This is a genomic window from Microbacterium sp. 01T413_2 (genome assembly GCF_056398985.1).
Genome location: NZ_JBFTQL010000030.1, coordinates 1 through 47,793, shown reverse-complemented (window position 1 = coordinate 47,793; position 47,793 = coordinate 1). Strand labels below are relative to the sequence as shown.

The 47,793-nt window shown below is 70.3% G+C and carries 45 protein-coding genes; 35 read left to right on the top strand and 10 right to left on the bottom strand.

The genetic code is table 11. The features are described 5' to 3' along the window. Both rho and prfA read left to right on the top strand, forming a co-directional pair. Window positions 1-1,635: transcription termination factor Rho (gene rho, locus AC1DMN_RS14835; RefSeq protein ID WP_477384488.1), on the top strand; the 1,635-nt coding region annotated here is incomplete at its 5' end. A gap of 46 nt (window positions 1,636-1,681) precedes the next feature. Continuing rightward, complete coding sequence (prfA, locus tag AC1DMN_RS14830; RefSeq protein WP_477230700.1) at window positions 1,682-2,761, top strand: peptide chain release factor 1; 1,080 nt, start codon at window positions 1,682-1,684, stop codon at window positions 2,759-2,761. 27 nt (window positions 2,762-2,788) lie between these two features. Here the strand turns inward: prfA and AC1DMN_RS14825 are convergent, their stop codons facing one another. Beyond that, complete coding sequence (locus tag AC1DMN_RS14825; RefSeq protein WP_477230699.1) at window positions 2,789-3,853, bottom strand: DNA polymerase IV; 1,065 nt, start codon at window positions 3,851-3,853, stop codon at window positions 2,789-2,791. Between the two features lie 58 nt (window positions 3,854-3,911). Between AC1DMN_RS14825 and AC1DMN_RS14820 the strand changes: the two genes are divergently transcribed. Beyond that, window positions 3,912-4,334 carry a hypothetical protein gene (locus AC1DMN_RS14820; protein WP_441975975.1) on the top strand — a complete coding sequence of 141 codons (423 nt, stop codon included), beginning with the start codon at window positions 3,912-3,914 and terminating at the stop codon, window positions 4,332-4,334. A 24-nt stretch (window positions 4,335-4,358) separates the two neighbouring features. Here the strand turns inward: AC1DMN_RS14820 and epsC are convergent, their stop codons facing one another. Together epsC and cysK are read right to left on the bottom strand one after the other, a co-directional pair. Then, on the bottom strand, window positions 4,359-4,928 hold the full coding sequence (epsC, locus tag AC1DMN_RS14815) for a serine O-acetyltransferase EpsC (RefSeq protein WP_477384492.1): 570 nt from the start codon (window positions 4,926-4,928) through the stop codon (window positions 4,359-4,361). Between the two features lie 14 nt (window positions 4,929-4,942). Next, a complete protein-coding gene (gene cysK, locus AC1DMN_RS14810; protein WP_440732211.1) occupies window positions 4,943-5,881 on the bottom strand; it encodes a cysteine synthase A in 939 nt (312 codons plus the stop codon). A 138-nt stretch (window positions 5,882-6,019) separates the two neighbouring features. Between cysK and prmC the strand changes: the two genes are divergently transcribed. The 17 genes from prmC (at window position 6,020) to AC1DMN_RS14725 (ending at window position 22,986) form a co-directional block, all read left to right on the top strand. Beyond that, the gene (gene prmC, locus AC1DMN_RS14805) at window positions 6,020-6,877 is read left to right on the top strand and encodes a peptide chain release factor N(5)-glutamine methyltransferase (protein ID WP_441975976.1); all 858 of its coding nucleotides are present in this window, start codon (window positions 6,020-6,022) and stop codon (window positions 6,875-6,877) included. A gap of 76 nt (window positions 6,878-6,953) precedes the next feature. After that, window positions 6,954-7,628 (top strand): L-threonylcarbamoyladenylate synthase, encoded by a 675-nt coding sequence (locus AC1DMN_RS14800; RefSeq protein ID WP_477230698.1) that lies wholly within the window; start codon window positions 6,954-6,956, stop codon window positions 7,626-7,628. A gap of 24 nt (window positions 7,629-7,652) precedes the next feature. Further along, complete coding sequence (locus AC1DMN_RS14795) at window positions 7,653-8,798, top strand: MraY family glycosyltransferase (RefSeq protein ID WP_441975978.1); 1,146 nt, start codon at window positions 7,653-7,655, stop codon at window positions 8,796-8,798. After that, the gene (locus tag AC1DMN_RS14790; RefSeq protein WP_440732207.1) at window positions 8,795-9,346 is read left to right on the top strand and encodes a Cg1360 family ATP-synthase-associated protein; all 552 of its coding nucleotides are present in this window, start codon (window positions 8,795-8,797) and stop codon (window positions 9,344-9,346) included. The genes AC1DMN_RS14795 and AC1DMN_RS14790 overlap by 4 nt, the downstream gene beginning before the upstream one ends. Before the next feature lie 121 nt (window positions 9,347-9,467). Then, window positions 9,468-10,253 carry a F0F1 ATP synthase subunit A gene (gene atpB, locus AC1DMN_RS14785; protein WP_440732206.1) on the top strand — a complete coding sequence of 262 codons (786 nt, stop codon included), beginning with the start codon at window positions 9,468-9,470 and terminating at the stop codon, window positions 10,251-10,253. Window positions 10,254-10,302: 49 nt separating this feature from the next. After that, complete coding sequence (gene atpE, locus AC1DMN_RS14780; RefSeq protein ID WP_292716640.1) at window positions 10,303-10,539, top strand: F0F1 ATP synthase subunit C; 237 nt, start codon at window positions 10,303-10,305, stop codon at window positions 10,537-10,539. 28 nt (window positions 10,540-10,567) lie between these two features. Next, complete coding sequence (locus AC1DMN_RS14775; protein WP_441975979.1) at window positions 10,568-11,119, top strand: F0F1 ATP synthase subunit B; 552 nt, start codon at window positions 10,568-10,570, stop codon at window positions 11,117-11,119. After that, on the top strand, window positions 11,119-11,907 hold the full coding sequence (locus tag AC1DMN_RS14770) for a F0F1 ATP synthase subunit delta (protein WP_477230697.1): 789 nt from the start codon (window positions 11,119-11,121) through the stop codon (window positions 11,905-11,907). The genes AC1DMN_RS14775 and AC1DMN_RS14770 overlap by 1 nt, the downstream gene beginning before the upstream one ends. A 49-nt stretch (window positions 11,908-11,956) precedes the next feature. Beyond that, a complete protein-coding gene (gene atpA / locus AC1DMN_RS14765) occupies window positions 11,957-13,597 on the top strand; it encodes a F0F1 ATP synthase subunit alpha (RefSeq protein WP_477384486.1) in 1,641 nt (546 codons plus the stop codon). An 18-nt stretch (window positions 13,598-13,615) separates the two neighbouring features. Further along, a complete protein-coding gene (locus AC1DMN_RS14760) occupies window positions 13,616-14,515 on the top strand; it encodes a F0F1 ATP synthase subunit gamma (protein WP_440732202.1) in 900 nt (299 codons plus the stop codon). A 24-nt stretch (window positions 14,516-14,539) separates the two neighbouring features. Next, window positions 14,540-15,976, top strand: coding sequence for a F0F1 ATP synthase subunit beta (gene atpD / locus AC1DMN_RS14755; protein ID WP_440732201.1), 1,437 nt, complete (start codon window positions 14,540-14,542; stop codon window positions 15,974-15,976). Window positions 15,977-15,978: 2 nt separating this feature from the next. Next, the gene (locus AC1DMN_RS14750; RefSeq protein ID WP_477384484.1) at window positions 15,979-16,254 is read left to right on the top strand and encodes a F0F1 ATP synthase subunit epsilon; all 276 of its coding nucleotides are present in this window, start codon (window positions 15,979-15,981) and stop codon (window positions 16,252-16,254) included. A gap of 79 nt (window positions 16,255-16,333) precedes the next feature. Then, window positions 16,334-17,098, top strand: coding sequence for a YaaA family protein (locus tag AC1DMN_RS14745; protein WP_477230696.1), 765 nt, complete (start codon window positions 16,334-16,336; stop codon window positions 17,096-17,098). Between the two features lie 114 nt (window positions 17,099-17,212). Next, a complete protein-coding gene (locus AC1DMN_RS14740) occupies window positions 17,213-18,001 on the top strand; it encodes a large exoprotein (protein ID WP_477384482.1) in 789 nt (262 codons plus the stop codon). Window positions 18,002-18,118: 117 nt separating this feature from the next. Beyond that, window positions 18,119-19,090, top strand: coding sequence for an aldo/keto reductase (locus AC1DMN_RS14735; protein ID WP_477230694.1), 972 nt, complete (start codon window positions 18,119-18,121; stop codon window positions 19,088-19,090). An 83-nt stretch (window positions 19,091-19,173) separates the two neighbouring features. Then, on the top strand, window positions 19,174-19,986 hold the full coding sequence (locus AC1DMN_RS14730) for a PP2C family protein-serine/threonine phosphatase (RefSeq protein ID WP_440732196.1): 813 nt from the start codon (window positions 19,174-19,176) through the stop codon (window positions 19,984-19,986). A 57-nt stretch (window positions 19,987-20,043) separates the two neighbouring features. Beyond that, complete coding sequence (locus AC1DMN_RS14725) at window positions 20,044-22,986, top strand: FtsK/SpoIIIE domain-containing protein (protein ID WP_477230693.1); 2,943 nt, start codon at window positions 20,044-20,046, stop codon at window positions 22,984-22,986. On the opposite strand, the gene ald is transcribed toward AC1DMN_RS14725, so the two are convergent. Both ald and AC1DMN_RS14715 read right to left on the bottom strand, forming a co-directional pair. Next, entirely contained in the window at window positions 22,958-24,073 is a 1,116-nt protein-coding gene (gene ald, locus AC1DMN_RS14720; RefSeq protein WP_441975987.1) for an alanine dehydrogenase, read from the bottom strand. The genes AC1DMN_RS14725 and ald overlap by 29 nt on opposite strands. A gap of 67 nt (window positions 24,074-24,140) precedes the next feature. After that, the gene (locus AC1DMN_RS14715; RefSeq protein ID WP_477230692.1) at window positions 24,141-25,136 is read right to left on the bottom strand and encodes an asparaginase; all 996 of its coding nucleotides are present in this window, start codon (window positions 25,134-25,136) and stop codon (window positions 24,141-24,143) included. A gap of 81 nt (window positions 25,137-25,217) precedes the next feature. On the opposite strand from AC1DMN_RS14715, the gene AC1DMN_RS14710 reads away from it, so the two are divergent. Then, window positions 25,218-25,724 carry an OsmC family protein gene (locus AC1DMN_RS14710; RefSeq protein ID WP_477230691.1) on the top strand — a complete coding sequence of 169 codons (507 nt, stop codon included), beginning with the start codon at window positions 25,218-25,220 and terminating at the stop codon, window positions 25,722-25,724. Window positions 25,725-25,733: 9 nt separating this feature from the next. Here the strand turns inward: AC1DMN_RS14710 and AC1DMN_RS14705 are convergent, their stop codons facing one another. Beyond that, window positions 25,734-26,423: a lysophospholipid acyltransferase family protein gene (locus tag AC1DMN_RS14705; RefSeq protein WP_477384490.1), complete on the bottom strand. Its 690-nt coding sequence runs from the start codon at window positions 26,421-26,423 to the stop codon at window positions 25,734-25,736. A gap of 257 nt (window positions 26,424-26,680) precedes the next feature. Here AC1DMN_RS14705 and AC1DMN_RS14700 point away from each other — a divergent pair, with 257 nt between their 5' ends. From AC1DMN_RS14700 to AC1DMN_RS14685, 4 genes are all read left to right on the top strand, one after another. Further along, window positions 26,681-27,649: an FKBP-type peptidyl-prolyl cis-trans isomerase gene (locus AC1DMN_RS14700; RefSeq protein WP_477230690.1), complete on the top strand. Its 969-nt coding sequence runs from the start codon at window positions 26,681-26,683 to the stop codon at window positions 27,647-27,649. An 85-nt stretch (window positions 27,650-27,734) separates the two neighbouring features. Then, window positions 27,735-28,820, top strand: coding sequence for a 1-deoxy-D-xylulose-5-phosphate reductoisomerase (dxr, locus tag AC1DMN_RS14695; RefSeq protein WP_440732190.1), 1,086 nt, complete (start codon window positions 27,735-27,737; stop codon window positions 28,818-28,820). Between the two features lie 80 nt (window positions 28,821-28,900). Next, on the top strand, window positions 28,901-30,232 hold the full coding sequence (locus AC1DMN_RS14690) for a M50 family metallopeptidase (protein ID WP_477384480.1): 1,332 nt from the start codon (window positions 28,901-28,903) through the stop codon (window positions 30,230-30,232). Window positions 30,233-30,678: 446 nt separating this feature from the next. After that, window positions 30,679-31,803, top strand: coding sequence for an Ig-like domain-containing protein (locus tag AC1DMN_RS14685; protein WP_477230689.1), 1,125 nt, complete (start codon window positions 30,679-30,681; stop codon window positions 31,801-31,803). Window positions 31,804-31,871: 68 nt separating this feature from the next. On the opposite strand, the gene AC1DMN_RS14680 is transcribed toward AC1DMN_RS14685, so the two are convergent. Continuing rightward, window positions 31,872-33,776 (bottom strand): anthranilate synthase family protein, encoded by a 1,905-nt coding sequence (locus AC1DMN_RS14680; RefSeq protein WP_477230688.1) that lies wholly within the window; start codon window positions 33,774-33,776, stop codon window positions 31,872-31,874. Window positions 33,777-34,012: 236 nt separating this feature from the next. On the opposite strand from AC1DMN_RS14680, the gene ispG reads away from it, so the two are divergent. Together ispG and AC1DMN_RS14670 are read left to right on the top strand one after the other, a co-directional pair. Next, window positions 34,013-35,164 carry a flavodoxin-dependent (E)-4-hydroxy-3-methylbut-2-enyl-diphosphate synthase gene (gene ispG / locus AC1DMN_RS14675; protein WP_477230687.1) on the top strand — a complete coding sequence of 384 codons (1,152 nt, stop codon included), beginning with the start codon at window positions 34,013-34,015 and terminating at the stop codon, window positions 35,162-35,164. Continuing rightward, window positions 35,161-36,027, top strand: a complete 867-nt coding sequence (locus AC1DMN_RS14670) for an alanyl-tRNA editing protein (RefSeq protein ID WP_477384478.1) — start codon at window positions 35,161-35,163, stop codon at window positions 36,025-36,027. The genes ispG and AC1DMN_RS14670 overlap by 4 nt, the downstream gene beginning before the upstream one ends. Here AC1DMN_RS14670 and AC1DMN_RS14665 read toward each other — a convergent pair. Together AC1DMN_RS14665 and AC1DMN_RS14660 are read right to left on the bottom strand one after the other, a co-directional pair. After that, window positions 36,024-37,376 (bottom strand): erythromycin esterase family protein, encoded by a 1,353-nt coding sequence (locus tag AC1DMN_RS14665; RefSeq protein ID WP_477230685.1) that lies wholly within the window; start codon window positions 37,374-37,376, stop codon window positions 36,024-36,026. The genes AC1DMN_RS14670 and AC1DMN_RS14665 overlap by 4 nt on opposite strands. After that, complete coding sequence (locus tag AC1DMN_RS14660) at window positions 37,363-38,781, bottom strand: RNB domain-containing ribonuclease (RefSeq protein ID WP_477384476.1); 1,419 nt, start codon at window positions 38,779-38,781, stop codon at window positions 37,363-37,365. The genes AC1DMN_RS14665 and AC1DMN_RS14660 overlap by 14 nt, the downstream gene beginning before the upstream one ends. A gap of 52 nt (window positions 38,782-38,833) precedes the next feature. Here AC1DMN_RS14660 and AC1DMN_RS14655 point away from each other — a divergent pair, with 52 nt between their 5' ends. The 5 genes from AC1DMN_RS14655 (at window position 38,834) to AC1DMN_RS14635 (ending at window position 43,733) form a co-directional block, all read left to right on the top strand. Next, window positions 38,834-39,607, top strand: coding sequence for an isocitrate lyase/PEP mutase family protein (locus tag AC1DMN_RS14655; protein ID WP_441975998.1), 774 nt, complete (start codon window positions 38,834-38,836; stop codon window positions 39,605-39,607). A 91-nt stretch (window positions 39,608-39,698) separates the two neighbouring features. Further along, window positions 39,699-41,456: a proline--tRNA ligase gene (locus tag AC1DMN_RS14650; RefSeq protein ID WP_477230683.1), complete on the top strand. Its 1,758-nt coding sequence runs from the start codon at window positions 39,699-39,701 to the stop codon at window positions 41,454-41,456. Window positions 41,457-41,586: 130 nt separating this feature from the next. After that, window positions 41,587-42,183: a pyridoxamine 5'-phosphate oxidase family protein gene (locus tag AC1DMN_RS14645; protein WP_441975999.1), complete on the top strand. Its 597-nt coding sequence runs from the start codon at window positions 41,587-41,589 to the stop codon at window positions 42,181-42,183. After that, on the top strand, window positions 42,180-42,620 hold the full coding sequence (locus tag AC1DMN_RS14640) for a cupin domain-containing protein (protein ID WP_441976000.1): 441 nt from the start codon (window positions 42,180-42,182) through the stop codon (window positions 42,618-42,620). The genes AC1DMN_RS14645 and AC1DMN_RS14640 overlap by 4 nt, the downstream gene beginning before the upstream one ends. Window positions 42,621-42,692: 72 nt before the next feature. Continuing rightward, window positions 42,693-43,733 (top strand): LOG family protein, encoded by a 1,041-nt coding sequence (locus AC1DMN_RS14635; RefSeq protein WP_440732178.1) that lies wholly within the window; start codon window positions 42,693-42,695, stop codon window positions 43,731-43,733. 13 nt (window positions 43,734-43,746) lie between these two features. On the opposite strand, the gene AC1DMN_RS14630 is transcribed toward AC1DMN_RS14635, so the two are convergent. Next, on the bottom strand, window positions 43,747-45,105 hold the full coding sequence (locus AC1DMN_RS14630) for a flavin monoamine oxidase family protein (protein ID WP_477230682.1): 1,359 nt from the start codon (window positions 45,103-45,105) through the stop codon (window positions 43,747-43,749). 143 nt (window positions 45,106-45,248) lie between these two features. On the opposite strand from AC1DMN_RS14630, the gene nusA reads away from it, so the two are divergent. From nusA to AC1DMN_RS14615, 3 genes are all read left to right on the top strand, one after another. After that, the gene (nusA, locus tag AC1DMN_RS14625) at window positions 45,249-46,238 is read left to right on the top strand and encodes a transcription termination factor NusA (RefSeq protein WP_440732176.1); all 990 of its coding nucleotides are present in this window, start codon (window positions 45,249-45,251) and stop codon (window positions 46,236-46,238) included. A 35-nt stretch (window positions 46,239-46,273) separates the two neighbouring features. Further along, window positions 46,274-46,564, top strand: coding sequence for a YlxR family protein (locus AC1DMN_RS14620; RefSeq protein WP_440732175.1), 291 nt, complete (start codon window positions 46,274-46,276; stop codon window positions 46,562-46,564). Window positions 46,565-46,623: 59 nt separating this feature from the next. Then, window positions 46,624-47,793, top strand: a 1,170-nt coding sequence (locus tag AC1DMN_RS14615; RefSeq protein ID WP_477384474.1) for a translation initiation factor IF-2 N-terminal domain-containing protein, incomplete at its 3' end; no start/stop codon positions are given.

Sequence of the window (47,793 nt, the reverse complement as noted above, 5' to 3'; positions counted from 1 at the left end):
GACGCGTCGGCCGAAGAGGCCCCGAAGGCGCGGGCCCCGCGCCGCAGCCGTGCGAAGAAGACCGACGACGCCCCGGCGGAGTCCGGCGAGGCGGCGCCGGAGGCCGCAGCCGAGCCGGTCACRAAGGAGGCGCCCGCGGACGCGGCGCCTGCCGACGCGCAGCCTGCTGACAATTCCGCCGACGGCGGCGAGGAGACGAGCGGCCGCAGCCGCAGCCGGTCCCGCTCGCGCAGCCGCAACCGCAACGGAGGCCAGGACGGCCAGAGCAACGGTGGCCAGAACAACAACGGCCAGAACAACAACAACAACGGCCAGAACAACAACCAGGGCGGCCGTGGCGGCGCTCAGGACATCGACGAGGACGGCGGCACTGGCCGCGGCCGCCAGCGCAACAAGCGCCGGGGCGGTCAGAACCAGAACGTCGACGAGTTCGAGACCGAGATCGGCGAGGACGACGTCCTCATCCCGATCGCGGGCATCCTCGACGTGCTCGACAACTACGCCTTCGTGCGCACCACCGGCTACCTCTCCGGCCCCAGCGACGTCTACGTCTCGCTCGGCCAGGTGAAGAAGTACAACCTGCGCAAGGGCGACGCCGTCGTCGGTGCGATCAAGCAGCCCCGCGAGGGCGAGCAGCAGGGCCGCCAGAAGTACAACGCGCTGGTGAAGGTCGACTCGGTCAACGGCCTGAGCACGGAGGACGCCGCGAACCGCGTCGAGTTCTCCGCCCTCACCCCGCTCTACCCGCAGGAGCGCCTGCGCCTGGAGACGGCGCCGGAGAAGCTCACGCAGCGCATCATCGATCTCGTCGCCCCGATCGGCAAGGGCCAGCGCGGCCTCATCGTCGCGCCCCCGAAGGCCGGCAAGACGATCGTGCTGCAGCAGATCGCCAACGCGATCGCGCAGAACAACCCCGAGGTGCACCTCATGGTCGTGCTCGTCGACGAGCGCCCCGAAGAGGTCACCGACATGCAGCGCACGGTGAAGGGCGAGGTCATCGCCTCGACCTTCGACCGTCCGGCAGAGGATCACACCACCGTCGCCGAGCTCGCGATCGAGCGTGCCAAGCGCCTGGTGGAGCTGGGGCGCGACGTCGTCGTGCTGCTCGACTCGATCACCCGCCTCGGCCGCGCGTACAACATCGCCGCTCCGGCCTCCGGCCGCGTGCTCACCGGCGGCGTGGACGCATCGGCGCTCTACCCGCCGAAGCGCTTCTTCGGCGCCGCGCGCAACATCGAGAACGGCGGATCCCTCACGATCCTCGCGACCGCACTGGTGGAGACCGGATCCAAGATGGACGAGGTCATCTTCGAGGAGTTCAAGGGCACCGGCAACAGCGAGCTGCGCCTGAGCCGCGCGCTGGCCGACAAGCGGATCTTCCCGGCCGTGGACGTCAACGCGTCCTCGACCCGCCGCGAGGAGATGCTGCTGAGCCCCGACGAGGTCAAGATCACCTGGAAGCTGCGCCGTGCCCTCGCCGGGCTCGACCCGCAGCAGGCGCTCGAGGTCGTCCTCGGCAAGCTCAAGGAGACCGACTCGAACGTCGAGTTCCTGCTGCAGATGCAGAACGCGCAGCTGGGGAAGCCCTCCGCGGGCACCGGCCACAGCCACGCGTCCGAGAACAGCATCCGCTGATCCGCGCAGCCTGAACGCTGCCTCATCCGGGAGGGATCCGGTCGTCATGTTCGAGCAGGTCGAGTCGCTGCGCGACGAGCACCGCAGGGTGGAGAGAGAGCTCTCCGACCCTGAGGTGCACGCCGACGCGGCGCGGGCGAAGCGGGTCAACCGCCGCTACGCCGAGCTCAGCCGCATCGTGAAGGCGCATGACGACTGGATCGCCGCCGGCGAGGATCTCGAGACCGCGCGCGAGTTCGCCCGCGAGGACGAGTCGATCGCGGCGGAGATCCCCGGCATGGAGGAGGGGCTGCAGGTCGCCCAGGAGAAGCTCCGGCGCCTGCTGATCCCTCGGGATCCGGATGATGCCCGTGACGTGATCATGGAGATCAAGGCGGGGGAGGGCGGAGCCGAATCCGCCCTCTTCGCCGCCGACCTGCTGCGCATGTACGTGCAGTACGCGGCGTCCAAGGGCTGGAAGACCGAGCTGCTCGATCGCACCGAATCGGATCTCGGCGGTTACAAGGACGTGCAGGTCGCGATCAAGGGATCCTCCACGGACCCCTCCCAGGGCGTCTGGGCCCACCTCAAGTACGAGGGCGGCGTGCACCGGGTGCAGCGCGTACCGGCGACCGAGTCGCAGGGCCGCATCCACACGTCCACCACCGGGGTGCTGGTGTTCCCCGAGGTGGATGAGCCGGACGAGATCGCGATCAACCAGAACGACCTCAAGATCGACGTGTTCCGTTCCTCGGGCCCCGGCGGCCAGTCGGTGAACACGACGGACTCCGCGGTGCGCATCACRCACGTGCCGAGCGGGATCGTCGTGTCCATGCAGAACGAGAAGTCGCAGCTGCAGAACCGYGAGGCGGCCATGCGGGTGCTGCGCGCCCGTCTGCTGGCCAAGCAGCAGGAGGAGCTCGACGCCGCGGCCTCCGATGCGCGTCGCTCGCAGATCCGCGGCATGGACCGCTCCGAGCGGATCCGCACCTACAACTTCCCCGAGAACCGGATCGCGGATCATCGCACCGGGTTCAAGGCTTACAACCTCGATGCCGTGATGGACGGGGCGCTCGAGCCGCTCATCGAGTCCGCGATCCACGCGGACGAGGAGGCCAGGCTCGCCGCCCTCGGCACCGAGGACTGACCGCCCGACACCCCGGAGAGCGTTCCGTCACCACGCTCCGCGCGTGGGTGTGCGTCCTTCGCGCGCGTCGTCGGGCAGCGCCATCTCGGCACGCATCCCCAGCAGCCGCACCGGCCGGTCGGGGTCTATCCGGGCGATGAGCTCCCGTGCCTTCGCGATGACGAGATCGCGGTCGACGGTCTCCGGGATCCGCTTGGTGAACGTCTTCGTCGTGAACGGGGCGTAGCGCACCTTCAGCCCGAGGCCGATGACGGGCCGTCCGTCCTCGGCGACGTCGTCCAGAACCTGTTCGAGCAGCGTCAGTGCGGCCTGCTCGATCTCCGCGCGGTCGGCGAGATCGGTCTGGTAGGTCGTCTCACGGCTGTGCCCGCGCGCGACCCAGGGTGTGTCGTCGACGACGGCGGATCCGCCGCCCTGTCCGAGTTCGCGGTACCAGAGCCCCATCCGCGGGCCGAACTCGGCGACGAGCCCGTCCTCCGGCGCGGTCGAGAGTTCGGCGACCGTGCGGATCCCGAGGGCCACGAGGCGCTTCGACACCTTCGGGCCGACGCCCCAGAGCTCGATCACGGGGCGTTCGCCCATCACGTCGTCCCAGTTCTCGGCCGTGAGGCGGAACACGCCCCGGGGCTTGCCGAACCCGGTCGCGATCTTCGCCCGTACGAGCGTGTCCCCGATGCCCACGCTGCAGTGCAGTCCGGTGCGCTCCAGGACGGCATGCTGCAGGCGCCGTGCGTACGCCTCAGGATCGTCCGTGTCGACGCCGACGAACGCCTCGTCCCAGCCCAGCACCTGCACCACGGCGCCCGGCTGGGCCCGCACCGCCGCCATCACTTCGGCGGAGGCGGCCAGATACGCGGGCGCGTCCACCGGCAGGATCACCGCATCCGGAGCCTTGCGAGCCGCGATCCGCAGCGGCATCCCCGAGCCCACGCCGAACGCGCGCGCCTCGTAGGACGCCGTCGACACCACCGCGCGCTCGGTCGGATCGCCGCGACCGCCCACGATGAGCGCAAGCCCTGCCAGCTCGGGACGGCGCAGCACCTCGACGGCCGCGATGAACTGGTCGAGGTCCACATGGAGCACCCAGCGCATGCCCCGACAGTACGCGTCGCGAGCCGGGCGCGCACCCGTGCCCCGCTATGCTCCGGCCATGAGCCTCTTCCTCACGCGCACCCTGATCTTCGTGGCATCCTCCGCGATCGGCCTCATCGTGGCCGATCTGCTGCTGACGGGTTTCACCATCGAGTGGAGCAAGTGGTGGGGCTTCGTGCTGTGCGTGCTCATCTTCACGGTGCTGCAGAGCCTGCTCGCGCCCTGGATCACGTCCATGGCCAACCGCTACGCGCCGGCGCTGCTGGGCGGGATCGGCATCATCTCCACCTTCGTGGCGCTGCTCATCGTCGTGCTGCTGCCCATCGGCGGCCTGCGGATCACCGATGCGCTCGGCTGGGGGCTCGGACCGGTCGTGGTCTGGATCATCACGGCGGTTTGCACCGTCGTCCTGCCGCTGCTGCTGATCAAGCGGGAGGTGCGCGAAGCGGCGGCGCTCAAGGCCGCGGCCAAGAAGCGCTGACGAGGAGGCCCCGCGGGGGCGAGGTCAGATCGAGTAGTCGGGCACCGACAGGATCCTCGCCGTGTTCTCTCCCTCGACACGAGGTCTGGCCCTGGCGGGAACCCCGGTGAGCACGGAGTCGGCGGGCGCGTCCTTCGTGACGACGGCGTTGGCGCCGATGGCGGAGCGCGCACCGATGACGACGGGGCCGAGGATCTTCGCTCCTGCGCCGACCACGACGCCGTCCTGGAGCGTGGGGTGGCGCTTGCCCGCGTCGCGGGTGCGGCCGCCGAGGGTGACCCCGTGGTAGAGCATCACATCGTCGCCGACCTCGGCGGTCTCACCGATCACGACGCCCATGCCGTGGTCGATGAAGAAGCGACGGCCGATCGTGGCGCCGGGGTGGATCTCGACGCCGGTCAGCCAGCGGGCGACCTGCGAGCCCATCCGTGCCGGGAAGCGCAGTCCGCGCGTCCACAGCGCATGGTTCACGCGATGCGCCCAGATGGCGTGCAGRCCSGGGTAGAGCASSGCGATCTCGAWYCCGCCRCGTGCGGCGGGGTCACGGAGCCGGGCGGATGCGATGTCTTCGCGCATCCGCCCGGCCCACGACATGCCAGAGTGCGGCATCAGTCCTCGCGCAGGTCCTCGAACAGGGCGGTGGACAGGTAGCGCTCGCCGGTGTCCGGCGCGATCACGACGATGGTCTTGCCCGTGTTCTCGGGGCGTGCGGCGACCTTCAGCGCCTGTGCGACGGCGGCGCCGGCGGAGATGCCGACCAGCAGCCCCTCCTTCGCCGCCAGGTCCCGGGCGGTGCTGAGGGATTCCTCGAAGCCGGCGGTGATGATCTCATCGATGACGTCGCGGTCCAGGATCGCGGGGACGAAGTTCGGGCCGATGCCCTGGATCTTCGCCGGGCCGGGGTGCCCCTCGCTGAGCAGGGGGGAGTCGGTCGGCTCGACGGCGATGACCTTCACCTCGGGGTTGGCCGCCTTGAGGGCCTGACCGGTGCCGGTGATGGTGCCACCGGTGCCGATGCCCGCGACGAAGAAGTCGACGTCGCCGTCGGTGTCGCGCAGGATCTCCTGCGCCGTGGTCTCGCGGTGGATCTGCGGGTTCGCGGCGTTCTCGAACTGTCGGGCCCAGACGGCCCCCGGGGTCTCCGCGATGATCTCCTGCAGCTTCTCGATCGCGCCCTTCATGCCCAGGGTCGGGTCGGTCAGCACGAGCTCTGCGCCGAACGCCTTCAGCAGCACGCGGCGCTCCTTCGACATGGAGGAGGGCATCGTCAGGATCACGCGGTAGCCACGCGCGGCGCCCACCATGGCCAGGGCGATGCCGGTGTTGCCGCTCGTCGCCTCGACGATCGTGCCACCGGGCTTCAGCTCGCCGGAGGCCTCCGCGGCGTCGACGATCGCGATGCCGATGCGGTCCTTGACGCTCGAGGCSGGGTTGAACGACTCGAGCTTGACCAGCACCGTGGCGCCGAGGCCCTCGGTCACGTGGTTCAGCTTGACGAGCGGGGTGTTGCCGAACGTGCTGGTGATGTCGGAGTGGATGCCTGCCATGAGGGACCTTTCGATGGACGCACTTCTTCGGGGTTGCCACGATCCCATCCCGCTTCCGACGGGGACACGATCGAGCACAGCCTAGGACGATGGCGTGTGGGCCCGGTGAATGTGACGCCCGCATTACGCTGGACGTCTATGTCCGTGCCCCTTGCCGATGCCCTCCGCCGCGCCGCCACGACCCTCGGCGACGGCGGCGTCCCGGATCCCGTCGTCGACGCCGAGCTCCTGGCCGGGCACGTCCTCGGGCTCGGTCGCGGCGCCGTCCAGGCGGCGATGATCCGCGGAGACGTGCTGACCGATGCGGACGAGGCTGCCCTGGACGCGCTCGTCGCACGCCGTGCCGCGCGGGAGCCGCTTCAGCATCTCACCGGCATGGCGCCGTTCCGCCACCTCGAGCTGGCGGTGGGGCCCGGTGTGTTCGTGCCGCGCCCGGAGACCGAGATCGTCGCGCAGTTCGCCATCGACGCGCTGCTCGCGACCGCCTCGCCGGTTCCTGTCGGCGTGGATCTGTGCACCGGATCCGGAGCCATCGCCCTCGCTCTCGCGACGGAGGTGCCGCACGCACAGGTGCATGCCGTCGAGCTCTCGCCCGAGGCGCACGCCTGGGCGCTGCGGAACACGGCGGGGCAGGAGAACCTCTCCCTGGTGCTCGGCGACCTCCGCTCGGAGCTGGGGGAGTTGGACGGCACGGTCGACGTGGTCATCTCCAATCCTCCGTATGTGCCGGACGATGCCGTCCCGCGCGATCCGGAGGTGCGCCTTCACGACCCTGCGCTCGCGCTGTACGGCGGCCCCGACGGACTCGACGTGGTGCGCGCGATCAGCCGCCGCGCCTGGGCGCTGCTGCATCCCGGCGGGACGCTCGTGCTCGAGCACGCGGAGGTGCAGGGCGACGCGATCCGTGAGCTCCTCGCTGCGGACGGCTGGCGCGCGACGGCGACGCACCGCGACCTGACCCAGCGCGACCGCGCGACGACGGCGATCCGCCCGTAGCCGGATCCGCCGGCGCGGGGAGATCCGCACGCCCGCTCAGGGCGCACGGCGCCGCGCCCCGTAGACTGGGCCGGTCATGTCCTCAGTCTTCGATAGCCGCGACGCGGATCAGATCCTCACCGGTATGCGCCAGGCCCGTCTTGCCATCGGCCGCGGCGAGCTGGTCGTGCTGCCCACCGATACCGTCTACGGCGTGGGCGCCGATGCCTTCAGCCCCGCCGCCGTGCAGCGCCTGCTCGATGCGAAGGGGCGAGGGCGCCAGCAGCCGCCGCCCGTCCTCGTCGGCAGCACTGCCACTCTCGCCGCCCTCGTGGAGACCGTGCCGGAGCCGGTGCAGCGTCTGGTCGACGAGTTCTGGCCCGGCGGGCTCACGATCGTGCTGCCCGCGCAGCAGTCCCTGGTCTGGGATCTGGGCGAGACCCACGGCACGGTCGCCGTGCGGATGCCCGACCACCGGGTCGCGCTCGCCCTGCTCGAGGAGACCGGCCCGCTCGCAGTCTCCAGTGCGAACCTGACCGGGGAGCCGGCCGCCGTCGAGGTCGATCAGGCCAAGGGCATGCTCGGCGACAGCATCGAGGTCTACCTCGACGCAGGTCCCGCGACCCGTGGCGTCGCCTCCACGATCGTCGACGCCACGTCGCTCGTGCGCCCGGGCGGCGAGGACCCGAAGGTGCGCGTGCTCCGCGAGGGTGCGGTCTCCCGCGACGAGCTCGCCCGCGTGCTCGGGGACCTGCTCGACGAGCAGCCCTGATCCCGGCCGGAGGAGAGCGACCCCGTGAAGCAGTACCTGTTCACCGTGATCCTCACGGCAGCCGTGACCCTGGCCTGCTCGTGGGCGGTGTGGCAGCTCAGTCTGCGCTTCAAGCTGTACCCGGGCATCCGTGAGCGCGATGTGCACACGACGCCGACGCCGCGGCTCGGGGGAGTGGCGATGCTGCTCGGCATCCTGGCGGCGTTCACCGCGAGCGCGGCCAGTCCGTTCTTCCACATCATCTGGGCGCAGCCGCAGACGATGTGGTCGGTGGTCGGCGCGGTCTTGCTCATCGCGATCGTCGGCGTCATCGATGATCTGTGGGATCTGGACTGGATGATCAAGCTGGGAGCGCAGTTCCTGGCCGCGGGGCTGGTGACGATCGTCGGCGGGCTGCAGATCGCCTCGCTCCCGCTCGCCGAGCCCGTGATCGGATCCAACTGGCTGAGCATCGTGATCACGATGTTCGCGATCGTCATCGTCATGAACGCGGTGAACTTCATCGACGGGCTCGACGGCCTGGTCGCCGGCGTCTGCCTCATCGCCAACGGCGTCTTCTTCGCCTACTCCTACATCATCGCCCGCGACATCGGCCAGTCCAGCTACTTCAGCCTCGCCCCGTTCATCGCGGCCGTGCTGATCGGCGCATGCATCGGATTCCTGCCGATGAACTGGAGCCCCGCGAAGCTGTTCATGGGCGACTCCGGCGCCCTCGTGATCGGCCTGCTCATGGCGACCAGCGCCGTCGCCATCACCGGGCAGCTGAATCCCGCTGTGCTCACCAACGCGCAGATCGGGCGCTCCCAGCTGCTCGGCGCGTTCATCCCGATCCTGCTGCCGGTCGTCGTGGTGCTGCTGCCGCTGCTCGATTTCGGACTGGCCGTGCTGCGACGCATGGGCGCGGGCAAGTCGCCGTTCTCGCCCGATCGTAAGCACCTGCACCACCGCATGCTCGACCTCGGCCACCGCGGCCGCGATGCCGTGCTCATCTTCTACGCGTGGACGGCCATCATCTCGATCGCCGTGCTGCTGATGTACATCGGCTCGCGCGAGGGCTGGTACGGCGAATACGCCGCCGGCATCATCTTCGGCGTCGTCGGGGCCGCGGCCTGCCTCGTCGTCACCCTCATCCCGTCGCGTCCGCGCGCATCCCAGAAGGAATCGAAATGAGCTCCGCGAGCGACCGCCCCTCCGCCGGCCAGAGCCCCGTCACCAGCACCCCGGTCCTGCGCACGGCGCTGATCGCCTCCGGCATCGCCGCCGTCGTACTCGCGATCGTGGCCGGGATCATCGGGGGAGTGCTCAAGGGCGCCCCGGGCGTGTGGAGCGGCCTGATCGGCGCCCTCATCGCGGTGCTCTTCGGGGCGATCACAGCCGGCAGCATCCTCATCGCCAACCGCTGGTTCGGGCAGGAGCTGTACGTGCAGCTGTTCTTCGCGATCGTGATGGGCGGCTGGTTCCTCAAGCTGGGGCTGTTCTTCGTGCTCATCCTCGTTCTGCGCGGGCAGCCCTGGCTGGAGCCGCTCGTCTTCTTCTGGGCGCTGCTGGCAGGCGTGCTGGTCTCGCTCGCGATCGACGCGGTGGTGTTCCTGAAGATGCGGCTGCCCGTCGTCAGCGACGCATCCCTGCCGACCGTCGCCCCCGAAGACGTCGCTCCGGGCGCGGGAACCGGCTCACAGCAGGCTCCGGACGCGGATTCAGGCAACTCACTGGTCTGATAGGCTGGAACCCGAGCCCGCTCGTCACGCGAGCGTTGCGCTGTGAAGCATATCGACCGACGCCCCGGTAGCCCCCGGTGCCCCGACGCTGGAGCCCGCGCTGTTTAATCTTGCTGCGACCATGATCCCTCGACTGGCCGACAACGGCGGGTTCCACGGACCGTCCATCGACGACTTCTTCCCCGCGCCGTTGTTCTACATCGCCGGCATCGGCGTGACACGCATCAACCTGGTGCAGGCGTTCTCGGTGCTCGTTCTGGTGCTCTTCCTCGTGCTCGGCACCCGACGCATGAAGATCGTCCCCGGGCGGTTCCAGAGCGTCGTGGAGATGGGCCTGGACTTCGTCCGCGGCGGCATCGCGCACGACCTGCTCGGACGCAAGGACGGCGACCGCTTCCTGCCGCTTCTGACGACGATCTTCTTCATGACGCTGTTCTTCAACCTGACGGGCATCATCCCGTTCCTGAACATCGCCGGATCCAGCGTCGCGGCCGTTCCGCTCATGCTGGCGGTCATCAGCTACGTGACCTTCATCTACGCGGGTCTCAAGAAGAGCCCGAAGAACTTCGTGAAGAACGCGCTGTTCCCCTCGGGCGTGCCATGGCCGGTCTACTTCATCGTGACGCCGATCGAGATCATCTCGACCTTCGTGATCCGCCCGGTCACCCTCATGCTGCGACTGCTGATGAACATGGTTGTCGGGCACATGCTGCTCGTGCTGTGCTTCTCGGCCACCTGGTTCTTCTTCTTCACGGCGGGTGGCGGCTGGGCCGTCCTCGGCATCCCGACCCTCGCCTTCGGAGGCGCCTTCACGGCCCTCGAGATCCTGGTCGCTGTCCTCCAGGCCTACGTCTTCACCGTCCTCACCGCGGTCTACATCCAGCTCGCGGTCGCAGAAGAGCACTGACAACCCCTGCGGGCGGCGAACCTGCCGCCCACAACGAAAGGAAAAATCCGTGGACGCTACTACGGTTCTCGCAGCAGTCAACGGCAACCTCGCGGCAATCGGCTACGGCCTCGCCGCCATCGGCCCGGCCATCGGCGTGGGCATCGTCGTCGGCAAGACGATCGAGGGTGTCGCCCGCCAGCCCGAGCTGGCCGGTCGCCTGCAGGTCCTGATGTGGATCGGCATCGCCTTCACCGAGGCGCTCGCATTCATCGGCATCGCCGTCGGCTTCATCCCCTTCCCGTAACCCGCACTCGAATCCCGAAGGAGACAGGATGCTGAACGCTCTTGTCACGCACCTCGCGGCCGAGGGTGAGACGAAGAACCCGATTCTTCCCGAGACCTACGATCTCGTCTGGTCGGGTCTGTTCTTCCTGATCATCTTGTTCGTGGTGTGGAAGGTCGCTCTTCCCCGGTTCACGAAGATGCTCGACGAGCGCTCCGCGGCCATCGAGGGCAACATCGCCAAGGCCGATGAGGCGCAGAAGCAGGCCGAGGCCGCGCTGGAGGAGTACACCCGCCAGCTCGCCGAGGCCCGCACCGAGGCCGGCGCGATCCGCGAGACCGCCCGTGAGGACGGCAAGAAGATCGTCGCCGAGGCCAAGGAGACCGCTGCCGCAGAGGCCGCTCGCACGACCGCAGCCGCACACGCGCAGATCGAAGCCGAGCGCCAGACGGCGTTCGTCTCGCTGCGCAACGAGGTCGGCGGCCTCGCCCTCGACCTCGCCGGTGGCGTGGTCGGCGAGACCCTCTCCGACGACGCACGCGCGACGGCCGTCGTGGACCGCTTCCTGGCGGACCTCGAGGCCTCCGAGGCGGCGAAGTAATGGGCAGCGCGACCGCTCAGGCCCTTGAGGTGTCGAGCAGCGCTCTGACCGCCGCGCAGGGCATCACCCTCGACGTCGCCGGAGACCTGTTCTCCGCCACGCGCCTGATCGGTGAGTCCTCCGCGCTGAGCGGCGCGCTCGCCGATCCGTCCGCTCCGGTCGAGGCCCGCGCGGCACTTGTGTCGCGCGTCTTCGCCGGCGCGGCGGCGCCTGCGCAGCAGGTGCTGACCGTCGCGGTCTCGCAGCGCTGGTCCTCCGCCGCCGACTTGGTCGACGGTGTGGAGGAGCTGGCCGTGCGCGCTGCGACGATCGCCGCGCCCGACGCCGACATCGAGGGCGAGCTGTTCTCGGTGTCGCGCCTGGTGGCCGACAACGCCGATCTCGAACTCGCCCTGGGCAGCCGCCTGGGCGGCGGTGAGGGCAAGGCCGCGCTCGTGCAGAAGCTGGTCGGTGCGAGCCTGCACCCGGCCACGTCGCTGACCCTCACCTCGCTGGTGCGCCAGCAGCGTGGGCGCCGCGTGCGCCGGCTGCTGAGCAGGGCGATGCGCATCGTGTCCACGCAGCGCGACCGGATCGTCGCGACGGTGCACACCGCCGCTCCGCTGAGCGCGCCGCAGCGCGACCGTCTCCGCGCGGTTCTGGCCGGGCGCTACGGCCGCCAGGTCGCGCTGAACGAGGTGCTCGACTCCTCCGTCGTCGGAGGCCTGCGCGTGCAGGTCGCGGACGATGTCATCGACGGCAGCATCTCCGCCCGCCTCGCCGATCTCCGGCACAAGCTCGCGGGCTGAAACACGACTTCGCGCGGGAAGCCGCGCACCCATACACAAAGGGAAGACAATGGCAGAACTTTCGATCAGCCCCGACGTCATCCGTGACGCGCTGAAGGACTTCGTCGCCGCGTACGAGCCCACGGGCGGCGTGGCGACCGAGGTCGGCACCGTCATCGACGCAGCGGATGGCATCGCGCACGTCGAGGGCCTGCCCGGCGTCATGGCGAACGAGCTCGTGACCTTCGCCGACGGCACCAAGGGACTCGCACTGAACCTGGATGAGCACGAGATCGGTGTCGTCGTCCTCGGCGAGTTCTCCGGTGTCGAGGCCGGCCAGGAGGTCACCCGCACCGGTGAGGTGCTCTCCGTCCCGGTCGGCGACGGCTACCTCGGCCGGGTGGTCGACCCGCTCGGCAACCCGATCGACGGCCTCGGTGAGATCGCGACGGAGGGCGTCCGTGCTCTCGAGCTGCAGGCGCCTGGCGTCATGCAGCGCAAGAGCGTGCACGAGCCGATGCAGACCGGCATCAAGGCCATCGACGCGATGATCCCGGTTGGCCGCGGCCAGCGCCAGCTCATCATCGGCGACCGCCAGACCGGCAAGACCGCGATCGCGATCGACACGATCATCAACCAGAAGGCCAACTGGGACTCCGGCGACGTCAACAAGCAGGTCCGCTGCATCTACGTCGCGATCGGCCAGAAGGGCTCGACCATCGCCTCCGTCAAGGGCGCGCTGGAAGAGGCCGGCGCCCTGGAGTACACGACCATCGTCGCCGCCCCGGCGTCCGACCCGGCCGGCTTCAAGTACCTCGCCCCCTACACCGGATCGGCCATCGGCCAGCACTGGATGTACGGCGGCAAGCACGTCCTGATCATCTTCGACGACCTGTCGAAGCAGGCCGAGGCCTACCGCGCCGTGTCGCTGCTGCTGCGCCGTCCGCCGGGCCGCGAGGCCTACCCGGGTGACGTCTTCTACCTGCACTCCCGTCTGCTGGAGCGCTGCGCGAAGCTGTCCGACGAACTCGGCGCCGGTTCGATGACGGGCCTGCCCATCATCGAGACCAAGGCGAACGACGTCTCGGCGTACATCCCGACCAACGTGATCTCGATCACCGACGGCCAGATCTTCCTGCAGTCCGACCTGTTCAACGCCAACCAGCGTCCGGCTGTCGACGTGGGCATCTCGGTGTCCCGCGTCGGTGGTGACGCCCAGGTCAAGTCGATCAAGAAGGTCTCCGGMACGCTGAAGCTCGAGCTGGCGCAGTACCGCTCGCTCGAGGCSTTCGCGATGTTCGCSTCCGACCTCGACCAGGCYWSCCGCCGTCAGCTSGCTCGYGGCGCSCGCCTSACCGAGCTGCTCAAGCAGCCGCAGTACTCGCCGTACCCCGTCGAGGAGCAGGTCGTCTCGATCTGGGCCGGTACCAAGGGCAAGCTCGACTCGATCGAGGTCGAGGACGTGCTGCGCTTCGAGCGCGAGCTGCTGGATCACCTGCGTCGCAACACCACCGTGCTCGACACCCTCCGTGAGACCAACGTCCTCGACGACGACACGGTCGCAGAGCTGGAGAAGGCCACCGACGCCTTCCTCCTCGAGTTCCAGGGCGGCAAGGGCCACGGCATCGGCGCTCCCGGACACGAGGAGCACAGCGCCGCGGACGTCGACGACGTGAACCAGGAGAAGATCGTCAAGGGCCGCCGCGCGTAATCGCGGGGATTCTCAGCTATGGGCGCACAACTCCGGGTCTACAAGCAGAAGATCTCTTCTGCTCAGACGACCAAGAAGATCACGAAGGCGATGGAACTCATCGCGGCTTCGCGCATCCAGAAGGCGATGGCGCGTGTCAACGCGTCCTCGCCCTTCGCGCGGGCCGTGACGAGGGCCGTGTCCGCCGTCGCGACGCATTCCAACGTCGACCACCCGCTCACCCGTGAGCCCGAGACGATCCGCCGCTCCGCGGTCGTGATCTTCTCGAGCGATCGGGGTCTGGCCGGCGCGTTCAACTCGCAGATCCTGCGCGAGGCCATGGAGCTCGCCGAGCTCCTGCGCTCGGAGGGTCGCGAGCCGGTGTTCTACCTGGTCGGTCGCAAGGCCGTCGGGTACTTCCAGTTCCGGCGCCTCGAGGCCGCCGCGGAGTGGACGGGTGACACCGACACGCCGTCCTTCCACACGGCAGAGGCCATCGCTGCCTCGCTGCTGGAGGCTTTCGAGCGCGGTGGTCAGCAGGGCGGCGTGGACGAGATCCACCTCGTGTACAACCGCTTCGTCAGCATGATGACCCAGTCGCCCGAGACGGTGCGCCTGCTTCCGCTGGAGATCGCGGAGGCCGACGCGGCCGACACCTCGAGTGCCGTGTACCCGTTGTACGAGTTCGAGCCGGATGCGGCGACGGTGCTCGACGCGATCCTGCCGGTGTACATCCAGAGCCGGGTCTTCAACGCCCTCCTGCAGTCGTCCGCCGCCAAGCAGGCCGCGACGCAGAAGGCGATGAAGTCGGCCAGCGACAACGCCGACAAGCTCATCACCGACTACACCCGCCTGCGCAACAACGCGCGTCAGGCGGAGATCACGCAGCAGATCGCCGAGATCGTCGGCGGCGCCGACGCATTGTCGTCGAGCAAGTAAGACCCCTCAGGAGAGAGACGAATTATGACTGCCACCGCTACGACGGTCGTCGGCCGCGTTGCTCGCGTCACCGGCCCGGTCGTCGACATCGAGTTCCCGCACGACTCGATCCCCGACATCTACAACGCACTGAAGACGACGATCACCATCGGCGAGGAGTCGACGGAGATCACCCTCGAGGTCGCCCAGCACCTCGGCGATGACCTCGTCCGCGCCATCTCGCTCAAGCCCACCGACGGCATGGTCCGCGGCCAGGAGGTGCGCGACACCGGCGAAGCCATCTCGGTGCCCGTCGGCGACGTCACCAAGGGCAAGGTCTTCAACGTGATCGGCGAGGTCCTGAACGCCGAGCCCGGCGAGCAGATCGAGATCACCGAGCGCTGGCCGATCCACCGCAAGGCCCCGAACTTCGACCAGCTCGAGTCGAAGACCACGATGTTCGAGACCGGCATCAAGTCGATCGACCTGCTCACCCCGTACGTGCAGGGTGGAAAGATCGGCCTGTTCGGCGGTGCGGGCGTCGGCAAGACGGTCCTCATCCAGGAGATGATCCAGCGCGTCGCGCAGGACCACGGTGGTGTGTCGGTGTTCGCCGGTGTCGGCGAGCGCACCCGTGAGGGCAACGACCTCATCGCCGAGATGGAGGAGGCGGGCGTCTTCGACAAGACCGCCCTCGTCTTCGGTCAGATGGACGAGCCGCCGGGGACGCGCCTGCGCGTCGCCCTGTCGGCGCTGACCATGGCGGAGTACTTCCGCGATGTGCAGAAGCAGGACGTGCTGCTCTTCATCGACAACATCTTCCGCTTCACGCAGGCCGGATCCGAGGTCTCCACGCTGCTCGGCCGTATGCCGTCCGCGGTGGGCTACCAGCCGAACCTCGCCGACGAGATGGGCGTGCTCCAGGAGCGCATCACCTCGACGCGCGGCCACTCGATCACCTCGCTGCAGGCGATCTACGTGCCGGCCGATGACTACACCGACCCGGCTCCCGCCACGACGTTCGCGCACCTCGACGCGACCACCGAGCTCTCGCGTGAGATCGCCTCGAAGGGTCTGTACCCGGCGATCGACCCGCTGACGTCGACCTCGCGGATCATGGACCCCCGCTACCTGGGTGAGGACCACTACCGCGTGGCCACCACGGTCAAGCAGATCCTGCAGAAGAACAAGGAGCTGCAGGAGATCATCGCGATCCTCGGTGTCGACGAGCTCTCCGAAGAGGACAAGATCGTCGTGGCGCGCGCGCGTCGCATCCAGCAGTTCCTGTCCCAGAACACCTACATGGCGAAGAAGTTCACCGGTGTCGAGGGCTCCACGGTCCCGCTCAAGGACACGATCGAGTCGTTCGACGCGATCTGCCGCGGTGACTTCGACCACGTCGCGGAGCAGGCCTTCTTCAACGTCGGCCCGATCTCGGAYGTCGAGGAGAACTGGGCTCGCATCCAGAAGGAGAACGCCTGATCATGGCGCCCGGTGCTGCATCACTGCACGTCAGCCTCGTCTCCGCCGACGCGGAGGTCTGGACCGGCGAGGCCAGCCTCGTCGTCGCGAAGACCGTCGAGGGCGAGCTGGGCTTCATGGCCGGTCACGAGCCCGTGCTGGCCATCCTCGCCGAGGGCCAGGTCCGTATCACTCAGCTGGATGGCACCAAGGTGCTCGCCAGCGCGCGTGACGGCTTCGTCTCGATGGAGGGCRACRCCCTGACGATCGTCGCGGGCAACGCGGCRCTCGTCGCCTGATCCACAGCATCCTGCACGTCCGCCCCGGTTCCCCGCCTCTTGCGGGGAACCGGGGCGGACGTCTGTCCGGGGGAGTGACATGAAGATCCTGCTGCCGCCGTCGGAGACCAAGCGCCCGGGCGGGACATCGGAGGCGCCCGAGCCTTCGGTATGGGCGTTGCCAGGGTTGCTGCCGCAGCGCGAGCAGCTGCGCGACGCCCTCATGGCACTGGCCGCCGACGCGGACGCGACACGCCGGGTGCTCAAGCTCAGCGACAAGCAGCTCGCCGAAGCCCTGTACGACAACGCCCGGCTGCGGACGGCCGAGGTCATGCCCGCCGTGGACCGCTACACGGGCGTGCTCTACGACGCGCTCGATGCCGCGACGCTCGACGGCTACGCGCGGCGCTGGCTGGGAGCTCATGTGCTCGTGCACAGCGCGCCCTTCGGTCCGGTCGGCGCCCTCGACGCGATCCCGTCGTATCGGCTCGGCGCCGGGGCATCGGTGCCGGGACTGCCCCCGCTGCGAAGACTGTGGGCGGACGCCGTGTCGGCCGAGCTCGCCGCCTCGGCGCCGTCCTTCGTGCTGGACCTGCGCTCCGAGGCGTACGTGGATCTGGGACCCGTTCCCGAGGGTCTGCCGTCGGCGTACGTGCGTGTGGTGACGGAGCAGGGCAAGGCGCTGAACCACTTCAACAAGCACGCCAAGGGCGACTTCGTGCGTCGTCTGGCGCAGCAGCGTCCGAAGATCGGATCGCTCCGTACCCTCCTGAACTGGGCGGAGCGTTCGGGCGTGCCGCTGAGGGAGACGAGTGAGCACGGCGTCCTCGAGCTGGTGACGGATCAGCCGACGACCCGCAAATAGTTCGTGAGTGCGACGCCAGGACGCGGTAGGGTGTTTCGCGTCGAGGCACCCAGCTGATTCTCAGCTGAGGCTGCTCGATGCGAATGCATCATGAACCGATTCCCGGAGGGAAACATGGACTCTTACGGAGACAGCGGCGCTTACGCGGCTGTGTACCTGATCGCCGCGTTGACGTGGTTTATCTTCGCCATCGTCTTCTACGTACTCGGCTCGCTCTTCCTGATGAAGATCTTCGACAAGGCAGGCGTTCAGGGCAAGTGGCGCGCCTGGGTTCCGGTCTACTCCTCGATGGTGTTCCTGAAGCTGGGTGACCTCAGCCCCTGGCTAGTCCTCTACGCGTTCGGCGGAGCGATCGTGCTGGGCTGGATCCCCGTCATCGGGCAGATCATCGGCCTCGCCGCCTTTGCGCTGACATGCCTCGCAGCCTGGCGCGTCGGTCTGAAGCTGCAGAAGGGCGCGGGCTGGGTGGTGCTCTACGTCTTCCTCAGCCTGATCTGGCTCGGCATCAACGCCTTCGACAAGTCGCGCTGGAACCCGAACATCGCTCCCGCCTCGTGGGCCGGCAATGGCTTCTTCGCAGACCGCACGGTCTGGCAGGGCATCCCGGTGCAGCCGTCCGCGCAGGCCGCGGCCCCGGGCTACGGAGCGCCGCAGGGCTACCAGCCGCCGGCCGCCCAGGGCTACGCGCCGCCGCAGCAGCCCGGCTACGGCCAGCCCGCCGCTCCCCAGGCTCCGCAGCAGGGCTTCCAGCCGCCGGCGCCGCAGGCCACGCCGCCGACGTTCCAGCCGCCGGCAGCTCCGCCGGCTTCCGCCCCGGACGTGCCAGTCACTCCGCCGGCTCCGCCCGCGCCTCCGGCTCCGCCGGCAGCCGCTCCGGAGAACGGCGAGCAKCCCCCGGCGTGACGCTCCGATAATGCCCCGGTCCTCGGATCGCGGACGACGTGGGAAGCCTCGGTCTTTCGACCGGGGCTTCCCGCATGCCCGCCGACCGCATCCCGGGTCGGCCTGTAGTTTGGAGGCATGAGCGCTGAACGTCGTGTTGGATCGTCCGGGCTCCTGGTCTCCGCGGTGGGACTCGGATGCAACAACTTCGGACGGGCGGGCACGGCGACCGAGACGCTGCAGGGCACCATCCAGGTACTGGACGCGGCGATCGACCACGGCGTGACGTTCCTCGACACCGCGGACATGTACGGCAAGGATCCCGGCCTCAGCGAGAGCCTGATGGGCGAGGCGCTCGACGGCCGCCGTGATCGCGTGGTGCTCGCCACCAAGTTCGGCTACGCGTCCGCCGACATGGGTTACGACTTCCCCGCGGGTCTCGGATCCCGCCGTTACGTGCGCAAGGCCGTCGAGGAGTCGCTGCGTCGTCTGCGCACCGACTGGATCGACCTGTACCAGTTGCACTGGCCGGATCCGCTCACCCCGATCGATGAGACGCTGGACGCCCTGGACGAACTCGTCCGCGAAGGAAAGATCCGCTACTTCGGCCACTCCAACTTCAGCGGCTGGCAGATCGCCGAGGCGGAGCTGAGCGCGACGAGGAGCGCGCGCTTCATCTCCTCGCAGAACCAGTACTCGCTGCTGTCCCGGGCGGCCGAGCGGGAGGTGCTGCCGGCGGTCAACAGGTTCGGCCTCGGCTTCTTCCCGTTCTTCCCGCTGCACAACGGCCTGCTCACGGGCAAGTTCACTCGCGACGGCGGACCCTCCCAGAGCCGGATCATGCGCACCAGGGCCCATCTCTGGGAGAACGCGCCCTGGGACGCGCTGGACGCCTATCGCGCGTTCTGCGACGAGCGTGGCATCACCATGCTCGAGGCGACGTTCGGCTGGCTGCTGGCGCAACCCGGCGTGGCCTCCGTGATCGCCGGGGCGACCTCCGCCGAGCAGATCGAGGCGAACGCGCGCGCGGGCGCGGCGTGGAGCCCGACCTCGGAGGACGTCGCCGCGATCGACGCSCTGTTTCCGCTCCCGGCGGATCCGGCSGTCTGAGCCGTGTGTCGAGGCCGGGGATCCATTACGATGTGTGAGATTTCAGCGGTCGTTCCGATCGCACGAGGATGCGGAGGACCGCGATGAGCCAGGTTTCGCACGAGCGCGAGGTCGCGCTGGCGTCCGGCGACACGGTCGTCCTGACGTGGGCCGGCGCGACGGACACCGGCCGTCGCCGGGAGAACAACCAGGACTCCCTCCTCGCCGAGTTCCCGTTGTTCGTGGTGGCGGACGGCATGGGCGGCCACGCGGGAGGTGAGATCGCGAGTCAGCGCACGATCGTGCGCCTCGAGGAGGCGGTCGCCGCGGGGGAGATCACGACGGAGACGATCGAGACCGCCCTGGTCAGCGCCGTGCACGACATCACCGCGCACCCGGACACCACGGACGAGGGCACGGGGACGACGCTCACCGGCGTCTTCTTCACCCTCGTCGGCGACGACGCGCGCTGGGTCTCGCTGAACATCGGCGATTCCCGGGTGTATCTGCTGCGCGACGGAGTCCTCAGCCAGGTCACGACGGACCACTCCGTCGTCCAGGAGCTGATCACGGCCGGGCGGCTCAGCCCCGAGGAGGCGGAGGGGCATCCGTACAGCAACGTGATCACCCGTGCGGTCGGAGTCAGCGAGGCGCTGCCGCCCGACTACCGCGAGTTCAGCGTGCAGGACGGCGATCGGTTCGTGATCTGCTCGGACGGGCTCACCAAGGAACTCACCGACTACGGGATCCAGCACTTCCTCGGACTCAATCCGACGGCGGGCGCCGCGGTCGACGCGATGCTCGCCGCTGCCCTGGAGAACGGCGGGCGGGACAACGTGACCGTCATCGTGGTGGACGTGCACCGCACATCGGCCGACGAGGGGTCCTCCTCCACAGCGCCGATCGCCGTCGAGTAGTGCACCGGTTGCGCTGAGCGCGCCCCGCGTCGGGGCGGTTCACGGTGGGATGGCGGAATGGATCCCGCTGAGACGATCATCCTCCCCGCTGTCGCCGCCGCCCCGCAGCGCGGCTCGCTCCCACTGCTCGCCGCGGCAGTGCCCGTGGTCTCGGGGATCGTGCTCTTCGCCGTCACGGGCTCGCCCCTGTCCCTGTGCTTCGCGGCCCTCGGGCCGGTCATGATCCTCGGCTCCTTCCTGGACGGCGTGCGCCAGCGTCGCCGCGCGGCACGTGTCGCACGGGCCGAGGAGACGCAGGCCTGGTCGCGAGTCGAACAGATCGTGGATGACCGGGAGTCGGAGGAGAGAGCCCGCCGTTTGCGGGCCGTCCCCGATATCGCCGCCTGCCTCGTGGACCCGCCGACGCGTCCGATCGCTCTCGCGGACACGGTCGAGATCGCAGCCGGCCGCGGAGACGGGCCTTCGCCGCTGCGGTTCAGCGGCACCGGGGGAAGAGCCGAAGCGTTCCGCGCCCAGCACAGCGCCGTGACGGGGGTGCCGGTCCTGGTGCGCCTGTCCGATGGCGTGTGCGTGCGAGGGCCCGCGCCGATCGCCGCCGCCGTGGCCAGGGCGATGGTGCTGCAGCTGTGCCTTCGGCACGCGAACGGCGCTGTCCGTCTCGAGGGAGACGCCGTGGCCGCGCTCGGGCTTGACGGTCTGCCCCAGGCCCGCCTTGCCCGGCATGACGCCGGTGTCGTGCATCTCGGCGTGCAGCGGAGCGCGCCGTCCGGCCCCAGGCTCTGTCTGCTCGAGCCGGGAACGCCACCGCCGGTGGGCTACCACGCGGTGCTCGACGTCACGGAGCCCGCATCGGCCCGGCTGCGCACGCCGCAGGGGACGCACGACTGTGCGGCGGAGGGGATCTCCCGCGAGCAGGCGGAGGCGATCGTGCAGGTTCTGATCCGGGAGCAGGACGATGAGGCGGCGATTCCCGCGGCGGTGACGCTGCAGGAGGTGCTGCCGCCTCCGCCGGGCCAGTGGGACATGGGGAACGTCGGGCCGGAGTCCGTGGCGCGCGAGGGCCTGGGCGCGGCGATCGGGCGGGATGCGGAAGGGGCGGTGGTGCCGGACCTCGTCGCGGACGGGCCGCACGCGCTCGTGACCGGTGTCACCGGCGCGGGCAAGAGCGAGCTCCTGGTGAGCTGGGTCGCCGCGCTGGCCGCCACGCACTCGGCAGACCAGGTGACCTTCGTGCTCGCCGACTTCAAAGGCGGCACGGCCTTCGAGCCGCTGCGCGCCCTGCCGCACGTCGCCGCCGTCATCACGGACCTCGACGCCGATGGTGCGGAGCGCGGGGTGCGGAGCCTGCGTGCCGAGCTGCGGCGCAGAGAGGGCGTCCTCGCGGAGACGGGCGCCCGCAGCGTCGCGGAGACCGGGGGAGCGCTGGGCCGCTTGGTGATCGTCGTCGACGAGTTCGCGGCGCTGCTGCAGGAGCATCCTGATCTGGCGGCGGTGTTCACCGACATCGCCGCCCGCGGTCGCGCTCTCGGCATGCACCTCATCCTGGGCACCCAGCGCGCCACCGGGGTCATCCGCGACGCGCTGGCGGCGAACTGCCCTCTGCGGATCGCCCTGCGCGTCACGGATCCCGCCGACAGCAGGATCATGATCGGCAGCGACGCGGCAGCGGCTCTGCCCGGAGACCTCGCAGGACGTGGTCTCGCCTACGTCCGCCGCCCTCAGGACGCGGCGCCCGCCGTGTTCCGCGTCGCGCGGACCAGCGCCGATGAGCTCGCCACGATCGCGGCCCACTGGCGCGGTGTCCCGCGGGCGCGGAGCCCGTGGCAGGCGGCACTGCCCGCGCAACTGCAGCGGGCCGAYCTCCCCGCCGCTGCGCCCGGGGAGATCACGCTCGGCCTCGCGGACGAACCGGAGCAGCAGCGGCAGACGGTGCGCACGCTGCGCATCGGCGAGGACCGCGGCCTCGTGGTGTTCGGGGGCCCGGGGGCCGGCAAGAGCAGCGTGCTGAGGGCCGCGGTGGCGCAGGTGCCGGGAGGCGTGCTGCTGAGGCCGGATCCCGAGCAGGCGTGGTCTCTGATCGACGAGATCGCGGACGGCGGCCGCCCGGTGCCGCCGCTGCTGGCCGTCGACGATGTCGATCGGCACCTCGCCGCGTTCCCGCTCGAGTACGCTTCCGCGTGGGTGGAGCGGCTGCAGCGCGTCGTCCGCCTCGCCGCCGAGCACGGAGGGACCGTGCTGCTCAGCGCGTCACGATGCAGCGGGCAGATCTCCGCGGTTGCGGATCTGCTGCCGGAGCGCGCCCTGCTGCGCACCGTGAGCCGCACGGAGCACCTCACCGCCGGCGGTGAGCCCGGCACCTTTGACCCCGACCGGCCCCCGGGCCGGGCGCGGCTGGGCGGCGCCGAGGTGCAGTTCGTGCTGCCGGAGGCCGAGGCCGAGGCGGGAGCACCGGGCTCCTCGCCCCTGGAGCGGACGGCGGCGCACCCGGAGACGCCGCAGTGGGAGCCGCGGGCGATGCTCGTCGGCGTGGTGAGCACGGCACCGGCGCGGACGGCGGAGAGGCTCGGCGGGCGCTTCGGCCGCGCCGCGGTGCAAGTGCTCGTGGACGGCGCGCCCGTGATCCTTCCGGATGGCGCAGGGCGGTTCGATGAGTCCGCCGCACCGGCACGGATCCGCGCGGACGATGCGATCGCTCGTTCGGCGGAACGCGCGGCCTCCGCAGAGCGGGAGGCCGCGGGCCTCATCGTGCTGGTCGGCGACGGGGAGGCATGGCAACGGCAATACGCGCTGTGGCAGCGGATCGTCCGCGGTGGCGAGGTCGTCGTGCTCGCCGAGGCAACCAGGGAACTGCGCATGCTCACCGGCGTGCGCGAGCTGCCGCCGTACGCCGTGCCGCACGCGGGGCGGGCATGGACCATCGATCGGGACGGGCGTCCGTCCCGGGTGATCCTTCCCGCCCCGCGGGGCGATGTCAGCCCAGCAGCTCGTCCAGCGGCGTGAGGGGCAGATCGTGCGCGGTCGCGACGCCGGCGTTGGCGATCTTCCCGCCGGTCACGTTGAGACCGCCGGCGAGAGCGGCATCGGCACGCAGCGCCGCCTGCCAGCCGCGGCCCGCGATCTGCCGCACATAGGGCAGCGTCGCGTTCGTCAGGGCCGAGGTCGAGGTGTTCGGCACCGCGCCCGGCATGTTCGCCACGCAGTAGAACACGGTGTCGTGCACGCGGAATGTGGGGTCGTCGTGCGTGGTSGGGTGSGTGTCCTCGAAGCAGCCGCCCTGGTCCACCGCGATGTCCACGAGCACGCTGCCGGGGCGCATCTCGGCGACCATGTCGTTCGTGACGAGTTTCGGCGCCTTGGCCCCGGGGATCAGCACCGATCCGATGACGAGGTCCGAGTTCACGACGGCGCGACGCAGATCCAACGGGTTCGACGCCGCGGTCTTCACCCGGCCGCCGAAGAAGTCGTCCAGATAGCGCAGCCGCGCGATGTTCGTGTCGAAGATCGTCACGTCCGCGCCCATGCCTGCGGCGATCACGGCCGCGTTCGCGCCGGCGACGCCGCCGCCGATCACCGTCACGGTGGCGGGGCGGGTTCCGGGAACGCCCGACATCAGCAGACCGAGGCCGCCGTTCGAGCGCATCAGCGTGTTCGCACCGACCAACGGGGCAAGGCGACCCGCGACCTCGCTCATCGGCGCGAGCAGCGGCAGTGCACCTGAGGCCAGCTGCACCGTCTCGTAGGCGATCGCCGTCATGCCCGACTCTGCGAGCTTGTCGGTGAGCGGGCGATCGGCGGCGAGGTGCAGATACGTGAACAGCACCAGGTCGCTGCGGAAGCGGTGGTACTCGCTGGCGATCGGCTCCTTCACCTTCAGCACCAGCTCGGCGCGAGCCCACACCTCGTCGGCGTCATCGAGCAGCGTCGCTCCCGCCTCCAGATAGTCGGCATCCGACATCGAGGATCCGGCACCGGCGCCGGACTGCACGACGACCTCGTGACCGGCCTGCACGAGGTCGTGCACTCCGGCGGGCGTGAGCGCGACGCGGAATTCGTTGTTCTTCACCTCGCTGGGGACAGAGATCCTCATCGTGGCTCCTTTCCTTTTCCCTGATGGGCTTTTCCCGCCCGCGGGTTCTGGCCCTTTCTGGGGGCGTTCAGATTCCGGCGCCGGGGCGGATGGCCCCCACGCCGCTGCCGCCTCCGAGGACGGCAAGTGGAAGGGCCGAGGCGAGGCTGTCCACCTGCGCGTCGGTCAGCGCGCCCGCGCGGGCGAGCAGGGTGGCGGCCACGATCGTGGCCGCACGGCCGGATCCGTCCAGCATCTTCAGGGCGACGGTGGCACCGTTCGGGGCGACCATCACCATCACGCCCTCCGCGCCGTGCTTGGCGAACACGCCCAGTTTCTCGATCGCGATGGTGTCGGGGCGCCCTGGGCCTTCGATCGCCCACGGGTTCTCCCGCACCGTGCGCACCAGGGCGCCGGCCACCCGGTGCAGCGCGAACGGCGACCGCTCCGAGGCGCTGCCGATGCGATGCACGGCCCGCGCGAGCCCGGTGAGGGTGATGGCGTGCACCGGGGCGCCGCAGCCGTCGATCGCCGTGGCGGCGACGCGCTCGCCGCTGAGCCGCTCGACGACGTCTTTGATGTGCACCTGCAGCGGGTGGTCCACGTCGAGGTACCCGGCGGTGGGCCAGCCGTTCGCGACGCAGGCGCGCAACATGGTCGCGTGCTTGCCGGAGCAGTTCATCCGGATGCGCGCCTTGCCGGCGTGATCGCGCACGAGCTCGTCCCTGGTCGCCGAGTCGCCGGGCCAATCCGCGGGGCAGCCGAGGTCGTCCTCGGTGAGCCCGCCCGCCGTGAGAATCTCGCGCACCACGGCCACGTGCCGGTCGGTGCCGATGTGGCTCGCCGTGGCGAGGCCGAGCTGCTCGCCCTCCAGCGGAGCGCCGGCGGTGAGGCAGCCGATCGCCTGCAGCGGCTTCAGGCTGGAGCGGGGCAGCACCAGCGCGTCGGCGTTGCCGTGGCGGGCGAGGACCTCGCCTTCCGGGGAGAGCACGACCGCCGCTCCGATGTGGCGGGATTCGACGAATCCGTTCCTTTCGACGACGGCGAGTTCCACGGCATCCTGGACGGTCAGAGTCTGCACCACGACAGCCAGCCTAGTGGGCGCGGACCCCGCCGACAGGCGTGATGCGAACCGGCGCCGACAGGATCCTGGCACCATGGATGCATGAGCCTCGGTACGCACCGCTACGCCCTCACGGCGACCTGGACCGGCAACCGGGGGACGGGCACCTCGGGCTATCGCGACTACGACCGCGCGAGCACGCTGAGCGTCGCGGGCAAGCCCGACGTGCTGGCCTCGTCGGACAAGCCGTTCCGAGGGGATCCCACCCGCTGGAACCCGGAGGATCTGCTGCTCGCGGCGCTCAGCGAGTGCCATCTGCTGAGCTATCTGCACGCCTGCGTGACGGCAGGCGTCGTGGTCGTCGACTACCGTGACGAGGCCACCGGCACGATGCAGGAGGACGGGCGCGGCGGCGGGGCGTTCACCGAGGTGACACTGCACCCCGTGGTCACGATCGCCGAGGAGTCCATGCGTGAAGCCGCGGAGTCCGCGCATGCGCAGGCCAACGCGTGGTGCTTCATCGCGAACTCGGTGTCGTTCCCGGTGCATCACGAGGCCACGATCCTGGTCGCGGATGCGTCGACAGCCCCGTCCGTCGATCCGGCGTGACCCGCCCGGTCAGCGCCGCTCGTGGGGCAGCGCCTGCTTGATCTTCTCGATCGCGCCCTGCGCCGGSACYTCGTTGTAGACGCCGGCGAGCTCCTGCTCGCTSAGCGCGTGGATCGCGGCCATGATCTCGTCGGTCGCGCCGCGGCGGGCACGGCCKGAGTTCGCCGCGCCGTGGTGCGAGAGATCCAGTGGTTCGCCGAAGCGGATCGTGACCTTGGAGCCGATCTTGGGCATGCTCGCCCCGACCGGCATGGCCTTGTCGGTGCCGATCACTCCGACGGGCACCACTCTTGCCCCCGTCTGCAGCGCGAGGAAGGCGACGCCCGTGCGTCCCTTGTACAGGCGCCCGTCGGTCGAACGCGTGCCTTCCGGGTACAGCGCGACGGCGAGCCCCGCGTCCAGCAGCTTGCGCTGTTCGTCCAGGGCGTCCAGCGCGGCCTGGCCCGCGCCGCGGCGCACCGGGATCGCGCCGACCGCGCGCATGAAGTTCGCCACGAAGCGACCCYTCAGACTCGTGCCCTCGAAGTAGCTCGACTTCGCCAGGAAGTGCACGCGCCGGGGAGCTGCGACCGGGATCGCGATCGAGTCGATGAAGGAGAGGTGATTCGACGCGATGATGATCGGGCCGTCTTTCGGCACGTTCGCGCGCCCCTCGATGCGAGGGCGGTAGATGAGCCGGGTGAGCGGGATGAGGATCATCCGGCCGAGCAGATAGGTGGCACCGGCGCGATGCACCTCGTCTTCGAGATGCTCCTGCTCTGCGACGGCYTCGTCGCGGKCCGCAGACGCTGCGGGTTCGKGTTSCGGGGTCACCAGACAAGGCTAGATCAGGATCCATTCCGYGATCGGAATGGGCGCGCGAGGCGGATCGGGAGCGGATTCACACCACCTCCCAGCGGCGGCAAAGCCCGATAGGGCAGGATGGGCGGGTTCGTCTCTACGTCTCGAGGTCTTCCGTGCGCATCCGCCTTGCCGCTGCTCTGTCCGCCGTCGCAGCGACGGCTCTCCTGCTGTCCGGCTGTGCCGGTGCCGCGAACCCCTCGGCCTCGCCGTCTCCGTCGGCGTCGTCGTCGTGCCTGCTCGACGCGAAGCCGGGCAAGGCCTCCGACGCCGTCAAGGTCGAGGGCGAGGGCAAGGACCTGAAGGTCACGGTGCCCTCCGGCACCGATGTCGACGCGGCCACCGCCGTCGAGCGCACAGTGGTGAAGAAGGGCGACGGGAAGAACGTGGTCGCCGGGGATCTGGTCTCCGTGCAGTACCGCATCGTGAACGCCACGGACGGCACCGTCCTCGACTCCAGCGCCCGTGGGGTGGACGACCAGCTGCCCGTGCTGCTCGACCCGAACCAGCAGTCACTGTTCGTCGCCGCGCTGGAATGCAAGCCGCTCGGCTCGGCGGTCGTGGTGGCAGTCCCGGGCAAGATGTTCGGTGAGGGCGGCAAGCCGGTTGTCGTCTACGCGCAGTCCACGAAGGCCCTCCCGACCGTTGCGAAGGGCAAGGAAGTCGCTCCGGTCGAGGGCATGCCGACCGTCAAGCTCGACAAGGACGGCGCTCCCGAGATCACCATCCCGAAGGCCGACCCGCCCGCGGCGACCACCATCGCGAACCTCAAGCAGGGCGATGGCCCGACGGTGCAGAGCGGCGACTACGTGATCGTGCAGTACCGCGGCGTGACCTGGGCGGAYGGCAAGGAGTTCGACTCCAGCTGGAAGCGGAAGGCTCCGGCGCAGTTCCAGACCACGGGCGTGGTGACCGGCTTCAAGAAGGCGCTCGAAGGCCAGAAGGTCGGCTCGCAGGTGCTGGTCGTCATCCCGCCGGCCGAAGGGTATGGCGACAAGGCCAGCGGCTCGATCCCCGCGAACTCGACGCTGGTGTTCGTGATCGACATCCTCGGCACGGTCCCCACGGCGGCCCCCGCGCAGTGACCCGCCGCTGATCGRACGAGGGCCCGTGAGCATCGCCGATGCACGGGCCCTCATCCGTCGGCGGAGCACGGCCTAGGCTGAGGCCATGCGTCGCGTCCTCATCCTCGGCTCCACCGGCTCCATCGGCACTCAGGCCCTCGACGTCATCAAGGCGAATCCGGATCGGTTCGAGCTGGTCGGCCTCGCCGCGGGTACGCAGGCCGACCTGCTGCAGCAGCAGGCCGAGGAGTTCGGCGTGGACGACACGGCACTCGGCGCCGCCGAGGCGGAGCAGCTGGTCCGCGACGTCGAGGCCGATGTCGTGCTCAACGCGATCACCGGATCCATCGGCCTCGGTTCGACGCTCGCGGCCCTCAAGGCCGGCCGCACGCTGGCTCTGGCGAACAAGGAGTCGCTCATCGTCGGCGGCGCCCTCGTCACCGCACTCGCGCAGCCGGGTCAGATCGTGCCCGTCGACTCMGAGCATTCCGCCATCGCGCAGGCGCTGCGCTCAGGCACCAAGCAGGAGGTGCGCCGCCTCGTCGTCACGGCGTCCGGCGGTCCCTTCCGTGGCCGGACCCGCGAGCAGATGGCCGCCGTCACACCGGCCGAGGCGTTGGCGCACCCCACCTGGGACATGGGACGGATGGTCACGACCAACTCGGCGACGCTCGTGAACAAGGGGCTCGAGGTCATCGAGGCGCATCTGCTCTTCGACGTGGACTACGAGCGGATCGAGGTGGTGGTGCACCCGCAGTCGATCGTGCACTCGATGGTGGAGTTCGTGGACGGATCCACGATCGCCCAGGCCTCTCCGCCCGACATGCGCCTGCCGATCTCGCTGGGGCTCGACTGGCCGAACCGCGTGGGCGGTGCGGGGCGGCCGATCGATTGGACGAAGGCGGCGAGCTGGACGTTCGAGCCGCTCGACAACGCGGCCTTCCCATCCGTGGTCCTGGCTAAGCAGGTCGGACGGGCGGGGCGCACCTACCCCGCCGTGTACAACGCCGCGAACGAGCAGGCCGTGAACGCCTTCCACGAGGGGCGGCTGGGCTTCCTCGCCATCGTCGACACCATCGAGCGGGTGGTCGACGCGCATGATCCGCCGGACGAGCTCACCGTCGAGAGCCTCGCCGCCGCGGAGCAGTGGGCGAGGGCGACGGCCGACCGGATGATCGCCGCTCAGGCGTGAGCTTTCGGATCCCGCGGATCCTGGCGACTGCACAGCCTCAGCACGGGCGTTTCCTAGCCCGGCACCGGTAGCGTGGCGGGGTGGAGATCCTGCTGTACGTCGCCGGCCTGCTGTTCGTGCTGGTCGGACTCGGGGTGTCGATCGCCCTGCACGAGCTGGGGCACCTCGTGCCGGCCAAGCTGTTCGGCGTGCACGTCGGCCAGTACATGATCGGCTTCGGTCCCCGGCTGTTCTCGAAGAAGATCGGCGAGACCGAGTACGGCGTCAAGGCGCTGCCGATCGGCGGCTTCATCTCGATGTCGGGCATGTACCCGCCCTCGCCCGGCGACGAGGGCGACGAGGGCGGGCGGAGCCGGTCGCGCGGCGCCTTCCGCACCCTCATCCAGGACGCCAGGGCCGCCAACGACGAGACCATCGACCCCGAGCGCGCGAGCCGCGTCTTCTACCTGCTCCCGGTCTGGAAGCGCGTCATCGTCATGTTCGGCGGACCGTTCATGAACCTCGTGCTGGCGGTCGTGATCTTCACCGTGCTGCTGAGCGGGATCGGTCTTCAGCAGGGTACGACCACCATCGCCTCGGTCTCGGAATGCGTGCTGCCGGCCGGATCCACGCAGACCTCGTGCTCCGCCTCGGATCCGGTGGCCCCTGCGGCGCAGGCCGGGGTCAAGCCGGGGGACAGGATTGTCTCGGTCGACGGGAAGGACGTCCGCACGTTCGCCGAGGCCAGCGCGATCATCCAGGCATCACCCGGAAAGGCAATCCCGCTCGTCGTCGAGCGCGCCGGATCACGGCTCACTCTGCAGCTGACCCCGGTCGCCGCGCAGCGCCAGGAGGCGGACGCCAACGGGCGCGCCGTCGTCGACGACAAGGGCAACGCCGTCATGCACACGGTCGGCTATGCCGGAGTCGGCGCCCAGCTCGCCTACGTGCAGCAGCCGCTGTCCGCGGGCTTCGAGCAGGCGATGGCGAACACCGGATCCGTCGTGCAGCTCATCGGCAACCTGCCGGTGCGGCTGTGGGATGTGGGCGTCTCCCTGGTCACCGGCACGCCGCGCGATCCGAACGGTCCGCTCAGCGTGATCGGGGTCGGCCGCATCGCCGGCGAGGTGGCGGCAGCGGATGCGCCGCTTCTGAACCGGTTCGCCGTGCTGCTGAGCCTCATGGGGTCGCTGAACATCGCGCTGTTCGTGTTCAATCTCATCCCGCTGCTGCCCCTGGACGGCGGGCACATCGTGGTCGCGCTGTGGGACGGGCTGAAGCGAGCGTGGGCGAAGCTCTTCCAGCGTCCGAAGCCCAAGCCCGTGGACGCCACGCGGCTCGTGCCGCTCACGATCGTCGTGGCGGCGCTGCTGGTCGGCATGGGCGGCCTGCTGCTCGTGGCCGACCTGTTCCACCCGGTGWCGATCGGCTGAATCACCGGGGCCGACGCAGATCCGGATCGTGACCGTGTATCAGGGGGACAGGCGCCGACTCTCTAGGGACGTACGCTGCGGGCACCCGTAGCCGTCCCTCTAGGAAAGGCCCCCGATGAACACCGTCGCAAAGACGCGGCGTGCCGTGATCACAGGTCTTGCGATCGCCCTCGCCACCGCCCTCCTCACACCGGCTCCCGCCTTCGCGAGTCCGGTCGGCCAGAACCAGACCGTCGCCTTCAGCCAGGCGATGGATCTGCCAGCCGCCGACTACACCGTCACCGGTGCCCTGAACGGCACCGCGACCCTCACCACCCACCTGGCGCTCGCGCAGTCGGACGTCGTCTCCGCCGGATGGGACGACAGCACGGTCCGCCAGGGCGGAGCGGTCGATCCGGTTCTCACCCGGCAGCCCGGCGCCGGCACGCTCACCGCTCGGCAACGCGATGGCGAACAACGTGCCGCCCACCGTGACGGCCGCTCCGACCTTCACCGGAGACGAGGGGAGTGCGATCCCGTTCAGCGCGGTCGCGACAGGACCGTGCGCCGCGGGAGCCACGTTCGTGTGGAGCTTCTCCGACGGAGGCACCGCATACGGCAGCCCCACGACGCACGTGTTCGCGGAGTCCGGTCCGTTCTCGGGCATGGTCGCCGCGACCGACGTGACGGGCCTGTCCGGCACGACGACGTTCGGCGTCGGGGTGAACAACCTTCCGCCGGCCGTGATCGTGACGCCGGCCGACCCGACCGTCGCATGGGGGCGTCCGCTGACGCTGCAGGCGCAGGCGACGGATCCGGGCGCCGCCGAGCAGTCCACGCTGACGTATGCGTGGGACTTCCACGACGGCTCGGCGATCGTGACGGGCGGACGCTCGGAGACGCACCAGTGGGCGGATCCGGGAACCGCGCAGGTCACCGTGACGGTGTGCGATCGCCACGGCGCCTGCACCGCCAAGGACGTCTCGGTCACGGTGCGCGCCCGCAGTACGAGCACGTCGTTCACGGGCGATCTGACGGCGACCTACTCGGCCCCTGTCGCCTACCGGGGCACGGTGATCGACGAGTTCGGGCGGCCCGTCAACGGCGCGGCGGTGGCCTTCACCACGGCCGGCGGTGCGACGCAGCTCGCCACGGCGACCGCGGACGGCTCCGGGACAGCCGCGGCGACCGTGACGGAGACGCTCCCGAGCGGCTCCTATCCGATCACCGCGGCGTTCGCGGGCGATGCCCGGTACGTCGCGAGCAGCTCAGCGGCCGTCTCGCAGACGGTGACGTCGATGGCCTCGGCGATCGCCTACACGGGCACGCTGTCCAGCAAGCCGAACGCGAAGATCCCGCTGTCCGCGACCGTGACCGACGTGCTCGGCCGTCCGATCGCGAACCAGACCGTGACGTTCGTGATCGGCAGCCAGACCGTGACCGCCCAGACGGGCGCGAACGGGGTGGCCTCCACCGCACTGAAGCTGACGCTGAAGCCGGGCACCTACCCGGTCTCCGTGTCCTGGGCCGGGATCGCCGGACGGTATGCCGGGGCGAGCTGGAGCGGAAGTTTCAAGCTGAACACCAAATAGGCGATGCCTGCCGATGAGGCGCCGTCGGGATCGGCGGCGCCTCCTCGTGCGCCAAGGGGAGGCCGGGCTCAGCGCCCGTCGAGCGCGTGCCCGACGAGGCGCTGCAGCGTCGTCATCCCGTCCCGGGACAGGATCGACTCCAGGTGGCCCTGCACCGACGCGAACCCCGGCCCGCGCAGCGCGTACACATCGCCGGAGATCGGATCCGCCGACACCTCGGCCACGCCGGCTGCCGTCGTGCCCGGCGCCACGCGTGCCGTGAACGTGTTGTAGAAGCCGATCGAGGCGTCCTGGCCGAACACCGGCACCGACTTCTGCAGCCCCTGGTGCGGGCTGGCGAGCGGTGCGAGCGCGATCCCGAGGGAGTCCGCGAGGATCTGGTGGCTGAGGCACACGGCGAGCAGCGGGCGTCCGTTCTCGCGGCGCCGTGCGACGAGCGCGCGCATCCGGGCGATGCGGGTCGAGGAGTCGTCTCGCGGATCGCCCGGGCCCGGGCCCGCGATGAGCAGATCCGCGGCGTCGATCTCCGCGTCGTCGGCGTCGGCCCACGGCTGGATCCGCACGTCGAGTCCGAGGTGGCGCAGCTGGTGCGCGAGCATCGTCGTGAACCGGTCCTCGGCGTCGACCACCACGGCCGTGCGGCCGGCGAAGGGCGCGGTGGCCGTCGCCCCGGTGCCGCCGTCCTGCGGGTTGATCCAGAACTCCGCGAGGCGGGCGTTGCGCGAGGCGAGCAGCGCCTGGATCCCGGGATCCTCGGCCGGGGTCGAGCCGGATCCGGGGGCGTCGGCGTCCTCGCGCGCCTCGGCGGCGGTGTCCCGCGACACGGCGCCGATCGCGCCCAGCACGCCGGCGGCCTTGCCGTGGGTCTCGCCGACCTCGCCGGCGGGGTCGGAGTGGCGCACGAGCGTGGCGCCGACCGGGACGCTCACCTCGCCATCCTTCAGATAGACGGTGCGGATGAGGATCGGCGCGTCCAGGTCGTGTCCGCCGGCATCGTTCGGGGTGAAGAGCGCTGCCACGCCCGAGTAGTAGCCGCGGGGCTTGCGCTCGTGCCGGCGGATCACCGTGCACGCGTTCTGCATCGGGGATCCGGTCACGGTCGGCGCGAACATCGTCTCGCGCAGGATGTCGCGCGGGTCCAGTCGGCTGCTGCCGCGCAGCATGTACTCGGTGTGGGTGAGGCGCGACATCTGCTTGAGGTGCGGACCGGTGATCCGGCCGCCGTCGGAGCAGACGGCGCTCATCATCTTGAGCTCCTCATCGACCACCATGAAAAGCTCCTCCGTCTCCTTCGTGGAGGAGAGGAATTCGCCGAGCGCGGCCGTCGTCGAGCCGCCGGCAGGATGGCGGAACGTGCCGGAGATCGGATTCATGGTCACCACGCCGCCCTGCGCGACGACGTGCGCCTCGGGGCTCGCGCCGACGGCGACCACGCCCGGGGTGACGACCGCGAACGTCCAGTATGCGCCGCGCTCGTGCTCGAGCAGCGCCCGGAACCAGGTGAGCGCCGCCGTGCGCTCCGTGTCGGGGATAGCCGTGTCGATGCGGGCCGTGTAGTCGCGGCGGATCACGAAGTTGGCGCCCTCACCGCGGCCGATCTCGTCGGCGATCACGCGCTCGACGATGGCCGCATACTCCTCGTCGCTGAGGTCGAAGCCACCGTCGTGCAGCGGGATCGGATCGGCGGGCAGCGCCGCCCGCACCTCGTCGGCCGGCAGGTACTGGTGCTCGTCCACGATCAGGCAGCGCAGTGGGGCGCCGTCGTCCTGCGCCTCGAAGCCACGCTCGCGCACCTGGCGATAGGGGACGAGTGAGAACACCTCCCGGCGTTCGTCACCGGAGCCGAGGGGGATGTCGGCGAGGTTCGTCACATCGACGATCTCGCCGGTGAGCAGCTCGACGCTGTCCGAGCCCTCGCGGGCGAGCAGGACGAACGACGAGTCGAGAGCGTGGATCCGGTCGGCGGTGGTCATGAAGGTGCTCCTGAAAGAGGGATCCGACGCGGCAGAAACGACAAGACCGCCCCGGAAGGCGGTCTGGATCGTGGGTCGCGAACTCTCCGCCTAAGAGGCGGGCCACCAAGAGCGGTTCGCGGACATGCGCCGAAACTACCACACCGGTGCAGCGGGGCAGCACGCCATGACGTTCGCGGCGCGCGCTCAGCTCGCGCGCGGATCCCGTCCAGCCGCGCACGGGTAACCTGGGAGACGTGCCAGCCGTGAACCTGGGGATGCCCAAGATCCCCGACGTCCTCGCCCCGCGACGCAAGAGCCGCCAGATCAAGGTGGGCAAGGTGCTCGTCGGTGGCGGTGCTCCTGTCAGCGTGCAGTCGATGACGACCACCAAGACCACCGATATCAACGGGACGCTGCAGCAGATCGCCGAGCTCACGGCCTCCGGCTGCGAGATCGTGCGCGTCGCCGTGCCGTCGCAGGACGACGCGGATGTGCTGCACATCATCGCGAAGAAGAGCCAGATCCCGGTCATCGCCGACATCCACTTCCAGCCGAAGTACGTGTTCCAGGCGATCGACGCCGGCTGCGCGGCCGTGCGTGTCAACCCGGGCAACATCCGCAAGTTCGACGATCAGGTCGGCGCCATCGCCGCAGCGGCGAAGGCCGCGGGCGTGTCGCTGCGCATCGGCGTGAACGCCGGCTCTCTCGACCCGCGCCTGCTCGAGAAGTACGGCAAGGCCACCGCGGAGGCGCTCGCCGAGAGCGCGCGCTGGGAGGCGTCGCTGTTCGAGGAGCACGACTTCCACGACTTCAAGATCTCCGTCAAGCACAACGACCCGGTCGTGATGGTGAAGGCCTACCGCCTTCTCGCCGCGATGGGCGACTGGCCGCTGCACCTCGGCGTCACCGAGGCGGGCCCCGCGTTCCAGGGCACCATCAAGTCGGCGACCGCGTTCGGGATCCTGCTCGGCGAGGGCATCGGCGACACGATCCGCGTGTCCCTGTCGGCGCCCCCCGCCGAAGAGGTCAAGGTCGGGCACCAGATCCTGCAGTCCCTGAACCTGCGCGAGCGCAAGCTCGAGATCGTGTCCTGCCCGTCCTGCGGGCGCGCCCAGGTCGACGTCTACACGCTCGCCGAGAACGTGACCGAGGGTCTCAAGGACATGACCGTGCCGCTGCGCGTGGCCGTCATGGGCTGCGTCGTGAACGGCCCGGGCGAGGCCCGCGAGGCCGACCTCGGCGTCGCCTCCGGCAACGGCAAGGGACAGATCTTCGTCAAGGGCGAGGTCATCAAGACCGTGCCSGAGGAGGACATCGTGGCCACGCTCATCGAGGAGGCGAACCGCATCGCCGACGAGATGGGCCCGGGCGCGCCGCTCGGCACCGCGCAGGTCGTCACCTCGTGACCAGCGCCACGATCGTCACCTTCCCYTCGGGGTCCCTCGTCGAGTCCGCGCGTGTCGTGGGTGTGCATCCGGCGGASGACGGYGCCGTCGTCGTCCTGGACCGCACCCCGTTCCACCCKGTCGACCACACCTGGCCGGACCAGCCGGGGGACCGGGGTTCGCTACGCGTGGACGACGTCGAGGTCGCGGTGACCGAGGCGGTCATGGCGGCGGTGAGCGACGAGGGCGAGGTCGCGGTCGGAGCGGACATCCCGGTCAAGCGCGGCGCGGAGGGCTGGACCTGGCTCGTGGGGCACCGCATCGAGGCGGTGCCGTCGGCGCTCGCCGCCGGGGCTGCGGCCGAGGCCACCGTCGATGCGGCGTACCGCGCGGGGCTGAGCCGCGGGCACACCGCCTGTCACCTCGCTTCGCTGGCCCTGGACCTCGCGGTCGCCGACCTGTGGCGCAAGGACGCCGGATCCGACGCGCTGGGGAACCCCGACTTCGAGGGGCGCGCGAATCAGACCAGTTTCATCCATGAGGACGGCGCGGTCGATGAGTACCGCCTCGGCAAGAGCCTGCGCAAGGCCGGCTTCGACACCGAGGGCTTCGCGGCCTCGCTGGGGGAGCGCGAGGAGCGCATCAACGCGCAGCTCGCGGCGTGGGTCGCGTCCGGGGCACCGAGCCGGGTCGAGGTCGAGGGCGGGACCATCGTCGATCGCCGCCGCTGGGTGTGCGAGCTGCCCGAGGGCACCGCGTCGATCCTGTGCGGAGGCACGCATGCCTCGTCCCTCGCGGAGTTCGTGTCGATCACGGTGACGCTGGATCTTTCCGATCCGCAGCTGCTGGTGATGACGACGTCGGCGTTCCCCGTACAGGCTTAGCGCCGCTCCAACCCCCGATCGTCGATCCAGGTCCGCCACGGCGACACCGTCCGGACGAATGCCACGGCATCGAACGCGTCCCGTGCATGGCCGGGCTGGATCACGTCGCCGTTGTGCCAGCCGGTGGTCGCGTCGACGGCGGCGGCCGCGTCCGGAGGGAGCGTACGCAGGTCCACCACGGCGTCACCGATGCCCGAGCGTGCCAGCACCGCGTCCAGGCTGGACTCCTCGAGTGGTGCGAGCGGGGCGATGAACGGACGGGAGTGTCCGGGCGGATCCGCGGGGTCCGGCCGGTGCAGCCATTGCTCGCCGCCGCCGAACGCGGTGCCGATCACCACGAGGTCGTCGCCGCGCCGATCGGCGAGATGCCCGCCCATGGTCGTCATCTCCTCCAGTACGAACGGGGGAGCGGAGAACGGGGTGCGCTGCACGTGCCCGTTGGCCGCGGCGACGAGGATGCGGGGCTCGCGCTGCAGGATCCACTCGACGGTGTCGGCCATCCATTCGTCACGGATGTTCGCGGCAGGCCAGGTCCGGGTAGGGCCGGCGGTCATCGCCTGCAGGAATGCGTCGGCTGCGCGGGCGGCCTCCGCCGCACGGATCGCGAAGTCCACGCGCGCCTCGGCGTCCGTGTCGCCGCCGAGCCCGGCGATCTCCTCGCGTCGGCGGGCGCGGATCCGTGCGGCGAGGTCGGCGATGCCGACCGTGATCGCGGCGCGATCCGGGTCGGGCAATGTCAGATACGCCTGGATCGACGGCGCCGCCTGTGCCAGGCCGGCGCGGTCGTCGGGAAGATACGCGAACCGGGGCAGCACTGCGGCGCGCACGTGTGCGGCGTAGAGCGGATCCGCTTCGTCGAGCACCTCGAGCGCGGCCACGATGCCCGGCAGTGCGCTCGCCGAGGAGTCGGGCAAGTCCATCCCGTACCACCCCGGAGCCGATCGTCCGGTCGCGGTGCGCTCGCGCATCCAGGTGAGCTGATCGAGCATCTCCTGGCACGCGCCGAACCGGTACGAGACCCCGTCGCGCAGGGCGTTGCGCAGGCCGTCACTGCCGGTGCGGATCCATCCGTCGACGTGCCGACCTTCAGGCAGGCCGCTCTCCGCTACCAGCGCCGTGAACCCGGCGCGACGATGGAGGAATCGGAACAGGCGATGGCGCAGTGCGAAGAACTCGTGCACGCGGTGCATCGACTCGCCGATCGCGACGACACGGGCATCGCCCACGATGTCCAGAAGCGGCTCGAGGTCCGCGTCGTCCTCCTCGTCGGGGTTGAGCGTGCGCAGACGATGCGCGTGGGTGCGCAGCCACGCCGAGAGCGCCTCCGCAGAGTCGTCAGACGACGGCAAAGGAGACCTGCCCCTTCGCGACGTCGACCGAGTCCAGCCTCACCCGGATCGTCGACCCTGCCACTGCCGAATCCGGCAGCCCCAGCGATGCGGTCACGGGCGGATCCGTGATCTGCACCGTTCCACGCGTACCGCCCCGGCGGATCACGACCGCATCGAAGGTCTCGCCGACGCGCGGTGCCAGCAGAGCCGCCTCCACGAGGTCGAGGGTGCGCGAGTTCAGCGTCGACGAGCGCTGAGCGGACGCGCGCATGAGATCCGGAACCTGCGCCAGGCTCTCGTGCACCCATGCCGGGATCACCTCGCGGCGGCTCACGGCCAGCGAGATCGTGAGCGACCAGCGGTCGACGAGGCGCCRCAGCGGAGCGGTGGCATGGGCGTACGGCGCAGCGATCGCCGCCTGCGTCGTCTCCGCCGGCGCCTCGCCGTCGAACGCGACGTACCCCGCACCGCGGAACAGCGCCGACGCCGCCTCCAGGATCGGCAGGGTGCGCGGGTCGTCCTTGCCGAGTCCTCGCAGGTAGTCGCCGTACCGTCCGCCGGTCCACGGCACGCCGAGCGCCTCGGTCTGCCGSCGGAASGTCTCGAACGCGGCGTCGTCGGGCTGRGGCATGGTSCGCAGGATCCCCACTTTGGCCTGCAGCATCAGCTGCGCCGCCGCCATGCCCGTCATGAGCGACAGCTGCGCGTTCCAATCCTCGATCGGCAGTGGCGAGCGACGGTCGATCGCGTACGAGCCGTCGTCGCGGCGCACCACTTCTTCGTCGGGCAGATTCAGGCTCGCGCCGCCGCGCTGCGCCTCCTGGTCCAGGCGCAGCCGGCCGACCTCGGGCAGGAGCGCGGCCGGTGTGTCCCGTCCGGCGTCGAGGTCGGCCTGGGTCGTGACGTAGTCCAGCTTCGCGCGGGACCGGATCAGCGCCCGCTCGAGACGGGTATCGGTGACGGATCCGGCAGCGTCGAGTGCGAAGGTCCAGACCAGAGCCGGACGGTCCTGATCCGGCAGCAGCGAGGCGCGCTCCTCGCTGAGCACCGGCGGATGCAGCGGGATCGTGCCATCCGCGGCATACAGCGTCTCGCCGCGGGCGCGAGCCGCCTCGTCGAGCGCGCCACCCGGTGTCACGAACGACGGGACGTCCGCGATCGCGTACCGCACGGTGTAGCCGGATCCGCTCCGCTCGATCTGGAAGGCCTGGTCGAGATCCATGGATCCGGCCGGGTCCAGCGTCGCGAACGCGATGTCGCGCAGGTCCAGGTCCGGCGTCGGAGCCGTGGCGGACGCCGCCTCGGCGAGCGCCTCGGGCGAGAACTCGGTGGGCGCGTCGATCTCGGTGCGCAGGGCCGCGAGCGCGGTGGCGAGCTCTGACTGCGCGGCGGACGGGGCGACGTGYGATCGGCGCTGAGGCATGGGTTCAGCCTAAGCCGGGCCCCCTATCGAGGGCGGGCATTAGCGTGGTGTCATGACCAGCACCGCCGACAAGGCCCGCACCCTCGCCGCGCTCTACGCGGCCCCCGAGATCCTCCGCGTCGTCAACGTGTGGGACGTCGTCTCCGCAAAGGCGATCGCCGCCCTTCCGGAGACCACGGCCATCGCCACGGCCGGCCATTCGATCGCCTCGTCCTTCGGCTACGCCGACGGCGCGATCCCGCGCGAGCTCATGCTCGACATGGTCGGGCGCATCGCCGCCGCCGTGGAGCTGCCCGTGACCGCTGATCTCGACGACGGCTACGACGACGCGGGGGAGACGGTTCGTCTCGCGATCGGCGCGGGCGTGGTCGGCGCCAACGTCGAGGACCGGCTGCGCCCCCTCGCCGAGGCGGCGGCGAATGTCGAGGCGATGATCCGCGCAGGTTCGGCCGAGGGCGTCCCGTTCGTGCTGAACGCGCGCACCGACGCCTTCGTCCGTGGTGGCGGACGCCCGGTCTCCGAGTCGCTCGCCGACGCGATCGAGCGCGGCCGCGCCTACCTGGACGCCGGAGCCACCTGCGTGTTCGTGCCGGGCATCCTCGACGCCGACACCACCCGCGCCCTCGTCGACGGGATCGGGCACGGCAAGGTCAGCGTGATCGGTCTGCCCGGCGCGCTCACCTCGACCGAGTACGAGGCGCTCGGCGCCGCCCGGATCTCCTTCGGTCCGCTGCCGCAGCGGGTCGCCCTCACCGCGCTGCAGGACAACGCCGCCGAGATCTACGCCGGGGGCATCATCCCGGCGAGCATCCGCGCGCTGAACTGACGAGCGTCGGCCCCTGAGCCGATCCGTCCGACCGATCGCCCCGCCTGCGCACCCGCACAGGCGGGGCGATCGCCGTCACTAGACTTGTGCCGTGGTGACTCGTCTCTCGAACTTCTTCCTCCGTACGCTCCGCGAAGACCCGGCCGGCGCCGAGGTTGCGAGCCACAAGCTGTTGATCCGCGCCGGATACATCCGACCGCAGGCTGCCGGCATCTTCGCCTGGCTCCCACTGGGTCTGCGTGTCAAGGCGCGGATCGAGAAGGTCGTCCGTGAGGAGATGGCTGCCGCGGGCGCTCAGGAGGTGCATTTCCCCGCCCTCATGCCGCGCGAGGCATACGAAGCGACAGGGCGCTGGGAGGAATACGGCGACCTGCTCTTCCGCCTGAACGATCGCAAGGGCGGCGACTACCTCCTCGCGCCCACACACGAAGAGGCGTTCACTCTGCTCGTGAAGGACCTGTACTCCTCGTACAAGGACCTGCCGCTGACGATCTACCAGATCCAGGACAAGTACCGGGACGAGGCCCGGCCCCGGGCCGGGCTCCTGCGCGGTCGTGAGTTCACGATGAAGGACGCGTACTCCTTCGACGCCAGTGACGCCGGCCTCGACGCCAGCTATCAGGCACAGCGTGACGCCTACGAGCGGATCTTCCAGCGCCTCGGGCTGGAATACGTCATCGTGCAGGCCGATGCCGGGGCGATGGGCGGCTCCCGCAGCGAGGAGTTCCTGCACCCGACCCCCGTCGGCGAGGACACCTTCGTGCGTTCCGGTGGCGGCTACGCGGCCAACGTCGAGGCGTACACGACGGCCGTCCCCGACGCGGTCCCGTTCGACGCCGACGGCGCTCCCGTGATCTTCGACTCGCCGAACACGCCCACGATCGAGACGCTCGTGGCGCACGCGAACGCGAACCTCGAGGGGGAGTTCACCGCGGCCGACACGCTCAAGAACGTCGTGCTCGCGCTCACTCACCTCGACGGCACCCGCGAACTGGTCGTCGTCGGGATCCCGGGCGACCGCGAGGTCGATGAGAAACGCGCCGAGGTCGCCTTCGCTCCCGCCGAAGTCGAAGCCGCGACGGCGGACGACTTCGAGAACAACCCGCTGCTCGTCAAGGGCTACATCGGCCCGTGGTCGCCCACGGGGGCGATCCTCGGCGAGGAGTCCGCGACCGGGATCCGTTACCTCCTCGATCCCCGCATCGTCGAGGGCACGAGCTGGATCACCGGCGCCAACATCGACCAGAAGCACGCGCACTCCGTGATCGCCGGCCGTGACTTCGCCGCAGACGGCATCGTGGAGATCGCGAACGTGCGCGAGGGCGACCCCGCGCCCGACGGATCCGGCCCGGTGCATCTCGCGCGCGGCATGGAGATCGGCCACGTCTTCCAACTCGGCCGCAAGTACGCCGAGGCGCTCGGGCTGAAGGTGCTCGACGAGAACGGCAAGCTGGTGACCGTCACGATGGGCTCCTACGGCATCGGCGTGACCCGGATCCTCGCGATCATCGCCGAGCTCAACAACGACGAGAAGGGACTGATCTGGCCCGCCGCGGTCGCGCCGTTCGATGTGCACGTGGTGGCGGCCGGTCGCGATCAGCTCGCCTTCGATGTCGCGGCCGACGTGTCCGCGCAGCTCGAGGCAGCCGGGCTCGACGTGCTGTACGACGACCGCCCCAAGGTCTCGCCCGGTGTGAAGTTCGGCGACGCCGAGCTGGTCGGCGTGCCGCGTGTGCTCGTCGTCGGCCGCGGTGCCGCCGACGGCCAGGTCGAGCTGTGGGACCGCCGCACCGGCGAACGCGACACCGTCTCCATCGAGAAGGCAGTGCAGTCGCTCACTGCGCGCTGAGCGACGACACCTTGCGAAGCCCCGCGCACCCGACGAGGATGCGCGGGGCTTCGTCGTGAGATCCGTGCGGGGCAGCCCGGTTCGCGGCGCGCTGGGTCGGCCGCCGGCGCGCGTCCTGCAGGATGGAGACATGGAGACCACGCCTGCCGCCTGGCTGCGAGCACGCCCCGCGCTCACCGGATCCGCACCGGCGCTGCACCCCGGATCGGTGCCGAACGATCCGCTCGCCCTCTTTCTGAACTGGATCACCACCGCGGCCGAGGCGGGAGTCGCCGAACCGCATGCGGCGACCCTGGCGACGGTCGATGCCGATGGCGTTCCGGACGCGCGCACGCTCATCCTCAAGGATGTCGATGAGCGCGGCTGGGCGTTCGCCGGACCGCGCTCATCCGCCAAGGGGCAGCAGCTCGCGGCGAACCCCGCGGCCGCCCTGAACTTCTGGTGGCAGCCGGTGCTGCGCGCCGTGAGGGTGCGCGGCCCTGTGCGCGAAGCCGCGTCCGACGAGAGCGCGGCCGACCTCGCGGCGCGATCGGCCGCGGCGCGGGCCGGTGTGGCCGAGGGGGACTGGGTGCTCTGGCGGATCGTGCCGAGCCGGATCGAGTTCTGGCAGGGCTCGACCGATCGTCGGCATACCCGCATCGTGTACACGCGCGACGGTTCAGGATGGCTCCGGACACGGCGTGATGGTGAGGAAGCGCGCGAGAGCGCAGAGGAGGAGAGTGCATGAGCGACTACGAGGTGATGAGCATCGGCAGCCCGGACGAATGGCGGGACTTCCACGGCGGGTTCGACGAGTCTCGCTCCCGCGACGGACGACGCGTCGTCGATCATGAGCTGACCATGCAGTACATCGGCATGACCGCCAACGCCCTGATTCCCGGCGAGGAGGCGGGCTACTGGCACACCCACTCCCGGATCGAGGAGCTCTACGTCTTCCTCGCCGGGCACGGTCAGATGGGTGTCGGCGACGATGTCGTGGAAGTCGGGCCCGGCACGGTCGTGCGTGTCGGCCAGGGCGTGCCGCGCACCTGGCGCGCGCGACCGGACAGCACCGGCGAACTGCGCTGGCTATGCATCCGCGCCGGTGGCGAGGCGCTGCCGCACTTCCCCGACGACAGCGCGCGGCTGCCGGAGCGGCCGATGCCCTGGACTGCGCTGGGCTGAGAGAGCCCACGGGGCGACGACCGCTCCGCGCGGCGGCACCCGCCCTTCATCGCGGCGTGACACGCTGGAGGCATGACCGACGAGATCCTGCCTCCGACCCTCCGGGCCGAGATCAACACGGTGCTCGACGGCGCCGGAGTGCGCGCCGACCGGCGTCTCATCCTGCGTATGCTGCAGACCGCAGTGCTGCTCGGCGAGGACGGCGCGGACCGTCTCGACCTGAAGATCGCCTCCGCCGCGCTCAGCGAGATGCGTGATGCGTTCCGGCTGTTCGCGCCGTTCCACGGGGTTCCGAAGGTAACGGTTTTCGGATCCGCCCGCACCGCCCAGGACGACCCGCTGTACCGGCAGGCGCGCGACGTGGCGGCCGCGCTCGCCGCGGAGGGCTGGATGGTGGTCACGGGCGCGGGCCCGGGGATCATGCAGGCCGCTGCTGAGGGCGCGGGCCCCGAGCGCTCTCTCGGGGTGTCCATCCGACTCCCGTTCGAGGAGAAGGCGAACACGATCGTCGGCGAGCAGGAGCACGTCGTGGCGATGAAGTACTTCTTCACGCGCAAGCTCATGCTGATGAAGGAGTCCCGCGGCTTCATCTGCCTCCCCGGCGGCTTCGGCACCCTGGACGAGATGTTCGAGCTGCTCACCCTGCAGCAGACCGGCAAGGCCGAACCCATGCCGATCGTGCTGCTGGACGAGCCCGGCGGGACGTTCTGGCGCGGCCTGGAGCGCTTCGTGCAGGAGGACCTCGCACCGACCGGGGTGATCTCTCCCGGCGACTTCGACCGCGTCCAGATCACGGACTCGGTGTCGGAGGCGACGGCCGTCATCACCGGGTTCTGGCGCAACTACGACTCGCTGCGGTGGGTGGGCGATCTGCTGGTGCTGCGGTTGCGCGCCGCTGCGACCTCCGACGAGATCGCCCAGCTGAACGAGCAGTTCGGATCCCTGCTCTCATCCGGCCGCATCGAAGCATCCGGCCCGCACCCGGCCGAACTGGCCGACAAGGACCGGGTCGAGCTGCCGCGGCTGTCGATGCACCTGGATCAGCGCGCGGTCGGCGGCCTGTTCCGCATCATCGGTGCGATCAACCGATTCGGATCCGCGCCGCGCCGTTGACCCGGCCCGCGACTCAGGCTTCGGAGCGCAGGATCCCCGCGGCGAAGGCGTCGAGATCGACGGCGTGGCCGAGGACGCGCTCTGCGGCGCGCACCCCCGAGGCATAGGCGCCGCCGACCGTCGCCGGCTCTGCGCCCCAGGTGGCCTCTCCGGCGAAGTGCAGCATCCCGTCGACCGGGCCTGCGAGGGCGTCGTGGTCCTCGTGCGAGGATCCGGTCGCGAGGTGCGAGTAGGAGCCCTGCGAGAACGGATCCTGTCCCCAGCGCGTGATCCAGCGCGCGACCGGCGTGGGGATGTCCTCGCCGTAGAGCCGGCGCAGCGCCGCCATGGCATCGGCGGAGATCACGTCGTCGGTCAGCGTCTGCACACGCTTCCCGAACGGCCCGGCGGCGAAGGTCAGCAGCGTGGGCCGGCCGCTGATCGCGGACACGTCGTACCAGGAGTGCCAGTGCTCGCCGGGCTCGCCGAGAGCGCGGATCGCGTACACCTCCTCCTCCCAGAAGCGCTCGGGGAACTGCAGGAAGATCTTGTTGAACACGCCCATCCCGAGCCGCGCGATCGGATCCGCGATCTCTGCCGGCAGCGCGGGCTCGAACGCGATCGCGCCGGCCTTCAGCACGCCGAGGGGCACGGTGACGACCGCCCGTGCGGCCGTGAAGACGCCGCGATCGGTCTCGACCCGCACTCCCTCCGTGCTGCGCACGATGCGCCGCACCACGTGCTCGAGCCGGACATCGAGCCCGGCAGCGATGCGGGCGGGCAACTCGTCATAACCGCGCGGGAAGACGACCTCGTCGCCGTCGATCGCGTCCTCGTCGAGCCCGTGCGCGTCGAGGTCGCCGATCCAGGCGCCGCACTGCTCCTCGACGCGGTGCCGGAAGAACTCGCGGATCTCGTCGACGCGCTCCGGATCCATCGCATCCCGGTGCCGCTCCAGGGCGTCCAAGGCGCGCTCCGTCACCTCGAGGTAGGTGTCGCCGGGGGAGGACCGGGAGATCTCCTGCTCCACCGCGAGGTCGGCCGCGGCGACGTCGGTGACCCACTGCGCACTCTCTGCGGCGGACAGGCGCCGCGCCTCGCCGTCGAAGTCGGCGATGGGGCGGCCGCCGGCCTGGAAGCTGCCCACGGTGAACTCGATGGTCGGCACGTTCAGGGCCCGCACGAGCTCCCACAGCGGGGAATCCTCGATGCCATGGATCCAGGACGCGCCGAGATCCACGGAGAAGCCCGCGCCGCGGTCCGTGTGCATGCGCCCGCCGACCCGGTCCCGCGCCTCCAGCACGGCCACGCGCTGACCGGCCGCGGTGAGAAGCCGCGCTGCGGTCGTACCGGACATGCCGGCGCCGATCACGATCGTGTCGAACTCGGGCACGCGTTCTCCTCGGGGGTCTTCGTCGGGGGGATCTCGGACCCGGAGGCCACCAGCCTTCGCCGAGACGGGTCTCGCCAGGGTATCGTTGTACGGATGTCGTGCGTGCGGGTGCGCGCCGACGAGAGCTGAACAGGGAGGCCGTCATGGATATCGATCTCGGGTTGCTGCGCACGATCGAGCGGGAGAAGGAGATCCCCTTCGACGAGCTGATCGCGATCATCGAACAGGCCGTCCTGACCGCCTACGCCAAGCATGACTCTGCGGAGGGCGTGCTGACCGAAGGCGCCCGCGTCGAGCTCGACCGCAAGACCGGCCACGTCGCCGTGCTGATCCCCGTGCGCGATGAGGAGGGTGCGGTCATCGGCGAGGAGGACTCCACTCCCGATGACTTCGGCCGCATCGCCGCCTTCGCCGCGAAGCAGGTCATCGGCCAGCGCCTGCGCGACATCGCCGACGACGCCGTTCTCGGCGAGTTCCGCGGCAAGGAGGGCGACATCGTCGCCGGTGTCATCCAGCAGGGCCCGAACCCGCGCATGATCCACGTCGACCTCGGATCCGTCGAGGCGATCCTCCCGCCCGAGGAGCAGGTCCCGGGTGAGGAGTACACGCACGGAACCCGTATCCGGGTCTACGTGACGTCGGTCGCCAAGGGGATGAAGGGYCCSGCGATCACCGTGTCCCGCACGCACCCSGGWCTCGTGCGCAAGCTSTTCGCACTCGAAGTGCCGGAGATCGCCGCGGGCCTCGTCGAGATCGTCGCGCTGGCCCGTGAGGCCGGGCACCGCAGCAAGATCGCGGTGAAGGCGAACGACCCCGCCATCAACGCCAAGGGCGCGTGCATCGGCGAGATGGGCCGCCGTGTCCGCGCGGTCACCGAGGAGCTCGCGGGGGAGAAGATCGACATCGTCGACTATCACCAGGATCTCGCGACGTTCGTCGCGCATGCGCTGTCGCCCGCCAAGGTCACCAGCGCGTTCGTGCTCGACGCCGGCACGAAGGCCGTGCGGGCCCTGGTGCCCGACTACCAGCTGTCGCTCGCGATCGGCAAGGAGGGGCAGAACGCCCGCCTCGCCGCGAAGCTCACCGGCGCCAAGATCGACATCCAGCCGGACTCGATCCTCGACGGGGCCTGAGCGGCCGCGTTCGCCTGCCGCGCCCGAGGTGTAAGATGGATCCTGTACGAACGTGTGTCGGTTGCCGCGCTCGTGCATCTCGCACCGCCCTGCTCAGGGTGGCAATCCGGAATGGTGAGCTCGTCTTCGACGAGCAGGCCGTGCTGCCGGGGCGGGGTGCGTGGGTGCATCCGACTCCGGAGTGCGTGGACACCGCCCTGCGGCGACGCGCCTTCGCCCGTGCACTCCGTGTGTCCACTGCGATGGAATTCCCGGAAGCAGAGAACATGCAGACCCTCGAGAAACGGCTGAACGGCTATGGAAACAAAGTGAACGGCTCGAAATGAGACCCGTCCGCGACTAGTGGTCTGCCCTGCCAGGGCGGACCGACCCTGACAGGAGAATTGTGGCTGGTAAACCACGCGTGCACGAGATCGCCGCCGAACTCGGCGTCGACAGCAAGTTTGCACTCGCGAAGCTCAAGGAGCTCGGCGAGTTCGTGAAGTCCCCCTCATCCACGATCGAGCCCCCGGTCGCGCGCAAGCTGCGTGCTGCCATCGAGGCCGACAAGCCGGCCGGCGCCGCTTCCGCGACCGCCCCGGCCGCCAAGCCTGCTGCGGCCACCCCCGCAGCAGCGTCTTCCGGCGCGCCCAAGCCCGGCCCGAAGGCGCCGACTCCCGGCCCGAAGCCGGGACCGGCCAAGCCCGCAGAGCCGACCCCGGCACCGGCGGCCGAGGCTCCCGCGGCTCCGGCTGCGCCCTCTCCGGCCCAGACCGCTGCGGAGAAGCCGTCTGCGGACAAGCCCGGCGGATCCGGCGCTCCGCGCCCCGGCGCACCTCGCCCCGGCAACAACCCGTTCGCCTCGCAGCAGGGTATGGGCTCGCGTCCCGCGGGTCCGCGTCCGGGTAACAACCCGTTCGCCTCCGCGCAGGGCATGGGCCAGCGCCCGACGCCGGGCAACATCCCGCGTCCGCAGGCTCCGCGCCCCGGCTCGCCGCGCGTCGGCGGCCCCCGTCCCGGCCCCGGCGGCCGTGCCGGTGGTCCCGGTCGTCCCGGCGGTGCCGGTCGTCCTGGCGCTCCGTTCCAGCAGCGCACCGGCGGCCCCGGCCGTCCCGGTGGTGCCGGTGCCGGTGGGTTCCAGCGCCCCGGTGGCGCTCCTGGTGCCCCGGCCGGCGGTTTCGCCGGTCGTCCCGGCGGTGGCGGCGGCCGCGGCCGCGGCCCCGGCGGCGGTACGGCCGGCGCGTTCGGCAAGGGCGGCGGCAAGAGCAAGCAGCGCAAGTCGCGGCGGGCGAAGCGGCAGGAATTCGAGATGCGGTCGGCGCCGGTCGTCGGCGGCGTCAACGTTTCGAAGGGCAACGGCGAGATCATCCGTCTGCGTCGCGGTGCTTCGATCGCCGACTTCGCGGACAAGCTCGAGGCATTGCGCGGCTACACCGTGCAGCCCGGCACGCTCGTGACGATCCTGTTCAACCTCGGCGAGATGGCCACGGCCACCGAGTCGCTGGACGAGGCGACGTTCGAGGTGCTCGGCGCCGAGCTCGGTTACACGATTCAGATGGTCTCGCCCGAGGACGAG

Bases quoted from the DNA above. Each gene is read 5' to 3' on its own strand.
- AC1DMN_RS14620 (WP_440732175.1), top strand. From the start codon at position 46,274: ATGGATCCTGTACGAACGTGTGTCGGTTGCCGCGCTCGTGCATCTCGC.
- atpB (WP_440732206.1), top strand. From the start codon at position 9,468: ATGATCCCTCGACTGGCCGACAACGGCGGGTTCCACGGACCGTCCATC.
- AC1DMN_RS14745 (WP_477230696.1), top strand. From the start codon at position 16,334: ATGAAGATCCTGCTGCCGCCGTCGGAGACCAAGCGCCCGGGCGGGACA.
- AC1DMN_RS14680 (WP_477230688.1), bottom strand. From the start codon at position 33,776: ATGACCACCGCCGACCGGATCCACGCTCTCGACTCGTCGTTCGTCCTG.
- prmC (WP_441975976.1), top strand. From the start codon at position 6,020: ATGTCCGTGCCCCTTGCCGATGCCCTCCGCCGCGCCGCCACGACCCTC.
- AC1DMN_RS14730 (WP_440732196.1), top strand. From the start codon at position 19,174: ATGAGCCAGGTTTCGCACGAGCGCGAGGTCGCGCTGGCGTCCGGCGAC.
- AC1DMN_RS14645 (WP_441975999.1), top strand. From the start codon at position 41,587: ATGGAGACCACGCCTGCCGCCTGGCTGCGAGCACGCCCCGCGCTCACC.
- AC1DMN_RS14710 (WP_477230691.1), top strand. From the start codon at position 25,218: ATGAGCCTCGGTACGCACCGCTACGCCCTCACGGCGACCTGGACCGGC.
- AC1DMN_RS14820 (WP_441975975.1), top strand. From the start codon at position 3,912: ATGAGCCTCTTCCTCACGCGCACCCTGATCTTCGTGGCATCCTCCGCG.
- AC1DMN_RS14775 (WP_441975979.1), top strand. From the start codon at position 10,568: ATGCTGAACGCTCTTGTCACGCACCTCGCGGCCGAGGGTGAGACGAAG.
- AC1DMN_RS14790 (WP_440732207.1), top strand. From the start codon at position 8,795: ATGAGCTCCGCGAGCGACCGCCCCTCCGCCGGCCAGAGCCCCGTCACC.
- AC1DMN_RS14825 (WP_477230699.1), bottom strand. From the start codon at position 3,853: ATGCGCTGGGTGCTCCATGTGGACCTCGACCAGTTCATCGCGGCCGTC.
- AC1DMN_RS14760 (WP_440732202.1), top strand. From the start codon at position 13,616: ATGGGCGCACAACTCCGGGTCTACAAGCAGAAGATCTCTTCTGCTCAG.
- AC1DMN_RS14655 (WP_441975998.1), top strand. From the start codon at position 38,834: ATGACCAGCACCGCCGACAAGGCCCGCACCCTCGCCGCGCTCTACGCG.
- AC1DMN_RS14685 (WP_477230689.1), top strand. From the start codon at position 30,679: ATGGCGAACAACGTGCCGCCCACCGTGACGGCCGCTCCGACCTTCACC.
- AC1DMN_RS14635 (WP_440732178.1), top strand. From the start codon at position 42,693: ATGACCGACGAGATCCTGCCTCCGACCCTCCGGGCCGAGATCAACACG.
- AC1DMN_RS14770 (WP_477230697.1), top strand. From the start codon at position 11,119: ATGGGCAGCGCGACCGCTCAGGCCCTTGAGGTGTCGAGCAGCGCTCTG.
- AC1DMN_RS14800 (WP_477230698.1), top strand. From the start codon at position 6,954: ATGTCCTCAGTCTTCGATAGCCGCGACGCGGATCAGATCCTCACCGGT.
- AC1DMN_RS14640 (WP_441976000.1), top strand. From the start codon at position 42,180: ATGAGCGACTACGAGGTGATGAGCATCGGCAGCCCGGACGAATGGCGG.